General features: G+C 63.0%; 102 protein-coding genes and 1 tRNA gene (1 of these 103 running past the window's edge). 87 read left to right on the top strand and 16 right to left on the bottom strand.

The features are described from left to right. Nucleotides 1-347: 347 nt before the first annotated feature. The gene (locus IU449_RS26655) at nt 348-911 is read right to left on the bottom strand and encodes a hypothetical protein (RefSeq protein ID WP_228805796.1); all 564 of its coding nucleotides are present in this window, start codon (nt 909-911) and stop codon (nt 348-350) included. 157 nt (nt 912-1,068) lie between these two features. Continuing rightward, nucleotides 1,069-1,395 (bottom strand): helix-turn-helix domain-containing protein, encoded by a 327-nt coding sequence (locus tag IU449_RS26660; RefSeq protein WP_195004924.1) that lies wholly within the window; start codon nt 1,393-1,395, stop codon nt 1,069-1,071. 421 nt (nt 1,396-1,816) lie between these two features. Here IU449_RS26660 and IU449_RS26665 point away from each other — a divergent pair, with 421 nt between their 5' ends. Further along, nucleotides 1,817-2,197: a hypothetical protein gene (locus tag IU449_RS26665; protein WP_195004925.1), complete on the top strand. Its 381-nt coding sequence runs from the start codon at nt 1,817-1,819 to the stop codon at nt 2,195-2,197. A gap of 59 nt (nt 2,198-2,256) precedes the next feature. On the opposite strand, the gene IU449_RS26670 is transcribed toward IU449_RS26665, so the two are convergent. After that, the gene (locus IU449_RS26670) at nt 2,257-2,676 is read right to left on the bottom strand and encodes a helix-turn-helix domain-containing protein (protein ID WP_195004926.1); all 420 of its coding nucleotides are present in this window, start codon (nt 2,674-2,676) and stop codon (nt 2,257-2,259) included. Nucleotides 2,677-3,031: 355 nt separating this feature from the next. Between IU449_RS26670 and IU449_RS26675 the strand changes: the two genes are divergently transcribed. From IU449_RS26675 to IU449_RS26820, 30 genes are all read left to right on the top strand, one after another. After that, on the top strand, nt 3,032-3,283 hold the full coding sequence (locus IU449_RS26675) for a hypothetical protein (protein WP_195004927.1): 252 nt from the start codon (nt 3,032-3,034) through the stop codon (nt 3,281-3,283). A 109-nt stretch (nt 3,284-3,392) separates the two neighbouring features. Beyond that, a complete protein-coding gene (locus IU449_RS26680) occupies nt 3,393-4,217 on the top strand; it encodes a lambda exonuclease family protein (protein WP_195004928.1) in 825 nt (274 codons plus the stop codon). 1 nt (nt 4,218) lies between these two features. Then, entirely contained in the window at nt 4,219-4,854 is a 636-nt protein-coding gene (locus IU449_RS26685) for a hypothetical protein (protein ID WP_195004929.1), read from the top strand. Between the two features lie 3 nt (nt 4,855-4,857). Next, the gene (locus IU449_RS26690; protein ID WP_195004930.1) at nt 4,858-5,079 is read left to right on the top strand and encodes a hypothetical protein; all 222 of its coding nucleotides are present in this window, start codon (nt 4,858-4,860) and stop codon (nt 5,077-5,079) included. Next, nucleotides 5,076-5,780, top strand: a complete 705-nt coding sequence (locus IU449_RS26695; protein ID WP_324188453.1) for an exonuclease domain-containing protein — start codon at nt 5,076-5,078, stop codon at nt 5,778-5,780. The genes IU449_RS26690 and IU449_RS26695 overlap by 4 nt, the downstream gene beginning before the upstream one ends. A 439-nt stretch (nt 5,781-6,219) precedes the next feature. Beyond that, a complete protein-coding gene (locus tag IU449_RS26700; RefSeq protein WP_195004931.1) occupies nt 6,220-6,624 on the top strand; it encodes a hypothetical protein in 405 nt (134 codons plus the stop codon). Beyond that, on the top strand, nt 6,621-7,463 hold the full coding sequence (locus tag IU449_RS26705; protein ID WP_195004932.1) for a hypothetical protein: 843 nt from the start codon (nt 6,621-6,623) through the stop codon (nt 7,461-7,463). The genes IU449_RS26700 and IU449_RS26705 overlap by 4 nt, the downstream gene beginning before the upstream one ends. Then, on the top strand, nt 7,460-8,170 hold the full coding sequence (locus tag IU449_RS26710) for a hypothetical protein (RefSeq protein ID WP_195004933.1): 711 nt from the start codon (nt 7,460-7,462) through the stop codon (nt 8,168-8,170). Before IU449_RS26705 ends, IU449_RS26710 begins: the two co-directional genes overlap by 4 nt. Nucleotides 8,171-8,366: 196 nt before the next feature. Then, a complete protein-coding gene (locus IU449_RS26715; RefSeq protein WP_195004934.1) occupies nt 8,367-8,627 on the top strand; it encodes a hypothetical protein in 261 nt (86 codons plus the stop codon). Then, entirely contained in the window at nt 8,624-9,712 is a 1,089-nt protein-coding gene (locus tag IU449_RS26720) for a helix-turn-helix domain-containing protein (RefSeq protein WP_195004935.1), read from the top strand. The genes IU449_RS26715 and IU449_RS26720 overlap by 4 nt, the downstream gene beginning before the upstream one ends. Next, the gene (locus IU449_RS26725) at nt 9,709-9,942 is read left to right on the top strand and encodes a hypothetical protein (protein WP_195004936.1); all 234 of its coding nucleotides are present in this window, start codon (nt 9,709-9,711) and stop codon (nt 9,940-9,942) included. Before IU449_RS26720 ends, IU449_RS26725 begins: the two co-directional genes overlap by 4 nt. Before the next feature lie 4 nt (nt 9,943-9,946). Continuing rightward, nucleotides 9,947-11,269, top strand: a complete 1,323-nt coding sequence (locus IU449_RS26730; RefSeq protein ID WP_195004937.1) for an AAA family ATPase — start codon at nt 9,947-9,949, stop codon at nt 11,267-11,269. Further along, nucleotides 11,266-11,475: a hypothetical protein gene (locus IU449_RS26735; RefSeq protein WP_195004938.1), complete on the top strand. Its 210-nt coding sequence runs from the start codon at nt 11,266-11,268 to the stop codon at nt 11,473-11,475. Before IU449_RS26730 ends, IU449_RS26735 begins: the two co-directional genes overlap by 4 nt. Before the next feature lie 341 nt (nt 11,476-11,816). Continuing rightward, on the top strand, nt 11,817-12,854 hold the full coding sequence (locus tag IU449_RS26740) for a DNA cytosine methyltransferase (protein WP_228805797.1): 1,038 nt from the start codon (nt 11,817-11,819) through the stop codon (nt 12,852-12,854). A 217-nt stretch (nt 12,855-13,071) separates the two neighbouring features. Continuing rightward, a complete protein-coding gene (locus tag IU449_RS26745; RefSeq protein ID WP_195004939.1) occupies nt 13,072-13,686 on the top strand; it encodes a metallophosphoesterase in 615 nt (204 codons plus the stop codon). 564 nt (nt 13,687-14,250) lie between these two features. Continuing rightward, entirely contained in the window at nt 14,251-14,493 is a 243-nt protein-coding gene (locus IU449_RS26750; protein ID WP_195004940.1) for a hypothetical protein, read from the top strand. Then, nucleotides 14,490-14,720, top strand: coding sequence for a hypothetical protein (locus tag IU449_RS26755; RefSeq protein ID WP_195004941.1), 231 nt, complete (start codon nt 14,490-14,492; stop codon nt 14,718-14,720). Before IU449_RS26750 ends, IU449_RS26755 begins: the two co-directional genes overlap by 4 nt. Then, the gene (locus IU449_RS26760) at nt 14,717-14,902 is read left to right on the top strand and encodes a hypothetical protein (protein WP_195005074.1); all 186 of its coding nucleotides are present in this window, start codon (nt 14,717-14,719) and stop codon (nt 14,900-14,902) included. Before IU449_RS26755 ends, IU449_RS26760 begins: the two co-directional genes overlap by 4 nt. A 15-nt stretch (nt 14,903-14,917) precedes the next feature. Then, nucleotides 14,918-15,163: a hypothetical protein gene (locus tag IU449_RS26765; RefSeq protein ID WP_195004942.1), complete on the top strand. Its 246-nt coding sequence runs from the start codon at nt 14,918-14,920 to the stop codon at nt 15,161-15,163. Next, nucleotides 15,160-15,507, top strand: a complete 348-nt coding sequence (locus tag IU449_RS26770; RefSeq protein WP_195004943.1) for a hypothetical protein — start codon at nt 15,160-15,162, stop codon at nt 15,505-15,507. The genes IU449_RS26765 and IU449_RS26770 overlap by 4 nt, the downstream gene beginning before the upstream one ends. 7 nt (nt 15,508-15,514) lie before the next feature. Beyond that, nucleotides 15,515-15,712, top strand: a complete 198-nt coding sequence (locus IU449_RS26775; RefSeq protein WP_195004944.1) for a hypothetical protein — start codon at nt 15,515-15,517, stop codon at nt 15,710-15,712. Continuing rightward, the gene (locus tag IU449_RS26780) at nt 15,709-16,038 is read left to right on the top strand and encodes a hypothetical protein (RefSeq protein WP_195004945.1); all 330 of its coding nucleotides are present in this window, start codon (nt 15,709-15,711) and stop codon (nt 16,036-16,038) included. The genes IU449_RS26775 and IU449_RS26780 overlap by 4 nt, the downstream gene beginning before the upstream one ends. Next, nucleotides 16,035-16,247, top strand: coding sequence for a hypothetical protein (locus IU449_RS26785; protein ID WP_195004946.1), 213 nt, complete (start codon nt 16,035-16,037; stop codon nt 16,245-16,247). Before IU449_RS26780 ends, IU449_RS26785 begins: the two co-directional genes overlap by 4 nt. Beyond that, entirely contained in the window at nt 16,244-16,552 is a 309-nt protein-coding gene (locus tag IU449_RS26790; protein WP_195004947.1) for a hypothetical protein, read from the top strand. The genes IU449_RS26785 and IU449_RS26790 overlap by 4 nt, the downstream gene beginning before the upstream one ends. Beyond that, nucleotides 16,549-16,767, top strand: a complete 219-nt coding sequence (locus IU449_RS26795; protein ID WP_195004948.1) for a hypothetical protein — start codon at nt 16,549-16,551, stop codon at nt 16,765-16,767. Before IU449_RS26790 ends, IU449_RS26795 begins: the two co-directional genes overlap by 4 nt. Then, nucleotides 16,764-17,267 carry a hypothetical protein gene (locus IU449_RS26800; protein WP_195004949.1) on the top strand — a complete coding sequence of 168 codons (504 nt, stop codon included), beginning with the start codon at nt 16,764-16,766 and terminating at the stop codon, nt 17,265-17,267. The genes IU449_RS26795 and IU449_RS26800 overlap by 4 nt, the downstream gene beginning before the upstream one ends. Next, nucleotides 17,264-17,551 (top strand): hypothetical protein, encoded by a 288-nt coding sequence (locus IU449_RS26805; RefSeq protein WP_195004950.1) that lies wholly within the window; start codon nt 17,264-17,266, stop codon nt 17,549-17,551. The genes IU449_RS26800 and IU449_RS26805 overlap by 4 nt, the downstream gene beginning before the upstream one ends. Before the next feature lie 99 nt (nt 17,552-17,650). Further along, nucleotides 17,651-17,827: a DUF6374 family protein gene (locus tag IU449_RS26810; protein WP_195004951.1), complete on the top strand. Its 177-nt coding sequence runs from the start codon at nt 17,651-17,653 to the stop codon at nt 17,825-17,827. Further along, nucleotides 17,802-18,161: a DUF2493 domain-containing protein gene (locus tag IU449_RS26815; protein ID WP_195004952.1), complete on the top strand. Its 360-nt coding sequence runs from the start codon at nt 17,802-17,804 to the stop codon at nt 18,159-18,161. The genes IU449_RS26810 and IU449_RS26815 overlap by 26 nt, the downstream gene beginning before the upstream one ends. A 65-nt stretch (nt 18,162-18,226) precedes the next feature. Further along, nucleotides 18,227-18,490 (top strand): hypothetical protein, encoded by a 264-nt coding sequence (locus tag IU449_RS26820; RefSeq protein WP_195004953.1) that lies wholly within the window; start codon nt 18,227-18,229, stop codon nt 18,488-18,490. A gap of 464 nt (nt 18,491-18,954) precedes the next feature. On the opposite strand, the gene IU449_RS26825 is transcribed toward IU449_RS26820, so the two are convergent. The 13 genes from IU449_RS26825 to IU449_RS26885 all read right to left on the bottom strand — a co-directional run bounded on the left by IU449_RS26825 (nt 18,955) and on the right by IU449_RS26885 (nt 23,522). Further along, complete coding sequence (locus IU449_RS26825) at nt 18,955-19,170, bottom strand: hypothetical protein (protein WP_195004954.1); 216 nt, start codon at nt 19,168-19,170, stop codon at nt 18,955-18,957. 51 nt (nt 19,171-19,221) lie between these two features. Beyond that, nucleotides 19,222-19,422 carry a hypothetical protein gene (locus IU449_RS26830; RefSeq protein WP_195004955.1) on the bottom strand — a complete coding sequence of 67 codons (201 nt, stop codon included), beginning with the start codon at nt 19,420-19,422 and terminating at the stop codon, nt 19,222-19,224. 162 nt (nt 19,423-19,584) lie between these two features. Continuing rightward, nucleotides 19,585-19,752, bottom strand: coding sequence for a hypothetical protein (locus tag IU449_RS26835; RefSeq protein ID WP_195004956.1), 168 nt, complete (start codon nt 19,750-19,752; stop codon nt 19,585-19,587). Beyond that, nucleotides 19,749-20,123 (bottom strand): hypothetical protein, encoded by a 375-nt coding sequence (locus IU449_RS26840; RefSeq protein ID WP_195004957.1) that lies wholly within the window; start codon nt 20,121-20,123, stop codon nt 19,749-19,751. The genes IU449_RS26835 and IU449_RS26840 overlap by 4 nt, the downstream gene beginning before the upstream one ends. A 125-nt stretch (nt 20,124-20,248) precedes the next feature. Next, nucleotides 20,249-20,671 (bottom strand): hypothetical protein, encoded by a 423-nt coding sequence (locus IU449_RS26845; protein WP_195004958.1) that lies wholly within the window; start codon nt 20,669-20,671, stop codon nt 20,249-20,251. After that, entirely contained in the window at nt 20,671-20,952 is a 282-nt protein-coding gene (locus IU449_RS26850) for a hypothetical protein (protein WP_195004959.1), read from the bottom strand. Before IU449_RS26850 ends, IU449_RS26845 begins: the two co-directional genes overlap by 1 nt. A gap of 1 nt (nt 20,953) precedes the next feature. After that, nucleotides 20,954-21,316, bottom strand: a complete 363-nt coding sequence (locus IU449_RS26855) for a hypothetical protein (protein WP_195004960.1) — start codon at nt 21,314-21,316, stop codon at nt 20,954-20,956. A gap of 103 nt (nt 21,317-21,419) precedes the next feature. Next, nucleotides 21,420-21,602 carry a hypothetical protein gene (locus tag IU449_RS26860; protein ID WP_195004961.1) on the bottom strand — a complete coding sequence of 61 codons (183 nt, stop codon included), beginning with the start codon at nt 21,600-21,602 and terminating at the stop codon, nt 21,420-21,422. A 112-nt stretch (nt 21,603-21,714) separates the two neighbouring features. Beyond that, nucleotides 21,715-21,885, bottom strand: coding sequence for a hypothetical protein (locus IU449_RS26865; RefSeq protein WP_195004962.1), 171 nt, complete (start codon nt 21,883-21,885; stop codon nt 21,715-21,717). A 46-nt stretch (nt 21,886-21,931) separates the two neighbouring features. Continuing rightward, the gene (locus IU449_RS26870; protein ID WP_195004963.1) at nt 21,932-22,390 is read right to left on the bottom strand and encodes a hypothetical protein; all 459 of its coding nucleotides are present in this window, start codon (nt 22,388-22,390) and stop codon (nt 21,932-21,934) included. Further along, nucleotides 22,387-22,614: a hypothetical protein gene (locus IU449_RS26875; RefSeq protein ID WP_195004964.1), complete on the bottom strand. Its 228-nt coding sequence runs from the start codon at nt 22,612-22,614 to the stop codon at nt 22,387-22,389. The genes IU449_RS26870 and IU449_RS26875 overlap by 4 nt, the downstream gene beginning before the upstream one ends. A gap of 57 nt (nt 22,615-22,671) precedes the next feature. Further along, nucleotides 22,672-23,046, bottom strand: a complete 375-nt coding sequence (locus IU449_RS26880; protein ID WP_195004965.1) for a hypothetical protein — start codon at nt 23,044-23,046, stop codon at nt 22,672-22,674. 62 nt (nt 23,047-23,108) lie between these two features. Then, nucleotides 23,109-23,522 (bottom strand): hypothetical protein, encoded by a 414-nt coding sequence (locus IU449_RS26885; RefSeq protein WP_195004966.1) that lies wholly within the window; start codon nt 23,520-23,522, stop codon nt 23,109-23,111. A gap of 534 nt (nt 23,523-24,056) precedes the next feature. Here IU449_RS26885 and IU449_RS26890 point away from each other — a divergent pair. From IU449_RS26890 to IU449_RS27160, 56 genes are all read left to right on the top strand, one after another. Next, nucleotides 24,057-24,461 (top strand): hypothetical protein, encoded by a 405-nt coding sequence (locus tag IU449_RS26890; RefSeq protein ID WP_195004967.1) that lies wholly within the window; start codon nt 24,057-24,059, stop codon nt 24,459-24,461. A gap of 11 nt (nt 24,462-24,472) precedes the next feature. After that, nucleotides 24,473-24,826 (top strand): hypothetical protein, encoded by a 354-nt coding sequence (locus IU449_RS26895; protein WP_195004968.1) that lies wholly within the window; start codon nt 24,473-24,475, stop codon nt 24,824-24,826. Continuing rightward, nucleotides 24,823-25,452: a hypothetical protein gene (locus IU449_RS26900; protein ID WP_195004969.1), complete on the top strand. Its 630-nt coding sequence runs from the start codon at nt 24,823-24,825 to the stop codon at nt 25,450-25,452. The genes IU449_RS26895 and IU449_RS26900 overlap by 4 nt, the downstream gene beginning before the upstream one ends. After that, nucleotides 25,449-25,688, top strand: coding sequence for a hypothetical protein (locus tag IU449_RS26905; RefSeq protein WP_195004970.1), 240 nt, complete (start codon nt 25,449-25,451; stop codon nt 25,686-25,688). The genes IU449_RS26900 and IU449_RS26905 overlap by 4 nt, the downstream gene beginning before the upstream one ends. Next, nucleotides 25,685-25,831: a hypothetical protein gene (locus IU449_RS26910; RefSeq protein ID WP_195004971.1), complete on the top strand. Its 147-nt coding sequence runs from the start codon at nt 25,685-25,687 to the stop codon at nt 25,829-25,831. The genes IU449_RS26905 and IU449_RS26910 overlap by 4 nt, the downstream gene beginning before the upstream one ends. Further along, nucleotides 25,831-25,971, top strand: a complete 141-nt coding sequence (locus tag IU449_RS26915; RefSeq protein WP_195004972.1) for a hypothetical protein — start codon at nt 25,831-25,833, stop codon at nt 25,969-25,971. Before IU449_RS26910 ends, IU449_RS26915 begins: the two co-directional genes overlap by 1 nt. Beyond that, nucleotides 25,968-26,480, top strand: coding sequence for a hypothetical protein (locus IU449_RS26920; RefSeq protein ID WP_195004973.1), 513 nt, complete (start codon nt 25,968-25,970; stop codon nt 26,478-26,480). Before IU449_RS26915 ends, IU449_RS26920 begins: the two co-directional genes overlap by 4 nt. A gap of 17 nt (nt 26,481-26,497) precedes the next feature. Then, nucleotides 26,498-26,743 carry a hypothetical protein gene (locus tag IU449_RS26925; protein WP_195004974.1) on the top strand — a complete coding sequence of 82 codons (246 nt, stop codon included), beginning with the start codon at nt 26,498-26,500 and terminating at the stop codon, nt 26,741-26,743. Continuing rightward, nucleotides 26,740-26,937, top strand: coding sequence for a hypothetical protein (locus tag IU449_RS26930; RefSeq protein ID WP_195004975.1), 198 nt, complete (start codon nt 26,740-26,742; stop codon nt 26,935-26,937). The genes IU449_RS26925 and IU449_RS26930 overlap by 4 nt, the downstream gene beginning before the upstream one ends. Further along, nucleotides 26,934-27,668: a hypothetical protein gene (locus IU449_RS26935; protein WP_195004976.1), complete on the top strand. Its 735-nt coding sequence runs from the start codon at nt 26,934-26,936 to the stop codon at nt 27,666-27,668. Before IU449_RS26930 ends, IU449_RS26935 begins: the two co-directional genes overlap by 4 nt. After that, complete coding sequence (locus tag IU449_RS26940) at nt 27,665-27,928, top strand: hypothetical protein (RefSeq protein WP_195004977.1); 264 nt, start codon at nt 27,665-27,667, stop codon at nt 27,926-27,928. The genes IU449_RS26935 and IU449_RS26940 overlap by 4 nt, the downstream gene beginning before the upstream one ends. Then, nucleotides 27,915-28,136 carry a hypothetical protein gene (locus IU449_RS26945; protein WP_195004978.1) on the top strand — a complete coding sequence of 74 codons (222 nt, stop codon included), beginning with the start codon at nt 27,915-27,917 and terminating at the stop codon, nt 28,134-28,136. The genes IU449_RS26940 and IU449_RS26945 overlap by 14 nt, the downstream gene beginning before the upstream one ends. Nucleotides 28,137-28,269: 133 nt before the next feature. Next, complete coding sequence (locus IU449_RS26950; RefSeq protein WP_195004979.1) at nt 28,270-28,641, top strand: hypothetical protein; 372 nt, start codon at nt 28,270-28,272, stop codon at nt 28,639-28,641. Continuing rightward, nucleotides 28,638-29,003: a hypothetical protein gene (locus tag IU449_RS26955; protein ID WP_195004980.1), complete on the top strand. Its 366-nt coding sequence runs from the start codon at nt 28,638-28,640 to the stop codon at nt 29,001-29,003. Before IU449_RS26950 ends, IU449_RS26955 begins: the two co-directional genes overlap by 4 nt. 247 nt (nt 29,004-29,250) lie before the next feature. Then, on the top strand, nt 29,251-29,439 hold the full coding sequence (locus tag IU449_RS26960; protein WP_195004981.1) for a hypothetical protein: 189 nt from the start codon (nt 29,251-29,253) through the stop codon (nt 29,437-29,439). A gap of 242 nt (nt 29,440-29,681) precedes the next feature. Continuing rightward, nucleotides 29,682-30,032, top strand: coding sequence for a hypothetical protein (locus tag IU449_RS26965; RefSeq protein WP_195004982.1), 351 nt, complete (start codon nt 29,682-29,684; stop codon nt 30,030-30,032). Continuing rightward, a complete protein-coding gene (locus IU449_RS26970; RefSeq protein ID WP_195004983.1) occupies nt 30,029-30,346 on the top strand; it encodes a hypothetical protein in 318 nt (105 codons plus the stop codon). The genes IU449_RS26965 and IU449_RS26970 overlap by 4 nt, the downstream gene beginning before the upstream one ends. Beyond that, the gene (locus IU449_RS29560) at nt 30,343-30,468 is read left to right on the top strand and encodes a hypothetical protein (protein ID WP_267468404.1); all 126 of its coding nucleotides are present in this window, start codon (nt 30,343-30,345) and stop codon (nt 30,466-30,468) included. The genes IU449_RS26970 and IU449_RS29560 overlap by 4 nt, the downstream gene beginning before the upstream one ends. A gap of 21 nt (nt 30,469-30,489) precedes the next feature. Next, nucleotides 30,490-31,626 (top strand): DNA polymerase III subunit beta, encoded by a 1,137-nt coding sequence (dnaN, locus tag IU449_RS26975; RefSeq protein ID WP_195004984.1) that lies wholly within the window; start codon nt 30,490-30,492, stop codon nt 31,624-31,626. Next, nucleotides 31,623-31,919 (top strand): hypothetical protein, encoded by a 297-nt coding sequence (locus IU449_RS26980; RefSeq protein ID WP_195004985.1) that lies wholly within the window; start codon nt 31,623-31,625, stop codon nt 31,917-31,919. Before dnaN ends, IU449_RS26980 begins: the two co-directional genes overlap by 4 nt. Continuing rightward, complete coding sequence (locus IU449_RS26985) at nt 31,916-32,188, top strand: hypothetical protein (RefSeq protein WP_195004986.1); 273 nt, start codon at nt 31,916-31,918, stop codon at nt 32,186-32,188. Before IU449_RS26980 ends, IU449_RS26985 begins: the two co-directional genes overlap by 4 nt. After that, nucleotides 32,185-32,427 carry a hypothetical protein gene (locus tag IU449_RS26990; protein ID WP_195004987.1) on the top strand — a complete coding sequence of 81 codons (243 nt, stop codon included), beginning with the start codon at nt 32,185-32,187 and terminating at the stop codon, nt 32,425-32,427. Before IU449_RS26985 ends, IU449_RS26990 begins: the two co-directional genes overlap by 4 nt. An 83-nt stretch (nt 32,428-32,510) precedes the next feature. Then, nucleotides 32,511-32,852, top strand: coding sequence for a hypothetical protein (locus tag IU449_RS26995; RefSeq protein ID WP_228805798.1), 342 nt, complete (start codon nt 32,511-32,513; stop codon nt 32,850-32,852). Further along, a complete protein-coding gene (locus IU449_RS27000) occupies nt 32,852-33,073 on the top strand; it encodes a hypothetical protein (RefSeq protein ID WP_195004989.1) in 222 nt (73 codons plus the stop codon). Before IU449_RS26995 ends, IU449_RS27000 begins: the two co-directional genes overlap by 1 nt. Further along, entirely contained in the window at nt 33,070-33,372 is a 303-nt protein-coding gene (locus IU449_RS27005; protein WP_195004990.1) for a hypothetical protein, read from the top strand. The genes IU449_RS27000 and IU449_RS27005 overlap by 4 nt, the downstream gene beginning before the upstream one ends. Then, on the top strand, nt 33,369-33,593 hold the full coding sequence (locus IU449_RS27010; protein WP_195004991.1) for a DUF3310 domain-containing protein: 225 nt from the start codon (nt 33,369-33,371) through the stop codon (nt 33,591-33,593). The genes IU449_RS27005 and IU449_RS27010 overlap by 4 nt, the downstream gene beginning before the upstream one ends. Further along, complete coding sequence (locus IU449_RS27015) at nt 33,590-33,937, top strand: hypothetical protein (protein WP_195004992.1); 348 nt, start codon at nt 33,590-33,592, stop codon at nt 33,935-33,937. The genes IU449_RS27010 and IU449_RS27015 overlap by 4 nt, the downstream gene beginning before the upstream one ends. Then, complete coding sequence (locus tag IU449_RS27020; protein WP_195004993.1) at nt 33,934-34,206, top strand: hypothetical protein; 273 nt, start codon at nt 33,934-33,936, stop codon at nt 34,204-34,206. Before IU449_RS27015 ends, IU449_RS27020 begins: the two co-directional genes overlap by 4 nt. Further along, nucleotides 34,203-34,484 carry a hypothetical protein gene (locus IU449_RS27025; RefSeq protein ID WP_195004994.1) on the top strand — a complete coding sequence of 94 codons (282 nt, stop codon included), beginning with the start codon at nt 34,203-34,205 and terminating at the stop codon, nt 34,482-34,484. The genes IU449_RS27020 and IU449_RS27025 overlap by 4 nt, the downstream gene beginning before the upstream one ends. Next, nucleotides 34,481-34,672, top strand: coding sequence for a hypothetical protein (locus tag IU449_RS27030; RefSeq protein WP_195004995.1), 192 nt, complete (start codon nt 34,481-34,483; stop codon nt 34,670-34,672). The genes IU449_RS27025 and IU449_RS27030 overlap by 4 nt, the downstream gene beginning before the upstream one ends. Then, nucleotides 34,663-34,986 carry a hypothetical protein gene (locus IU449_RS27035; protein ID WP_195004996.1) on the top strand — a complete coding sequence of 108 codons (324 nt, stop codon included), beginning with the start codon at nt 34,663-34,665 and terminating at the stop codon, nt 34,984-34,986. Before IU449_RS27030 ends, IU449_RS27035 begins: the two co-directional genes overlap by 10 nt. Nucleotides 34,987-35,025: 39 nt before the next feature. After that, the gene (locus IU449_RS27040; protein ID WP_195004997.1) at nt 35,026-35,589 is read left to right on the top strand and encodes a hypothetical protein; all 564 of its coding nucleotides are present in this window, start codon (nt 35,026-35,028) and stop codon (nt 35,587-35,589) included. Nucleotides 35,590-35,591: 2 nt separating this feature from the next. Further along, nucleotides 35,592-35,876, top strand: a complete 285-nt coding sequence (locus IU449_RS27045; protein ID WP_228805799.1) for a hypothetical protein — start codon at nt 35,592-35,594, stop codon at nt 35,874-35,876. Nucleotides 35,877-36,540: 664 nt separating this feature from the next. After that, a complete protein-coding gene (locus tag IU449_RS27050) occupies nt 36,541-36,870 on the top strand; it encodes a hypothetical protein (RefSeq protein ID WP_195004999.1) in 330 nt (109 codons plus the stop codon). A gap of 437 nt (nt 36,871-37,307) precedes the next feature. Beyond that, complete coding sequence (locus IU449_RS27055; protein WP_195005000.1) at nt 37,308-37,496, top strand: hypothetical protein; 189 nt, start codon at nt 37,308-37,310, stop codon at nt 37,494-37,496. Nucleotides 37,497-37,518: 22 nt separating this feature from the next. Continuing rightward, nucleotides 37,519-37,905 carry a hypothetical protein gene (locus IU449_RS27060; RefSeq protein WP_195005001.1) on the top strand — a complete coding sequence of 129 codons (387 nt, stop codon included), beginning with the start codon at nt 37,519-37,521 and terminating at the stop codon, nt 37,903-37,905. Continuing rightward, nucleotides 37,902-38,693, top strand: coding sequence for a hypothetical protein (locus IU449_RS27065; protein WP_195005002.1), 792 nt, complete (start codon nt 37,902-37,904; stop codon nt 38,691-38,693). The genes IU449_RS27060 and IU449_RS27065 overlap by 4 nt, the downstream gene beginning before the upstream one ends. Further along, nucleotides 38,690-38,995 (top strand): hypothetical protein, encoded by a 306-nt coding sequence (locus IU449_RS27070; RefSeq protein ID WP_195005003.1) that lies wholly within the window; start codon nt 38,690-38,692, stop codon nt 38,993-38,995. The genes IU449_RS27065 and IU449_RS27070 overlap by 4 nt, the downstream gene beginning before the upstream one ends. Then, nucleotides 38,995-39,150: a hypothetical protein gene (locus tag IU449_RS27075; RefSeq protein ID WP_195005004.1), complete on the top strand. Its 156-nt coding sequence runs from the start codon at nt 38,995-38,997 to the stop codon at nt 39,148-39,150. Before IU449_RS27070 ends, IU449_RS27075 begins: the two co-directional genes overlap by 1 nt. Further along, a complete protein-coding gene (locus IU449_RS27080) occupies nt 39,134-39,784 on the top strand; it encodes a DUF7341 domain-containing protein (RefSeq protein WP_195005005.1) in 651 nt (216 codons plus the stop codon). The genes IU449_RS27075 and IU449_RS27080 overlap by 17 nt, the downstream gene beginning before the upstream one ends. 29 nt (nt 39,785-39,813) lie before the next feature. Continuing rightward, nucleotides 39,814-40,137, top strand: coding sequence for a hypothetical protein (locus tag IU449_RS27085; protein ID WP_195005006.1), 324 nt, complete (start codon nt 39,814-39,816; stop codon nt 40,135-40,137). Continuing rightward, complete coding sequence (locus IU449_RS27090; RefSeq protein ID WP_195005007.1) at nt 40,134-40,301, top strand: hypothetical protein; 168 nt, start codon at nt 40,134-40,136, stop codon at nt 40,299-40,301. Before IU449_RS27085 ends, IU449_RS27090 begins: the two co-directional genes overlap by 4 nt. Next, nucleotides 40,298-40,567 (top strand): hypothetical protein, encoded by a 270-nt coding sequence (locus tag IU449_RS27095; RefSeq protein WP_195005008.1) that lies wholly within the window; start codon nt 40,298-40,300, stop codon nt 40,565-40,567. The genes IU449_RS27090 and IU449_RS27095 overlap by 4 nt, the downstream gene beginning before the upstream one ends. A gap of 301 nt (nt 40,568-40,868) precedes the next feature. Further along, a complete protein-coding gene (locus IU449_RS27100) occupies nt 40,869-41,087 on the top strand; it encodes a hypothetical protein (protein ID WP_195005009.1) in 219 nt (72 codons plus the stop codon). Next, the gene (locus IU449_RS27105; RefSeq protein ID WP_195005010.1) at nt 41,084-41,851 is read left to right on the top strand and encodes a metallophosphoesterase family protein; all 768 of its coding nucleotides are present in this window, start codon (nt 41,084-41,086) and stop codon (nt 41,849-41,851) included. Before IU449_RS27100 ends, IU449_RS27105 begins: the two co-directional genes overlap by 4 nt. Before the next feature lie 45 nt (nt 41,852-41,896). Next, the gene (locus tag IU449_RS27110) at nt 41,897-42,322 is read left to right on the top strand and encodes a hypothetical protein (protein WP_195005011.1); all 426 of its coding nucleotides are present in this window, start codon (nt 41,897-41,899) and stop codon (nt 42,320-42,322) included. Beyond that, nucleotides 42,322-42,921 (top strand): hypothetical protein, encoded by a 600-nt coding sequence (locus IU449_RS27115; RefSeq protein ID WP_195005012.1) that lies wholly within the window; start codon nt 42,322-42,324, stop codon nt 42,919-42,921. The genes IU449_RS27110 and IU449_RS27115 overlap by 1 nt, the downstream gene beginning before the upstream one ends. Then, a complete protein-coding gene (locus IU449_RS27120; protein ID WP_195005013.1) occupies nt 42,918-43,196 on the top strand; it encodes a ParB N-terminal domain-containing protein in 279 nt (92 codons plus the stop codon). Before IU449_RS27115 ends, IU449_RS27120 begins: the two co-directional genes overlap by 4 nt. A gap of 271 nt (nt 43,197-43,467) precedes the next feature. After that, complete coding sequence (locus tag IU449_RS27125; protein WP_195005014.1) at nt 43,468-43,752, top strand: hypothetical protein; 285 nt, start codon at nt 43,468-43,470, stop codon at nt 43,750-43,752. After that, entirely contained in the window at nt 43,749-44,072 is a 324-nt protein-coding gene (locus IU449_RS27130; RefSeq protein ID WP_195005015.1) for a hypothetical protein, read from the top strand. Before IU449_RS27125 ends, IU449_RS27130 begins: the two co-directional genes overlap by 4 nt. A gap of 861 nt (nt 44,073-44,933) precedes the next feature. After that, nucleotides 44,934-45,007 (top strand) — tRNA-Met (locus IU449_RS27135). 302 nt (nt 45,008-45,309) lie between these two features. Continuing rightward, nucleotides 45,310-45,516 carry a hypothetical protein gene (locus IU449_RS27140; RefSeq protein ID WP_195005016.1) on the top strand — a complete coding sequence of 69 codons (207 nt, stop codon included), beginning with the start codon at nt 45,310-45,312 and terminating at the stop codon, nt 45,514-45,516. Between the two features lie 151 nt (nt 45,517-45,667). Further along, a complete protein-coding gene (locus tag IU449_RS27145) occupies nt 45,668-45,889 on the top strand; it encodes a hypothetical protein (protein ID WP_195005017.1) in 222 nt (73 codons plus the stop codon). Continuing rightward, a complete protein-coding gene (locus tag IU449_RS27150) occupies nt 45,886-46,089 on the top strand; it encodes a hypothetical protein (protein WP_195005018.1) in 204 nt (67 codons plus the stop codon). Before IU449_RS27145 ends, IU449_RS27150 begins: the two co-directional genes overlap by 4 nt. After that, nucleotides 46,082-46,357: a hypothetical protein gene (locus tag IU449_RS27155; RefSeq protein WP_195005019.1), complete on the top strand. Its 276-nt coding sequence runs from the start codon at nt 46,082-46,084 to the stop codon at nt 46,355-46,357. The genes IU449_RS27150 and IU449_RS27155 overlap by 8 nt, the downstream gene beginning before the upstream one ends. Before the next feature lie 278 nt (nt 46,358-46,635). Then, a protein-coding gene (locus IU449_RS27160) for a cutinase family protein (RefSeq protein WP_195005020.1) crosses the window boundary here: on the top strand, nt 46,636-46,880 show its 5' portion. 700 nt of this gene lie beyond the right edge of the window; 245 of the gene's 945 nt are visible here — the first part of the coding sequence; its start codon is at nt 46,636-46,638; its stop codon lies beyond the right edge, outside the window.

The following is a 46,880-nucleotide window of genomic DNA, read 5'->3' on the forward strand; positions in this document are numbered from 1 at the left end:
TGGAGCGAAACATCCGAGATGCGTTTCGGGTGGTTGCGTGACATGGGGAAACAGTGCCTCCGTACCCTGTCTGACCTGCGGTTTTATGCCCTACGCGGTTGCCCGCAACTGCCCGCATGAACCCTGCTGTACCCGCCACTTTTCGGCCCAAAGTGACACTCAAAGTGACACTCGATCTGCCCGCATCTGCCCTCCCCGTTGACGGCTCCGCAGGTGGTCCCGGCACCCTCGTCCAGTCCATGAGCAGGGTACCGCGCCCACCCGCAACGGAAACCCCTACAGCGCATCGCTGCCCACACTCGTCGGCGTGTCGAATCCGCGACACGCCGACGAGTTTTCGGCGTCAGTTACCGCCCCGCGCCCGGCCCCCGCACCGCCAACCACACCCCATACAGTCCGGCGGCAGACACCCCGACAGCCACCAGAATCGACGTCACCAACAACATGATCTCGTAGTTCTCGACCATCGCCTCCGGGGCCACCGTCAACGTCCAAATCGTCGCCCCCGCCGACACGAGACCCGCCACCGCCGCAAACGTCAACGCCGCCAACAGCCACGCCCCCTTCAAACCGCGGATCGTCGTCCCAACGATCAACGCGGTAGCCGACAAAGTCATGACCGCGAAAGCATTCTGATACACCTGAGCGCCCTGAATCGGTTTCGTCCCACCACCAGACGCCACCACCGCAATCACCCACATCGCGAGCGTGTACGACCGCCACGGAATCTGCCATCGCACACGCTTCGGATCACGCAACGGGATTTCACCCAGAAGCCAACACGCGGCCATGATCGCGACCGCATGCAGTAGATCCGACAAATGCGGGTCACGGCAGGTGTCCACCCATCCATCCAGGGGAGCCGCCTGCATCGCGAACCCGAGCGCGAGAAGGGCGGTGGCGACAGTCAACGCCTTCGACGGCGTGAACCTGTCGCTATACGGTTTTGGGGACTGCCACAAAGCGAGCCGAACGACTGCTGTGAACGTGAGCAAAGCTACCGAGAACCACACCACCGCAGGGTAAACGGTACTACCATCCGGTAACGGTGAGTTGACTATAAAACCTTCAGTCCCCACTCAAAGCGGCGATCCACGGCCCACCGTCCTCCCGACGTGCCCGCCTTTCCCGCTCCGCAGCCTCGCGCGCCTCTCTCTCGGCCCGCTCCTCCGCCTCCGCCAACAGCTCCGACCCGGATGCGCCGAGAATGCCGGCCACATGAGCGAGGGTGTTGACGGTCCAATCCCGCTGATTCTTCTCCAACCTCACATACGAGTTCTTCGGCATGTCGGCGGCAGTCCATAGCTCACGCTGCGTCAAACCATGCTCTTCGCGTCTCTCCGCCACGACACGCCCAAGCGCCTCGTTGACGTCCCGGCTCACTCGTTCCACCACCGTTTCACAGTAACGGTTAAACCCGATCAGACTGGGTATCCCGTTTTGTTGCAAACAGGTAGCGTCGTTTCCTTGCGATACCCTGTGTTGGGTACTAGTCTCGCTTGCAACCGGAAATTAACCGGACCAGTCTCCACCAAACAACCGCGTCGATCAGGCCACCGTCGGGGAGGGCCAGGCACGCGCCACACCGCCCAGAAGGCAACAAAAGTGCATCACAACACGTGAATTGGTGATCAGTACACCCACTGACACACTCGCCCACGGTAACCAATCCGCAACGCTCTCCCTGCTACATCGTTAGACCAACCCAAGACCACACACATGACATGTCATGCAACGGCCGGGCTGGTCGGTAGCTATCCCCACGCACACCAGCCTGTCGATGACACGGCAGGCCGCACACCAGGACCGGTCAACGATGCTCGATCACGCCCAAGTGGATGCGACGCGACTCCACACCGACCTCACCCGCCTCGGCATCATCACCATGCACGCCCCCAACCCTGATCAGCCCGTCACCTACACTGCCCCCGAAGGTTCGCAGGTATGGAAAATGATCGGCCGGATCACCGTCTCCGCCTACACCATGCTCATCGGCGTGTGGCCGTGCAGCGGCCCCCACTTCCGCGCCGACGACGCCGACCGTCTCGCCGCGGAAGCCGTAGACACGTGGCTCAACCTCACCCGCCGCGACGGCCGCTGGTCGATGCGCCCCAACGGCCTGTACGGGCCGGAATGGGGACGAGACATCATCATCCCGATCGTCACCACCTGCACCGACACCACGCAAGTCGCATAGCTCCAAAAACGCTGTCAGGGCGGCACACCAGACTGGTGTGCCGCCCCTTTTTGCGTGTCCTACTCGCCGCTGGCCTTGCGGCGCCGACGTGGCGCCGGCTTCTTCTCCTCGGTCGTGTCCTCGGGTTCGACGGCCTTCAAGGGTGGTTTGGTCACTCCCAGTCGTTCACCGAGCAGCCGATGCAGTTCGTCGTTGCTCAGCTCCAGCGGTTTCACCACCACCTGCATGTCACCGAACTCTTCGGGTGTCGCCAACTCGGCGTTGACCATCACCTCCGTCAATGGCCGGTCGAACTCTTCGGCGATGCGGCGCGCGATCTCCAAGCGCGGCTTGAGACGTCTTTTCATCCACACCGATGGGGTGGATGGGGAGACGCCGAGGCGGCGAGCAAGCTCGGATAGCGAGTCGATGCTGTTGGTGTACATCAGCATCTCTAGGTAGTTCGTCCAACGCTCGGACGCGATGTCGGCGCCGTCCATCTCGTCGCCTGGCTTAGTCACATTGGGCCTTCCTGTATCGGCATCCCTACCGGCGGGTAGGGCTTCAGGTCTCGTCGATGCTATCCAGGAATCGCACTAAACAAAACACCTTGTCACAGACAGTGTGTGGCCTCATATAGCCGATCTGCACATTACCGCAGGTCAGGGCTGCTGTCTCGGGTTGGGAACATGTTTCCAACCCTATCGAATACCAAGCTTGTCAGGGCTGTGAATCTGTTCTACACTCGATGATGCATCGCAAACACAGCATGCGAGCCCTCTGGACGTGAAAGGCCCGCCCCCCTGCCAGGGGACGGGCCACAGACACCCACGTCACTCACCGAAAGGCCGTGGAATGCCCAGCCACCAGTCTAACCCCATCCACCAACCACCCCACGACCACACGTGGACCACGTTGATCATCGGCGGCTACGTCGCCGCCATCCACCGACTCCCGGACGGCCGCTTCGAGTATTACGCCGACAACGACCCCGACACCAGCGACGAACAGTGGTCCGCCAGCGGAGACGCCGACAACGAAGACGCCGCCCGACGTGCCGCCGCGCAAGCCATCAGCCACCACATCAACGTGTGGAACACGCTGTGAACCGCCGCGACGACGAGACCCGCGCCCACATCATCTGCGCCATCCTCGGCGCCTTCTTCGCCCCCATCATCCTGCTCCTCGACTGGAGCACCACCATTTGGAGCGGCCTGTGAACTCCGATCCGAGCCTCACCATCTACCCAGACCTGCTCCAAGGCTCCGACGAGTGGTTCGCGCAACGATGCGGGCTCGTCACCGCCTCCGTCATCGGTGACCTCATCACCACCCGCAAGCTGACCGCGATCGACTACGACTGCCCAGCATGCGGCGCGATCCCTGATGCGCCATGCCGCAGCAAAAAGGGTGTGGCGACGATCAAAACACTGCACCCGGAACGCGCCGAAACCGCCCGCCACACAAGCTCGATCGTGTTCCATCCCGCCAACAACGACACCGCACGCGGACTCACCACACTGCTTGTCGCCGAACGCATCACGGGCTGGGTTGATCCCACCTACATCAGCGACGACATGCTCCGCGGCATCGAAGACGAGCCCCGCGCCCGCGACATCTACAGCGAACACTACGAGCCCGTCCACGAAATCGGGTTCATGGTGCGCGAACACGACGGCGCCCGTATCGGCTACTCGCCAGACGGGTTGGTCGGCGGGGACGGGTTGATTGAGATCAAGTCCCGACGCCCCAAAATCCATGTCGGACATGTCCTGTCCGGGCATCCACCGTCAGAGGTGATGCCGCAGCTGCAATGCGGCCTCCTCGTATCCGGCCGCCAGTGGATCGACTACATCAGCTTTTCGGCTGGCATGCCGATGTGGGTCCACCGCGTCTACCCCGATGAGCGATGGTTCGACGCCATCCTCACCGCAGTCCACACCTTCGAAACCAACGCCGCCGACATGATCGAGCGCTACCACGAAGCCGTGCAAGGACTACCCACCACCGAACGCATCACTGAAATGGAAATGGTTATCTGACATGGACCTCACAGACTCGATAACGCCGAAATCTGAGCAGCTCAACGCCGAAGATATGCTGAGCGGCCCGCGCACCGTGACCATCGAAAAGATCAGCAAAGGTTCCGCCGAGCAGCCTGTCAACATCCACCTCGTCGAGTTCCCGGGCCGCCCCTTCCGGCCCTGCAAGTCCGTGCGTCGCGTTCTCGTCGCAGCCTGGGGGGCAGACGCAGCGCAGTACGTCGGACGTCGAATGGTCATCTTCAACGATCCCACCGTGAAATGGGCTGGACAGGATGTTGGTGGCCTCCGCATCAAGGCCCTCTCCCACATCGATAAGCGACTCACCCTCGCGCTCACGGTGACGCGCGGGCAGAGGAAGCCAGTCGTCATCGAACCCCTGCCCGCTGGCCTGCCGTTGATCAATGACGCCCAGGTGCAGGAACTCTCCACGGCCATCGAAACCGCGGCCGATCGTGCCGCACTCGACGCGATCACTGCCCAGTTGAAGGCGTTCGACCTGGCCCAGCATCGGGGCCGGCTCGTCCAGTTGTGGAAGGACCGCGCCAACGCCCTCAGTGACGAGGAGCAGGCGGCATCCGAGGACAGCGGCCAGGCCGACGACGGCGGCATGATCCTGCCGACTGAGGGGGAGTAGGGGATGGCCGCGCACCTCGACGAAGGCGCGTGGCTGGCTTATCCGATCGAGGGGGATCGGGACGGTGAGGGAGGCGACTGCTATGAAGTCGCCTTCTTCGCTGATGACGAGCTAGCCGCGCTCCGCTTCGTGAATGCCCGCGACGGCTTCAGGGCCGTCTTCATCAAGCCAGGCCAAACAATCCTCGAAGCCTGGCACCTCATGCAAGAGAAAGAGCAGCAGTGACCAACACCGCGTCATGGATGGATATGCCGTTGGCGGCACTCGACTTCGAGACCAGCTCTCCTGATCCTCTCACCACGCGCATCGTGACCGGATGTGTCCTGCGGGTCGACGGCAGTGAAGTACGTGCCCGCAACTGGCTTGCGAATCCGGGAGTCGAGATCCCCGCGGAAGCAACAGCAGTCCACGGATACACCACGGAGTACGCCGAAAAGTATGGGCGCCCACACGATGAAGTGGCGGCGGAAGTCGTGGCAGAGGTGCGGCAGGTGTTCGCTGAAGGTCGGGCGCTGGTCATCTTCAACGCGTCGTTCGATGCGACGATCCTCGCGGCGAATGATCCGTCGTTCACGAGCGCGGAGGGGCTGATCGTGGACCCCTATGTGATCGACAAGCGTTGCGACCGGTACCGCAGGGGTTCCCGAAAACTGTCGGCCGTCTGCATCCATTACGGCATCCGTTTGGATGACGCCCACGATGCGGAGGCGGACGCTCTCGCAGCAGCCCGACTCGCCTACATTCTGCCCCGCCGCTACCCGGAACTCGCGGCCATGACCGCCACCGAACTCATGTCCGCGCAGGTCAACTGGCATACCGAACAAACCGCGAGTTTCGCCGCATACCTCGAAAAGCAAGGCAAACCGGTCGACGACCTGCGCTACGGGTGGCCCATCACGCAGCAGCGCGCAGAGGTGACCGCATGACCGTCACCCCCGCCGAACGCGTATACAAACATCTGCGCGAAACCGGATACGTGTCCGCGACCCCGGCGCGAGACCACTTGGCCGCGATGCGTGCCGCAGGAGTGGTCGAACATCGGTTCGCGAAAGGGATCGGCGTCGACCCCGCCGACCTCGGCCGGATACGTCGTGGCCGCCGCGAACTCATCCCCGCCCACATCGCGACCGCCGTCCTCGCAGTATCCGTCGCCCAAGCAGTCGAGTCGTACACGCGCCCCGAACCACACGCTGACACTGCGGCAGTCACCCGACTCATCACCGGACACAACGTCCAAATACCCGCCCACGACAAACCCGCCTACGCTCGCGCACTCCACGACCACGGTTGGACGAAAACCAGAATCAGCACCGTCCTGCGCATGTCCGGCGCCAGCGTCAACCAAGCACTCCGAGGTGCCGCCGCATGAGCCCACTCGCCGACGCACAACCTGTACGCGACCACATTCGTCAACTCCACGAGATCGACGGGCATTCACTACTGCGGATCGCGAAAACCGCTGGCGTCCCCGACTGCCTCCCCTGCGCCATCCTCAACAACAGGCGGCAACGCATCCGCCTCCGGCACGCCCTCGCGCTCCTCGCCATCACCAGCCATCAAGTGCACATGCACGGACGGCCCACGACTGTCGACCGGAACATCCTGCACCGCATCATCGCCGGCGACACCGTGAAACTCACCCGCAACGAGAAGCCGCTGTATGTGCGGGCACTCCGAGGACGCGGCTGGACGCAAACCCGGATCTCGCGCACCCTCAATATGGACGCCCGCAGCGTGAAACGCGCACTCACCTGGGCGGACGCGGCATGACCATTCCGCGCACCGCAGACGGCAAACCCGCCAGCACCCTGCCCAAACTTGGCCGCTACCGCCGCAGGAAAATCAACAACCTGCGAGCCGCCAGAGGAATCCCCAGCTACACGAACAGTGAACCCATCGCACAACACATCGACTGGCTACACGACCTCGGCTTCACCAACGCCTCCATCGCAGCAGGCGCAGGAGTAGGCGTCTCCACAGTCCGACAGATCGTGATCCGCCAATTCCCGAAAGTGCACATCGAAACCGGCGCCCGCATCAAGGCAGTCACCCACCGGCCCACCCCCGCACAGGCGGGACTGAAGGTGCCTGCCCTCGGCGCTGTCCGTCGACTGCATGCACTCAACGCGCTCGGCTGGACCTACGACGCGATCGGCGCTCGAATCGGCATGACTGGTAGCGCCGTCTCCAAACTCGTCGGCCCCAAACGGATCATGTTCGAAGCATGGGACGCCATCCGTATCGCATACGACGCCATGTCTGCTGAACCAGGCGAATCCCTCCTCACCCGGAAGCGGGCCGCGACAAAAGGGATTCAGCCGCCCCTCGCCTGGGAAGGCGTCGACATCGACCACCCCGACAGTGTCCCGGTCACCGAGGTCGCCTGCGCCGATCGTGACGTCATCGACGAAGTGTTGGTGGCGCGCATCCTCGCCGGCGAACACCACGGCCCCATCCCTACAGCCGAACGTACGGCGGTCATCGACCACGCCGCCCGCCACGGCTGGACCGGCCGCCAACTCGCCACCGTCCTCAACAACAACCTCGCCGCCGCAGATCGTGCGTTGGTCCGGCGCCGCAACAAAATCCGGCAGGAGCAAGCAGCATGACCGACCTCGCGCCAGCCACCATGTGGACCAAACGGTATCGGTGGCGGAAAGCCAACGGCATCACCCTCTACGTCGACGCCACCGCCTCCCGCCACCACATCAACGAACTCAACGCGCTCGGCGTCACCAACGCCATGATCGCCGACGCCACCGGTCGCAGCGACAACAACATCATGCTCATCGCCAACGGCGCCAACCCGAGAGTGCTCGTCGACACCGAACGCCGAATCCTCGCAGTCACCCACCACCCCCACCCCAACCAAACGTTCGTCCTCGGCATCGGTGCGCAACGGCGACTCCGCGCACTCAACGCCATCGGCTGGCCCACCACGGTCATCGCCGAACGGTTCGGGATCACCGCAGGCGCCCTCACCAACAGTGTGCAGCGTGAACACATCACCTACAGCAGATGGGTGGAACTGCGGGACGTCTATGACGAACTGTCAGGCAAACCAGGACCAACGCCCGGCCTGCACCGCTACTTCCGTGACAAGCCGATCCCGCCGCTCGCATGGGAAGGCCGCGACATTGATGACCCGCGGGCACAACCCGATTGGAAAGCGATGGGAGTCAAAATGCAGGACCGGCCCGTCTGCCCCAACGGACACCCATACAGGCCCGACAACGTGATGGTCGACAACCGGGGACACAGACGTTGCCGCACCTGCAAGACCGCGTCACTCCGCAACCGGAAGCGCGCGGCATAGCGTTTGACGCATCGTATAGTGTAGCTTAGGAACAACGCCGCAACCGAGATCGTATCGACTGCGGAAACGCGAACGGCGCACCCGCCTGGACAGTAGGTGCGCCGCTCGAAGCCTCGCATCAAAAGATGCTGGGCACGTAGCCCGAGAAGGGGGCCACTCAGCAATGAGTCTAACACGAAGAATGCGTCGAGACCATTTGAACCTCGAAGACATTCACAGCCTGTTCCGCGGCATCCAACGCCGCTACAGCTACACCATCCACCCCGACATCGCGCCGTCCTGGCTCGCTGAAGCCAACCGTGCATGGGTGTGGAACGGGAACGTCGCCTGGTTCGACATCGCGAAGGCCGTCAAAGACTTCCACGCCGGCAACCCTACGACGCCGATCACCCCGCACGCCATCACCGCCATCATCCGCAGCTACTACGGCGCCCGGCCTGAAGGTGAGGTTGCGTGAACGCGCCAAACCGGTCCCGCATCCGTCACCGCGGCAAGCTCGGCCACGGCAAAGACAGCCGCCTGTACACGGCACTGCCCTCCGCGCTCGCCCGCGATGCGGAGATTACCCCGATGGCCGCGAAAGTCGCTCTGTACGTGTGGTCGCACAGCGAAGGCTACGAACTATCCGCAGGCAGTGTCGCCGAAGCCGTGGGCGCCAGCCGTAACTCGGTGAGCAAGGCGCTCGACAACCTGGAGGCTCGCGGCTGGCTCGTCCGTCAGTCGTTCGCGCGTCCCGGCCGGAAGCCGTTCAAGGAGGACTGGTACATCCAGCTCTCCAACGACCCGTTCACTGCCGAGCAGGTGGCTCAACTGTCGGCCGTCGTGATCGTCGAACCCGTTGAACCGTGCTCAGATTCTGAGCAGGGTAGCGACGACATCAACGATGCGACCCTGCGCAACTTTTACGCAGGGTCTGACGAACCATGCGCAGAAACTGAGCAGGGTTACGTCAAACCGTGCGCAGAAATTGCGCACCAAAGAAGTGCATCTTCTAGAAGTGAAGTTAAAGACAGAAGTGCAAACACAGAACGTTACGTAAGTAACGCGAGCGGCCCCGCAACGAATGCTGCGACGGACCTTGATCCTGTCCAAGCCGTCTGCGCCCGCTTCCGCCAACAGCTCGGAGAAGCCGGCTACACGCGTGGACTCGAAGTCACCAGCAAAGACCGCCTCGCCGCACGGCAGCTCCTCAACGACGGCTACACCCCCGAAACCATCGAACAGATGACCGGATGGGCTCTGCGACACAAAAGCTACTGGGCTGGCGTCGTCGACGAGTTGGCGAAAGTTGCGGGCAACGCCTCCAAGATCCACCACCAGTGGGAAACCGACCGGCAGGCCGCAGCCACCACCGAATACGGCATGGCCAAGAAAGACGCGACCGCCCTCGAATGGGCCTCCCTCGCAACCAACCCCGACGCCATCCTCGGCCTCCTCGCAACACCCGACCCCACCCCAGCCATCGAAGCGACCACGCCTCGACTCGGCCCCGTCATCGAACTCACGCCCCAACCCGAAACCCTCTGGAGAGGTGCCGCATGACCCGCGACGAAGTCGTAGCCCTCCTCACCATCGCCAACATCTACGACGACCGCAAACCCTCTGAAACGCTCGTCATCGCCTGGAGCGAAGCCGCGCAACGCGCCCACTGGACCTTCCACACCGCCAAAGAAGCCATCCACAACCACTACGCCGAAACCAGCGACCGGATCATGCCCGGCCACATCACCGAACGCATCCGCCGCACCCGCCGCCGATTCTGGGACCAGTGAACCAATGAGCAACGAACACAACAACGAACGCCACTACGACGAAACCGCCGAAATGCAGCTCCTCGGAGCAGTCCTCACCGCACCCGACGAAGTACAAGCCGACTTCCTCTCCGTCCCCCTCGACGCCTGGTACACGCGCCGCGCCCAACAACTCGCCGGCCTCCTCCACGCCATGCTGCAAAGCGGCGAACCCGTCAACCCCAACACCGTCCTCATGACCGCCATGAACCGCGGCCTCGTAGCCAACGGCATGCTCTCCGGCGACTACATCTTCACCTGCACACAAGGCAGCGCCCTCGCCCCAGTAGCGCCCCTCGCCGCCGAACGCATCGTCCACCTCCACGTGCTCCGCAAAATGTGGCAAGCCTCCACCACCGTCGCGCAACGCGTCGAATCCTCATGGAGCACAGGCATCGACCGCCTCGACACGTTCGAACACATAAGCACCCTCAAAACCGCGCTCGAAGACATCGACCGTGACCTCACCACCAACATCGACGCCCCCAAAACGCTTAACGAATTCCTCGCCGAACGCACCGACGAGACAAACACTCGCTCCTGGCTCGTACCTGGCCTCCTTCAGCGCATGGACCGTGTCATCCTCACGGGACAGGAAGGTCTCGGGAAAAGCCAGCTCCTGGCGCAGTGGGGGATCGCGATGGCGATCGGGCAGCACCCGTTCACCGGGCGTCCGCTCCCCGCAGGCACACCACCCTCCCGAGTGCTTGTTGTCGACGTCGAAAACGCGAAGCACCAGCTGCAAGACCGGTACGCGCGAATCCAGGAAATGTTCGTGGAACGGCGCCGCGACTTCGGGATGGGGCCGGCCGACTGGGACAACTTCAAAATCGCCCGACCGCGGCCCGGCGGTATCAACCTGCTCGACGGACGCGACGCGGCATGGGTCGAATCGCAGATCGCTGACGCCGCACCCGATGTGCTGATCTTCGGGTCGCTGTACAAGGCGCACAACACCAACCCGAACGACGAACAGCCTGCGCGCAACCTCGCCGCCATCCTCGACCGTTGGCGGGAACGCTACGACCTCGCCATCCTCACCGAAGCACACGCCAACAAAAGCACCAACAGCAGCGGGCATCGCAACATGGAACCCAACGGGTCCAGTGTGTGGCTGCGCTGGCCCGAATACGGGTACGGGCTGCGGCGTGCGCAAGAAGACGCGGGTGAACGCGACAAAGTGACCGTCGCAGACGTCGTCGCATGGCGCGGCGCCCGCTCCAGTGGTCGTTGGCCGCTTCAGTTTCAGCGTTCCCACCTTATTCCGTGGATGCCCGCTGACCCCGACTACAGCGACGGCACCCGATGACGACCGCGGAACCCCACCCTTGCCCCGCCGACATCATCGTCGGCGTCGTCGAGTGCTACGCCCGCCAGTTCCCGCACCTGAAACCACCCATGTTCCGGTTCGCGGATGTGGCTCCGATGCTCGCCGGCAGTGATCGCGAATACGAGGCCGCGTGTGTCCTGTTCGACCACGAGCGTGTCCACTACATGCCGGGGGAGGAACTGTGACCGGGCGGGTTTGTGCAGGTCGCAGCGCGGTTTTGGTCGAGCACAAAAACAGTGTACGCCGTACACAGTTTCCTCTCGACGCAGTCCCGCGCAACGGCCCACGTAATACCTGAAACCGATATCGACCCTCACGAACGGCCCGAAAGTGGCCCAGAATCGAAATGAGACGGCACTATGACCTATCCCTGCCCGGATGGGTGCGGCAAGAAAATCCGTACATGGGTGGAAGCCTGCTACCCCGTCACCCCGTGGGACACACCCGGACTACCGCGGAAGACGATGCGAGACCGGTGCGGCAGACATCGCGGGCTGTGCGCCTACCGCGCGGATGATCCGGCGAGATGCCCGAAATGCCATTCGGCGAACAACTGTGGATGCGAGGAAATGCTGTGGCGCTGACTGTGACCGACCTGTTCGCGGGTGGTGGTGGAAGCTCGGAAGGCTTGCGGCAGGCTGGCTACGACATTCGGATCTCCACGAACCACTGGCCTGTGTCAGTAGCAACGCATCAGCTGAATCACCCTGAGACCGAGCACCGTTGCGCGGACTTGTCGAACACGGCGTTCGGCACGTATCCGCGGACGGACATCCTGTGGGCGTCCCCAAGTTGTCAAAAACATTCCGCGGCCTCCAAGTCGAAGCAGGGGACTGTGGAGGATGAGTTGCGTCGTGACACCCCGGACAAGGTGGATCGTGCGACCGCGTTCGCTGTCTTGGCTGCGACAGAGGTTCACGGCTATGAGGCTGTGATTGTCGAGAATGTGCCGAAGTTCTTGAACTGGGTGTTGTTTCCGACGTGGCTGCATGGGATGCGGGCTCTCGGGTATCGGGAGCAGATCGTGAGACTGAATGCGGCGGATGTTGGTCCGGTGCCTGTGGCGCAGGATCGGCCGCGGACGTTCATCGTGTTCACGCGGGATGGTGGCGTGGATTTGACACCGTCTGTGGTGGTTCGGACGCCGGCGACTGCTCTGCTTGATCCGTCGCTGCCGTTGGATGATCCGGGGATGTCGCGGAAGTATTTGGCGCCGCAGATCGCGTCGATTCCTGAGCTGGAAGTGCCGTATTTGGTGACGTACCGGAGGAATGCGAAGGCGCGGCGTGCGGATTGCTCGCAGGTGCAGGCGTTGTGTGCGGGTGGCCGGCATCATGCGGTGGCGACTCGGACTGCGGATGGTGGGGATACGTTGCGTTGGTTGTCGTTGCGGGAGTTGGCGCGGGCGCAGGGGTTCCCGGACTCGTACCGGTTTGTTGGGACGGATACGGAGGTTAGGCGCCAGCTCGGTAACGCCGTCGCGGTGAATGTCGCCAGGTTTCTTGGTGAGCGTGTGGCGCAGGCGTTGGGGGAGTCGGCGCCTGAGCTGGAGTTCGCGGCGTGACGACCGAGTGTTTCACCGCGGTCGCTTCGTGTCCGTCGTGTGGTCGGATCGGGGTGCATGGTTTGCGTGTGCCCCGGCCGGTGCCTACGCGTGAACAGGTGGAGGCGTGGGAGTGGGTGAAGGAGTGGTTCGATGTCGTGAATTTCGCGGGGCAGGTTGTGCGTCGTGTCGTGTATCCGGAGTTGCCGGATGAATCCGTGTTCGAGGTGATCCGCGCATGCGTGTGCGGGAGAGAGTGGGGGCAGGTGTGACAGCAGTCTGGTTCGTGAGCGATTTGCATATCCAGCATGCGAAGGTTGCTGAACTGCGTGGTTTCGACGATATCGACGTGCATGATGCGGTCCTGGCCGCGAATTGGGATCGGGTTGTTCGGGATACTGATCAGGTTTGGGTTCTCGGCGATATTGTGGGACGTCGCGGGCATGAGCATGTTGGTCTTGATTGGTTGACTGCTCGTCCTGGCGTAAAGCATTTGGTGAGCGGTAATCATGATGCTGTGCATCCGATGCATTCGCAGGCGCATAAGGTGCTGCGGGTGTGGTTGGAGGTGTTTGAAACGATCCAGTCTGCGGCGACGCGGAAGGTTCTCGGTCATCGTGTGCGTCTGTCGCATTTCCCGTTCATGCATGACCAGGACGGCGACCATACGCCGGAGTTGAGGCATAACGAGTGGCGGCCTGTCGATATCGGGGGCTGGTTGTTGCATGGTCACACGCACTCGAATGTTCAGCAGCGGGGTAGGCAGTTGCATGTGGGTGTGGATGCGCATGATCTGACACCGGTTTCGTTGAAGTGGGTTGAAGACCGAATCAGTGAGGGAGTGGTGGAATGAGCGAGAGAGTTGGTTCTTTTGCTGAGTGGGCTATGTACGCCGATGGAGCGGATGAGCCTCGCGCGCAAGCAGTCGGGGAACTCGCCGATCAAGTGCGGGCACGGTTAGGTGTGAACAAGCATGTGCCTGTTTGGTTCGCTGAGGAGTCTGAAACCTACTCGCGGGATTTGTGACTGCTGCGCCCCGGACTCGGCGCGTTGGCTGGTCATTCGATGCGGGGAGATTGCTGTCCGACTGGACGTTTCGTATACGGAGGAACTGGACTGGGGGCTAGGCGCGTTCGTGTCGTGGCTGGATGAGCCGCGGCGTGCTGCGGAACGTGAGGCGGCTCGTCAGTGTGTGCGTGAGCGTGAGGCGGCGGTGGATGCGGCTCTGGTGTCTGCGTTTTCTCGCGTGCAGGTGGATTTGTCGTCGCCGTCGTGGCATTCGGATATGTTGCGGCAACTCGGCATCCCCGAGTGAACGCCGTTCAGTTAATGCCTGTGTTCCGTCTCGTACGGAATGCGGGCATTTCCTGAACGCGCGCCGAATTCTTGGGTTGACGCGGGTTGAGACAATAGTGGTATGACCGAAAACCGGGAGCGCGCCGAACAGTTCGCGCGGGAAATGCTCGGCGAATCCTATTGGAGTGAACACACGCCAGGAATGGACTGCCCATGCGGTCCAGGCTATACGGAGCGTGACATCGAACTCGACCTCGACGGCTGGTGGTTGAAGGCGACCGGTATTCGGCATCGGTGGATCGTTGAACCGGTGTCGTGGACGGAACGGCGCGCTGGTGTGACGACGACGGGCGAGTTCACATGACCGACTATCGGGAGCTGCCTGTGGCGCGGGCGACCATCCGCCGGAATGCCGTTTGTGAACGCTGCTACCGACCTTCGGGCTGTTGGCTTGCGCTGTTCGTCCGGGGCGAGAACGGTGTGCAGCGGACCATAGGGCATGACCATTTCGACGACTGGGATACCGCGATCCTGGTGACTACACGAATTGTTGAGCGGCTGAACCGGCGCGCGCAGGAGGCGGCAGCGTGAAAGACCCGGTTGATTCCCTGATCCTCGCCCTCATTTGGGTAGTTGGCGTTGCTGCTGTCGGGCTCCTCGTTTTCGCTGGATGCGCCGCCACAAGTAGTGAAGGCGGCGACACGGGAGGCGAGATGAACGGTGTCATCTTCGTGCCCGCTGGAAACGGCGTCCAAATGCCCATCTTCTACTGACATTCAGGAGCAGCAGTGAAGGTTGTCGCTCTCACTCTCGACGACAATCAACTCCCCGACACTGCGACCGTTGTGCTCACGCGCGCGGAAATGCAGTTCATCGCGAAACTGATCGGGCAGCACAGTCACGAATCCGCTAACGATGTGGTGGCTGGTGGTGGGCGTGCGCTCGACAGCCTGTGGGACGGCCTGACTGGGACCGTGTTCAACCGGTTTTGGGACGGCGGCTTGGATGACGCGATCGCGGGACGTGACGCATGAACCGGATCACCGCGCAAGGGCTCGTCATGGAACTGCGCCTCACCGCGAACCGACGTGCCGCGATCATCACCGAACACCCGCGACATGTCGCCGACGTATTCACCGCCCTCGCCAGCGAATGGAACGGCCTCATCACCCTGGAGCGCCGCTACAGCGCGATCCCCACCATCAAAATCAACCGCCGCCCCGACGATCCGGGCGTGCTGCACATCATCGACGAGCGGCGTGCCCGATTGGACGCCAGCCTCCGGGGACTGCAACTGGACATCGCATACATCGACTACGACATCGACACGGGCAGCGACTTCTACCGGGAACTGTTGGCCCCCGCTCACGTGAGGTGATCCGCTGATGGCCCGCTCCGAGTACGTGTACATCGTGACCGCGGTCGAGGGCGGCTGTGCGGACATTCTTGCCGCGTTCACGGTGAAACATGAACTCGTGTCGTGGCTGCGTGCGAACCCTGCCAGCGATCACCGGGTGACTCGTGTACGTGACGGCCACGACCCACACCCCACCATCATCGACATCACGGAGCTGACCGCATGACGCCCACGGTTTCGACCTTCGACGACCTGATGACGTGGGTGAACCAGCCGCACCCACGAAACCTGGGGTCCCCGTTCGTGTACGCGGACGGTGTCCTCGCCGAACAGGTACGGTCACGGCTCGACATCACCAACCCGGACGCGCTCATACGTATCGACTACACCTACGACGTGCTCCAGTTGAGCATGGTGATCGTATTCGACGTCTTCACCACCCCAGAACCGTGTGCGGAAGGCCATTTGTGGTGCGCGTTCCGTCCTCTCGGCATCAACAAACCCGCCGAGGTGGAAGCGCTGCGTGCATGGCTGGAAACGGGGGAGCTGTGACCTACCGTCTGACGTGGCGTGGACAGCCTGAACCGGGCGCATGGGAGACGATCGACGCCGCGAAAGCCTATGCGCAGGCCAACAGTCACGCCCAGAACGGGGAACCGATCGGGCCGCTCGAATGGTTCGAACCACCCACCGGTTCACGCGCGGTCTGGTGGGGGAGCGACGGCTACAACAACTGGACGATCCTGGAGGCCAACGCATGACCCCCGACGAGATCCGTGCTCTCGCTGCCGAACGTGTCGCGCGCGCCGAATACGACGACTGGAAAACCCATTACGACGCGATCACCAACCGGGACGTCCTCGACAGTGAACCACCCGCACCGAGCTTCGACAATGCACCCGACGATTACGGGCCGAAACAGGCATACCGACGCCGCGCGCAGCGTGTCGTGGATGCGCTCGCCGAACTCTTACCAGTCGCGGTCGAACAGCGATACCTCGGGCGCGGCATGGATCGGAAAACCAGGTACGTCACCAACTGGATTGAACACGTGGAGGAGCCATGAAACGTTGGGCAGTCGGTGACCAGATAGACGCCACCATCGACCCATTCGACGATCTCCCCGCTGGATTGGTCATCCGCTCCGCTGACGGTGCGATCGGCCAAAACACCTACAACGGCTGGTACACGCCCGGCAACGACCTGCGCGTCAACCCGACCGAAGACTTCGCGTATCCGTGGACAGTCATTTGGGCACCTGACAGCGAGGAGGCAGCATGACCTACATCATCCGCACGGACGGCAGCGAATCGACTGGCCCCGAAGGCATCTACCTCGTGTGGGGCAGAAACCATTGGGAAGACCGCAAGATCGAAGCGCGAGACAGCCTCGATGACGCCCTCCACTGCTACGAAAAGTGGGAGCACAGCGGCTACGGAGACCCCGGCTGCATCGAAGGTCCCGCTGGCTTGGTTCCGTGGCGGGAAGTTGATGCGTGGGTGAAGGCGGCTCGTGTGCGGGCAGAACAGGCAGCCGCCCAGAACCGGCGTGACGGCGTGGGGCAGGTTTGTTTCACGGTCGAGTTGCGGGCACCGGACAGTGATGAGGCGGCGGAGTTCGCTCGCGCGGATGATCTGTCGGATGCGATCGAGATCTTGGGGCGTTTGAACAAGCCTGGTCGGGTGCGGATCGTGATGCGCGTACTCGAATGGAACGGTTGGCGCACTGAGCGTGTCATCCACGATTGGGCGCCCGCCAACGAACAGCAGGAGGCGGCGTGAGCTACGATTACGGCCCGCTCGACACCTACGAAATCATTTGGGCGTCAGGGCACATCGAACACATCGACGCCCATCAGGTGCTCCTGCCGCCCGCTGACATGCTTGGCGCGTTCCTCCCCGGTGCGACAGCGACGAGGACGCGGAACGGGTGGACGTTCCACGGGGAAGTCGAGGGCCGTTGGAAGCTGCTGCTGTTTGCGCCCGCCGAGGACATCGTGTCGGTCCGCAACCTCACCCACACCCGCGACCGAGCCGAACAGGCGGGAGAACCGGACGCCGCATGACGGCGGAGTCCGGCAAGCGCCTCCTGTTCACCGTGCGCGTGTTCAACAATGCCGAACACGCCCCGAAACTGAACGCCGGCGGGCCGGTATCCTGCGCGCATGCCTGAGCAGACGCCCCGAGAGTTCGCGCTCACCTACCTACAGCAGGTCCGCGACCAGCTCGCCGAAGCCGCCCGCCACGGCGTCACGCTAACCCCCGCGACCCTCGACGCAGCAGCCAACAAACTCGACCAGGCGCACCGCATCCTCAATGAAACGACTCCTGATCACCGGTAGCCGCAACTGGCGCGACCGGCAAACCATCCGCGACGCCCTCGCACAAGCGTGGCGCAACCTCCAACCCGGCCCCATCGTCTTGGTGCACGGCGCAGCCCGCGGCGCCGACACCATCGCCGCCGACATCTGGACTAGGGGAGGGCTCCCTGTGGAAGCGCACCCCGCAGACTGGAACCGCGACGGCCTACGCGCCGGCCCGATCCGCAACCAAGCCATGATCGACCTCGGCGCCCACCTTTGCCTCGCCTTCCCTCTCGGCGAATCGAAAGGCACGAGGCATTGCATCAACCGAGCACGCGTCGCAGGCATCCCAGTGCGCGTATACGAAGGTTGATCTGTCGGCGTCATCGGATAGGCTGTCGGCGGGCCTGCACCCTTCGATCGATGAGGAGGGCCACCGTGGCCGTAATCACCAATTATCGACAGCTCGCTAACTTCAACCGCGGTCTCACCCCAGACGCGCAGGTGACCGGGGAACTCGCGCGCAAAATCTGTGAACTCGCAGAAGTCGACCCCGGTTCGAGCGTGCACGTTCGCCGGAACTTTCAGCGATTCCCCCTCAACGGGGACGTGTACCACCGCCCCGACCATCGGGTCATCGTCGGCTGGCGGCACATGGGACTCGACGACATCCTCGAACTACTCGCCACCCAGGAAGCCTAGTCAGCGGCGCCGCGCTCACCCATCCACGCGTACGGGTCTGCGCCAGCCTTCTCGACCCGCTGGAAGCAGTCCTCGCACATGATGCTGATCGGTCCACGTACGGGCCGTTCAGCGCACAAGCTGCATAGTCGCGGCTTCTCCTCGTCACCCATAACCGGAGTGTAGCCAGAGAGGTCAACGCGCCCGATGCGGGCGCTTTCTGGCGTTGCTGACCGTCGCCCGCGTCAACCCACCCCACAACCGGGCAATCGCAGCATCCGACATGCCCTCCTCTGAAAGTGCATCCCACGTGGACCGCCGAACCGACGCGGCAGCCGACACCACAGCCTTCGCCCGCCGATCCAACTCAGACAGCACGTCCCGCTCCTCGGTCGGCGCCAACTCGGCGGGCGGAGTGTGCGCGTACCGGTCCGCCATATCCGCCAGCTGGCGCGCTTGGCGCGCCAGCGACTCCCATGGGTCAGTCACCACACTTCTTCCGTTTCCTTGTCGTCGGGCAGCAGGGTGTAGGAGGTGCGGATGCGGAAGTTTGCGGTCATGCGCGTGTTGTAGTCCTCATCCCTCTTCTTGGCGTTGCGGATCGCGTTGTCGGCGCGTTCGCGCAGGATGGGTGCGCTCGTGTCCTGTGTGATGTCGCCGTCGGCGTGGCGGACGGTGCGGAGGATCTTCACGGTGTTCATGGTCGCTTCTCCTGTTATGGGCTGGTTGATGTGATGCGATTGTGTGTCGGACTAGTTGTTGGCGAGGCGGGCGACTTTGGCGCTGCTCCAGTAGGCGCGGTCATCGGCGTCACGGCCCCGGAACCTGGTCGCGTTCCCGAACTCGATGGTTACCGTGATTTCGGCGGGGGTGTCGCTATCGGGGTTGGGGATGATGACGCGGGTGCCGGGCTTGATCATGTTGGCGGTCAGGTTGCGGCGATTGGTGATCATTTCGGCCTCCCTTGGTTGGTGTGACACTAATGTATACCCTAGGGAATACATTCGCAAGAGGTAGTCTGAAACCGATCGCACACAACCGCGATCCCGCGACACGACAACGCCCCGAACCTTTCGCACGAGGTTCGGGGCGTCGTTGTACGCGGGGCTACTGGCTCAATCCTCCGCCGAGACGTTGATTGCTGGACTGTCGTCATCCTCGTTGTGCTCCACACGGTCGATCTCTAGTTCGCCACCAGCGGCGCGCGAGTAGATCCGCACATCCAGGTTGCCGTGCTCGCTAACCGCCTGTCGCAGCAGGAGAATGAGTTCAGTTGCTTTCATGCCTGAGATCCTTCCACTTCATCCGTCCTGTCGAACACTTCCCGCAACCCGGCCTCCACATCCAGGCGAGCCGCTACACCCTCAGTGAACGCCCGCTCCCACAAGGCGATCTCCATCACAGCCTGAGCCCTCCCCTCATCCGACAGCGAATCCCACGCCGCCAAACGCTCACGCAACTCAGACGGCATGTTCTCCCGCGCCTGCAACTGCTCCACCGAAATCCCGAGCATCCGTGCTTTCCGCTGCTCCGGTGTCGGCTCGCACCAGCCATGCCACTTCACGCCCGGCGCCCAACGCTGCAAATGCGTGGCCCGGTCAGTGTCGCAGTACCGGCAGGCATTCGGCGACGGCAGGTTACCTGGTCGCGCCATCTCTCTTCTCCTTCTCTCGCTCATTCTTGGTCTTCCGCCGATACTCTCTGCCTGACCGCACGGGTTGCGCCGCCGACGTGGACCGCAACGCTTGCCGGCGACGCCAACCCGCAAGGTCCGGGCGTTCAGGGCTGGTCATCGGGCTCAGCGAGCTTCAGGAAGGCGTCCACGGCGTCACGCAACGCCTTGGCGGACTCGACATCCCCACGGTTCTTGAACTTGTCGGCAGCGTGCCCCACCGAGGTCGTGACAGCACGCCGCTTCTGCGCAGCCTTGATCACCAACACCTCCGGGTGATCCAGTGGAGCCAAATCCCAACTTCGGCCGCTCAGCCCGTCGCCGTACTCGTGCAGCCACGCCGTCTCACCGCGTGCGCGGGTCCGGGTGATGTTGAATCGCCCCTCGTCCCCGTCCACGAGCACAACCACATCACGCTTCCCGATGCGATCAACCACGGCTTCACGCACGCGGCTGCTCAGTCGGCTGTTGCAGATGTAGGCGACGGTCGCGCCCACGGTCAGCCACTCCAAGCCGGTCTTCTCGGTCATCAGTTCTCCTTGTTGCATTCGTCGCAGTCGGTGCAGTGCGTGCACGGCGGCATCGGCACCACATGGCATGCACATGAGTGGTCCTCCGTGCCAGCCCAGTCCGCGAGCTGATCGCGGGTCCTCAACTCGGCGGTCGCACGGTGGTGGTCGCGCCGCAGCTCGGCCAGCTCGCGTTCCAGTCGCGTGATCTCGTCGCGGGCAGTTTCGAGGGCACGCGCACGCTCCATGCTGACCCACTCCAAGTCGAAGATGTAGTCGGCGCAATCAGGGCAAGCAGCCATGTCAGTTCTCCTGTCGGTTCGCCGCGGCCATCGCAGCCACGGCATCGTGTTCGGTCTCGCACCAGTCACGCACACCGCAGCATTCGGGCAGCTGAGAACTGAACTGGGACGGCACGACACGCACACGCCGGGGGCGGGCGCAGCGTGAACACCACACGGTCTCGAACTCGTACCGCAAGTTCTCCTCGGTGATGCGCGTGTATTTCTTCAGCAGGCCGGGGTACGAGATCATCCGTTCCCGCCCCGAACCGCGTGTGCCCCGCACCATGAACATGCGGTCACCACGGAACTCGGACACTTCACGCAACACGAACAACGCGCGCTTCCCGTCCCGTGAAACCCACTCACTTCCAACGATGTCCATCAGTTCTCCTCTGTTCGATACGTTCTCGGTTGGTGGGTCGGCAGGTGTCGAACCTGCTGCCGCTGATCGCCATTCGCGGCCCCTCCACGGGCGACCCTGTGGGCTAGGCGAAGCTAGCGAAGTAGGCGGCCAGCTGCTCGTCGGTCACCTGAGCCAGCGCCTCCACCGACAACTGCCGGAACGCGGCCTCATGATCGAGACGGCCGACGCGGGCGGCGGCACGGCTCAGGTCGGCGTACCGGCGGTAGTCGCCGATCAGGTCGATGATGTCGCGGGACAAGATCATCAGGGGCTCTCTCTCAAGCGGTTGGGGGTGTGGTGGCTGTCGCTCGCGGGGAACAACACTGGCCCCCTCTACACGACGGCGGGTAGGGCGCCAGCCACCACGGGCCAGGTGGTCAGGAGATGCGGCGCACGGGGAAGTGCTGCGGCTCCCAGTGCTGGCCGTCGTCGTACAGCCATGCGCCGTCCTCGGTCTTGCGGGCCGTCAGGCCGGAGTCGTCGATGCGGGCGCCGACAGGCAGCGCTTCGAGTCCTTCGGGGGTGTGAATGAGATCGCGCTCGGGCATGTCGTTCTCTCCGATCAATAGTTCCGCTTGAAATCAGACAGCAGGGTCAGGCAGCGGCGCCGTTCTCACGCGCTTCCGCCTTCCACAACATGCGCTCGGCGTGCCGCAACTTTTTGTCCAACTCCACGTATCTCCGCAACCTGGCGTCTTCCCGCTGCTGGACACGTGCCGTCCGTCGCGGCCCCAACGCGACACCACCCGCTGCCGCACGATCCGGTATCAACGGCTCCGTGAGCGCCGCCCGCTGAGCCTCCAACCGTGTCACCCGCTCCCGCCAATACGAGGCCGGCCGGTAGTAGCGGGGCTGACGTTCCGGCTTCGGCTGCGGCTCAGGGGGCGCGAGGATGGCCGGGTCCACCAAATCCTCATCCCCGTCCTGAATGAACCACTCCAGCAGCGGCGGGAACTTCGGTTTGATGGTCGAGCAGGAGGCCAGCCATTCGTCCGCCCGCCGCTGAAGAAGCTCCATGTACTCGTCACCCGACAAGTGCGCCGGGGTGGTCACGACTCGTCCTGGTCGACGATCGTGACCACGTCGCCCCAGCCGTACACGTCCATCACGCGACCGTCTGTCATCAGGACGCGAGGGCAGCGGCAGGGACAATCGCCGGTGGTCGCGGGCGTGGGGGCAGCGGCTACGACAGCGCCCTCAAAGACACTGCCGGTTTGGGTGATCTGGTCGCCGGGCTTGAGGTTGCCGACGATGACGGTGCGGGTCTTCTTGACCATTGGGGTGTCCTTCCAGGGGGCGGGCTGCTGGTGTAGCGGCCCGCCAAGTGGTGTGGGTCAGGCCGCGTACACGCCACGGGAGACCAAGCTGAGGGTGAACTCGACGGCCGCAGCGGCGTCCATGCCGCCATCCCGATACTCGACAAGGCCATCCCATGCGGCAGGGTGCGCGTCTCCCCACAGCTTCGCCCAATCAGCCGAGCGCTCAGACAGTTCAGCGGCGGCAATGCGGTTGCGGCGCTCGACCTCGGCCAAACGCACAGCCTGGTCAGTGATCTTGAAACCGGTCACCTTGGCGGCGCAACGGCGGCCGTACTCCTGTCCGTCGGACAGTTGAAACACGCGACCGAGGCTGCGGCCACAGCACGCACAGACGCCGTGGGCGCGGGTGATGCCGGTGAGGGTCACAGTCTCGCGGGCGGTGGCGATCATCGATGGCTCCTCTTAGTGGGTTGGGGGCGGGCCACCGGAGCGGCCCGCCAGCGTGTGTCGGTTCAGGCCGCGACCGGGGTGGCGACGAGGTGGGCGGTCTTGTCGTAGGCGGCGAGTCCAGCGCGGATGGCGGGCTCACCGGGCACGTACGCGAGCACCTGGCGGGGGCGGCCGTTGACGACCTTCCACACCTGCTGGGGCTCGCTGCCGTAGGCGCCGAGGAACGCGGCCTTGATCTTCTTGCCCGCCTGCGAGGCGAAGCGGCGGATCAGGTCGGCGTCCGCACCCAGGCCAGCGAGAACCTGGGAGACGGTGACCAGTGCGCCGCGCTCCAGCAGGCCCGCGACGTGGATGCCGTTGAGCTTCCGCAGGGCGCGGACCAAGCGGACAGCCTGCACGCTGGCGAGACGAGCCCGGATGAGCGCGGCGGCGGCCTTGCGGGCGGCGCGGGTGCGGGTGTAGATGCTGGCGTTCATCGGGGGCTCCTTTGGTGGCTTGCTGATACTCAAACCGTACACTGAGTGTACGACGATTGCAAGCGAAACCATACGATCAACCATAAACAGTACGTCAACCACGGCGCCGAGACCGCGGAATCGACGCCAACACATCACCCAACACAGCCCGCACACCCGGCTCCACATCCTGCAAAATCAGACCCTTCCGCGCCCCCTCACTCCCCGCCACAGCAGGCAACACCGTCTCCATCAACCTCATCGCCGCGTTATACAAATCCGCCTTCGGCAAACCCGTTTGAGCTGCAAGCTTCTCCACATACGCGGCCGTCCCAGGCGACTGCGTGAACGTCAGGCGCCGGCCCTTATCGGCCCTCTCCGCGGTCACGTCTGCACTCCGCAGCAAGCGGTTCGAACGGTCTTCACGGTGTCTCCTCAGTGGATCCGGTGTCGATTCATCGAATAACGTTGCACACATCATATCGTTGTGTATACGATCACAACACAACACCGGCTGCCACCGGAACCCACACACTCACCGAAAGAAGGCCCGCGATGGACCACCATCTCCTGCCCGTCACCCACCGCGCATGTGGCGGTGAAGGCTGCCGCGACTGCCAGCATGAAGGCGAAACGTGGGAACGCATCAGTGTTCGCGACCTGCGCGCCGACGAAACCAACGCAGCGATCCGACACCTGCTCGGCACCTACGACTACCGCGTCATCGGACGCACCGCCCCGGATCGCATGTTCGGTGACTCGTGCGACGAATGCGGCGCCCCTTCCCTCGTATTGACCGAAACCGTCCGTTTCCTGACGCGCGGCGCTGAACGCGAAGGGCATCAGCACTGCTTGTCCTGCGCGTCCGACGCCATCACCACCCTCGCGGGCGACACCTGGGACGAAATCGACGTCACCGTGCCTGCCCGTGTTCTGCCCGCCTCCGACTACGCCGCCTAGGAGCAACGACCATGCGTGACTACAGCAAGAGTGAAGTCCTCGAAATCCTCGGTCTCCCCACCGATGTGGAGGGTGTGGTTGTCGAAGTCGATTGGGACGGATACGACTTCCGTGACAGTGACTGCCACATCGACAAACTCCTTCCGGCCGCTGTCCACGTCGACTACTACGACGTCGACGCCGACCCCGAAGTCGACGTGTACGAGCCCGGCACCCTCCATCAGGTCGCGTTCTCGCTCCAGCATGCCGCGACCGGGATCACCGAAATCCTGGGGGAAGCGTTCCAGGGGGACGACGACTACGGGGTTCAGGTCGTCGTCAACGGGTGGGCACTTACCTACGGGATGGGGCAGGTGGCGGCGTGAGCGACCTCTACGCCGCATCCAAGCGGGACTTCCTCGGCTACGCCAAGCACCTCGACGGCATGACGATCCACCTCGACCAGGGCCTGTACCGGCACATCCAGTTCGGCACGCGCGGCCAGGTCGGCTGGTTCGAGATCATCACCTGGCCGCACCGCCTGTCCATCACCGGCGACATCGGCGACTGGACGTTCGGCCGCATCGAGGACATGTTCGAGTTCTTCGGGCACTCCGCCGAGTCGAGCATCCAGCCCGACTACTGGGCCGAGAAAATCGTCGCGGGCACAGCGCCCTTGGTGTTCTCCGAGGAGGCATTCCGCCGCCAGGTCGTGACCGAGTTCTGGTACCGGCGCGACCGGTACGAGGGCGAGTCCGCCGACCTGTTCCGGCAGATCCGCGAGGACGTCTTGGAGTGTGCTTGGGATGAGCCGTCCGCGCTCCGATCTGCGGACACGTTCCGCTACGTGTCGCATCACAGCGGGCGTCAGAACTTCACTTTCCGTGACAGCTGGGAGTGGAACATTCGTGACCATAGCGTCCACTACCTGCGCGCCTGCCAGGCGATCGTGTGGGGCATCGCGCAGTACCGCGCCCACAAGGCTGCCGCGTCGAAGGAGGCGGCGGCGTGATCACGCGCCGCGACGAGCCGAGGCGCGTCACCCATTACGGGGACGCGCCCCTGGTCGACCACGCCGGCTACACGGTGGATGTGGGTGTGGAGGACGGGACCGGGCGGATGACGTTGCGTGTCGGTTTGGGTGACTCGTCTTGCCACGGTATCCGCGCCGATTTGGACCTTGATGCGGTCACTGAACTCCGCGACCGCTGCAACACATTCCTCAACGACCATCAGGAGAACCAGTGAACAGTCTGTACTGCTCTAAATGCGACGTCTACCTCGACGACGTCACCGAGTTCCGGTGCTTTCGCTGCGGCTGGAAGATCCGCGATGTCGACAACCCGTATGAGTACCTTGACTGCGCCGACGCCATCTGGGAGCAGCAGTGATGCCGATCCAGCTCTACAGCGACACCGAAATCATCACCCAATTGCGGGCGCTCGCACACGACTTGCGTTGGGAAAGCCGCACCGACGCCGCCACCCAGATCACAGCACTCGCCGACCGAATCCAACAGGAAGCAGCATGACCAACAATCCAATCAGTGCGCGCCTCATGCACTACCAAGCGCAGCCCCTCACGCTCGACCGCACCCGCGTCTATGAGCAGAGCAACCCGAGCACTTTCACTAAGCCTGTCGGCTTTTGGGTGTCGGTGGAAGGCGAACAGGACTGGCCCGCTTGGTGCACAAGCGAGGACTACGGGTTCGACAGTCTCGCCGTCGCGCATGAGGTGCGCATCACCGACACCGCAAACATCCGCTACATTACCTCCGTTTCCGAAATGGATGCTTTCGGCGCTGAATTCGTGACACCAACCGACTTCGATGTCCGACGCGATCGAGACCGCCGTTTCTGGGGAATCGGCTGGCAGCAGGTTGCGGCGCGTTACGACGGCATCATGATCGCCCCATACCAGTGGGAGCGACGCTATGGGGCTGAGTGCGAGTGGTATTACACGTGGGATTGCGCGTCAGGCTGCATCTGGAATCTGGACGCGATCGAGTCCGTCACAGTCGTTTCGGCGGTGACAGCATGACTATCACCGTCGAATTCGTGACCGAACTGCCACCAGAGAAGCCGCAGGAGAGTGGCCGCGCCGAATACCGGGCGTTCGCTGCCGCCCTGCGTGAACGCCCCGGTGAATGGGCGAAATGGCCTGTCCCGATCAAGGACACGACAGCCCGCGGGTATGCGTCGCAGATTCGGGGCGGCATGATCGCCGCGTTCCGGGGCGGTCAGTTCGACGCTGTGTTCCGGGATGGCCAACTGTTCGTCTGCTACACGGGGGGACAGTCGTGAACGAGTTGATCAACGCCGACTGCCTCACCTGCGGTACCCCGATCGACTGGGTCGCCTGCCCCACTGGTGGCTGGTGGGCGCATCGCATCCATCCTGCCGACCACCACGACGCACAGTCCCCGATCGACGTCATCGAGGACATGGATGACAACGGCTACTGGTATCCGATCGCCACGATGGGGGTCGAGTCGTGACCGATAACACGAGCATCCGATACGCGATCCGTTTGCCGAACGGGGAACTCGCGCATGATCTGCCCAGTGACGTGAAATCCGGGTACCCGAAACGGGAATCCCTGCCCAACGGTGACGAGGCGTGGCTGTGGAGCGACCTCGACGAACACCACGCCCGCAACACGATCCGCAACATTGCCCGCCTGATCACACATTGGGGGCTGGCGGACGTGTTCACCGAAAACACGTCGGTGGTGATGGTGCGGACGACCGTCGAAATCTTGGACGGCGACCGCGACACCGAACCCGCGGTCGAGCGACCCGAGCCGACATGGAAGACCGTCGAGGACGTGCCTATCGGTCGCACGTTCGTTCCCGCCGTAGACCCGCTCGGCAGCTACACATTCAAGCGCGGCCCTGACTGGGTTTTGCAGCTCATCGACGGCGGAAACTTGGCCCACCAGTCCACCGACGAACTGAACACCCGCTACCCGGACGGCTTCACCCACAGGCCCGGCGAAACGGTGGAGGACGCCCCGAAAGCCGAGCCGCGCACATGGATTTGGGCGAGCAGCGTTCCGCATCTGGTGCCCGTGAAAGTGGTGGGCGACGACAGCAACGTCACCTGGAAGCATGACGCGCTCGCTGGCCGATTCTACCCGTACTGCGACGGTGAGTTTTACGGGGACAGCATTAGCAGGGCCGAAGCCGACAGCATGGCGACCGATGGGTTCGTGGAGGTTCTGTCGTGACCGAACTCGACAAAGGCCAGCGGTGGGAAATCGCCGAACAGTTGGACGAGATACCAACCGCCTGCTGGTCGGACCTCGTTGACTGGGTTTTCGACGGATACAGCAAGACCGAGACCGACGACGGCGAGATCGTCCACAACCCCGTGCCTGATGTCACCGGCGGTGCGTGGTGCGCGACGGCACCCGACTTGATGCGTTCCGGCTGCTGCTACTGCGGCAAGTTCCGTGCAGGAGTGGAGGTGACCGATGGCCGCGCGTGAAAGCCAGCCCCGCATCTGGTCTCGTGCCGTCGACATCCCCGCAGGTGTGCGTGTCCAGTTAGCTCGCCTCGACTCGTATACGACGTGGCAGCGGATCGGCCCCGACTTGTTCCGGCTGTCCGTGAACGGCAACGACACCCCCACCACCTACGACACGACCCGCCTCGACCAGGCCGCGAACGGGGTCGGATTCACCGAAGTCCCGTAACCCCAAGACCTTCCCCCTGCCGCCGCACCACACGTTGACTGCGGGCTGGCTTGTGGGGGAGGAGGAGTGCGGCGCCCGAGATGACTGCCCTTTCGGGCGCCGCCCCTACCAACTTCTATCGAACGGAAACATTATGACGACCACCCACAACATCCCTTTGATGCGGAAGATTCTGCGCCACATCGACCGGCACCCGTTCCAGTTCGCGGCCGACGACTTCACCCGCGACATCCTCGGATGGGCAGTCAAACTGTCCGACACCGACTGGGCGCATGTCGACCCCGACGCCGGCTATGACGCGGTCGAACTCGTCAACTATCGGACCGGGCAGTACGCCCACATCGCTGTTGTCGGCGCCCAACTCTTGGGCACCACCGCAGAGGAAACCGAACACCTCATGTATATCAGTCGCCGAGCCTGCATCGACTGGCTGAACGACGCGATCAACATCTATGAGAACCGCGTGATTGACGCGATGGAAAAGGATCTGGGAGCAGCAGCATGAACGACAACCTGAAAACCTATCGCCGCCTCACCCTCGGCGAACTGATCGCCACCCTTGACCAGCTCGGTGACGCCACCGTGGAAGGGCTCGACGGTCTGGTGGACTCGTACCGCGGCTACTACGAACGCAACGCCACCGAACCCTGCAACTACCAGGAGTCCGCCACCGTCCTCGCCAATCAGTATCGGGAGCAGATCGGAAAGCCGATCACCGGATACAAGGGCGGCGACTACACGGTGGATGAGGGCGAACTCATCTACTACGCCGCCTATGGACGTAGCGGCCCGAACATCATCGGGTTGGAGCCGACCGAGACCAGCGTCTACCGGCCGGTCCTGCTGGAACAGGACTATCACCTGTGAGCGCGGCGGGTGGATACAACTCGAAGGCGTATCAGAGTGTGGAAGACCTTGCCGAACGTGCCGACTGGTGTGCACGCGCCGACCGAGACCAAGCCATCAGCGACTATGTGCAAGCCTTGCATGCGTTGGCGGCGATGAGGTCCGCGAACGATGGGCGACCACGCGTGAAGAAGCCGACCTCACTGCCTGCCAGGGAACGCAATCTTGCGACCCGCACCGTGGCGGCCAGGCGTTCGGGGCGTGCCGCGTGATCACCGAGACCGGCGCAAGCGCCGACTTCGCCGTGGAACCGCCTGCTGCGGATGGGGTCACGTACGCGACCCTGCACCTGCGTGATCACGGTCGTGGCATTGTCATCACCCTTTCGACGCACGAACTGACTGTCCTGCTCGGCGACGGCGCGGAGGCGTTGAAAACACTCCACAACAGCAACTAGACCAGCCTGGAAACCCTTGTGGGGGTGCGGGATTCGATCCGCACCCCCACAGTTGTGTTTGCATCATTGCGTTTAGTCTGCGATGTGAACTACAGTGTTCGACATACGCAAAGATCAGCACCTATTGAGGCAAGGGATCAGCAAATGCGACACACCATCTACCGCGGCCTCGCTCTCCTCGCCGCCCCCATCCTCGTTTTGGCCGGCATCATCATCGCCCCCATCGTCGCGGTCGTCCGCCGATGAGTAAGGAACCCAGCCCATACACGGGCGCCCCCTGCATCACTGAAGCCGTGTTCTCCAAATCGCGTGTCACCCGCACGCACCCGTGGGACTACCTGATCGTTGGGGAGACGAAAGAGCAGCGGCAACGACGTCATACGCGCATCAAACGGCTTTGCCAGTCCTGCCCTGCGCTCGACGTGTGCGAGCAGGAGCGGCAGGACATCCTGTCCGGGCGAGTGAAGAACCCGTGGACTGGTGAACAGATCCATTTGCAGGGCGTGATCTGGGCTGGTCGGGCGCACCCCGATAAGGAGCCGGAAGCCGACAAGCAGGATGCGTTGATGTCGCGGGAGGGTTTGGCGGCATGAGTCACGAGCTGACGATCATTCGGGCGGTCGGCAGTCGTCATCAAGCCGTCTGCGCATGCGGGGAAACGTTCAAAGGTGACCTGCCTGAGCAAGCGCGGCTCGGCTGGTACATGCACCGCATCCACGCGATCAAACCTGCTTGCACCGCGCCGAACAAGAAACGGTACGGGACCAGGCAGGAAGCGGAGAACGCGATCAGTCGACAGTTGCGGCGCGCGACACCAGGCCGCCGACCCATCCACGCGTACCGCTGCCGATCCGGGCAGCACTGGCACACCACCTCAAACCCCGAACACCAGAAGAGGACAGCATGAACCAGCTCCTGCCCATCGCCGCCGAGAACGCCGAGACCTTCACCGGTCATCCGGTCACCGACACCATCGTGATCGTCGCGTTCCTCGTCCTCATCGGCTTCCTCGCTTGGTCCTCCCGCTGACCGTCTCCTGAAAGGCTTCTCATGACCACTTTCCGTATCGCCCGCGACGACCTCACTGAGGCTGTCGGTTGGGTTGCTCGTAGCCTCCCCGCCCGCCCCAGCGTCCCCGTCCTCGGTGGTGTGCACATTGTCGCCAACGACGACGGTGTCACCGTGTCCGGGTTCGACTACGAAACCTCGACGCAAATGCGGTTGCCCGCCGAAGTTGGGACACCGGGGGAGATCCTGGTGTCCGGGAAACTGTTGGCGGACATCACCAAGGCGTTGCCGAACAAGCCTGTCAACCTTACCCTTGACGGCTCGCGTGTCCTCCTCACCTGCGGAAGCGGCAAGTTCACGCTCCCCACCATGCCCGTCGAAGACTATCCGCAACTCCCGGACATGCCGGAACAGTCCGGGGAGATCGACGCTGGCCTGTTCGCGAAGGCGGTCGGGCAGGTTGCGGTAGCGGCTGGTCGTGACGACACGCTCCCCATGTTGACTGGTGTGCGGGTGGAGATCGACGACCAGGCCGTCACCCTCGCCACCACCGACCGATTCCGGTTGGCGGTCCGCACCCTCGAATGGGTACCCGAAACCAACATCGACGCCCAACTCCTCGTGCCCGCCCGCACACTCGCGGACATCGCGAAAGCACTCGAAACCACCACCGACGTACGCCTGTCCATCACCGACCACCTGTTGGGGGTCGTCAACGCCAGGCGCCGCACAACCACCCGCCTGCTCGATGCGGAGTTCCCGAAATTCCGGCAACTCCTGCCCAAGGAACACACTGCGGTCGCCGGCATCAACGTCGCCGACCTGACGGGGGCGGTGAAGCGTGTTGCTCTGGTGGCTGAGCGTGGCGCGCAAGTGCGGTTCGAACTGTCGGAAGAGGGCTTGTTGCTGTCGGCGGGTGGTGAGGATGCGGGGCGTGCCGAGGAACGATTGGATGCCGTGTTTCATGGTGAGCCGCTGTCGATCGCGTTCAATCCTGGCTACCTGTTGGACGGGCTCAGCGCCATGCATTCCAACGTGGTGACGATCGGGTTCACGACACCCACCCGGCCCGCAGTGTTCACACCTGGCAAGCCTGAACTTGTCGAGTTCGGGACCGGTTTCGCGGCACCCGAACGCGACTACCTGTACCTCCTGATGCCTGTTCGGATGCCGTCATGAGCGCAGAGGAGATTCGCGCGCAGATCGACGCTGCCCTGTCGGATCACCGCCCCTACGAGGACATCTACCTGTACTGCACGTGCGGCCTGCACATCGGCGATGACGGGTACTCGGCTCACGTGGCGGATGTGCTCGCCGAGGCGGGCTTCCTGCCGACCGGAGTGGAGTACCGCGAGCTGGAAGACGGGTACGCCGGTCAGCTCGTCAGCGCCACAGGCAAGGTGACTGCGGTGTCGAAGCCCGCGACTCGGCAGCGACGTTACGTCACTGCCTGGCGGGAGTCGGCGTCGTGACCGCACAGACGAGCGAGCGTGTGGACAGCATCGAACACCTCGACCACACGCCGATGTGCAGCATGGCCCGGCATGCAGGGGCGCCCACGAAAGCGGCCTTCTGGCTGAACGGCCACGACTGCCACGACCGACTCGCGTGCACAGCATGTCTCGCACGGAACAAGCAGCGATTCGCCCAACTGCTCGACGAAGTAGGGCGGGTGGGCTGCAAGCACTGCCTCAAGTTCTTCTCATCGTGGGACAACTGGTGCACGGTGGTGCCGCTGTGACTTTCGATGACCTCCCCGGCCCGGTATGTGACTGCCACATCCACGATTTCGGGCCGTTCGCACCCGCACCGCCCGCCCAATATTGGGCTGACTGGCATGGCTGCCGTCAATCATTCACCTGCCACGCCTGCCTGACCGCCATCGCGGACCGGTTCCCGCGTCAACAGCCGATCACCTGCACAGGCTGCGGCGACACCTTCACCGAAATCAAGCCGTACCTGACTTGGAGGCCACTGTGACGAGAACCCGAGCCGTCATCGAACTCCCGTGGACAGCGCCACCCCTGTCCATGAATGACCGTGGCTACACGCGTGGAGCGGCGATGGCGAAAGCGGCGAAAACGCGCGAGATTCGGGCGACGATGGTCCGATTGGCGGAGGCCGCGAAGCTGCCTGCCCTCGTCGCCCATCTCACCATGCAGTTGCACTACCAGCCGCGCGACAACCGGCGCCGAGACACTGACAACCTGGTAGCGACGTTGAAGCCGCTTGCTGATGCGATGGCTGTGCCGCCGCCCGGTAAGCCGCATCTCGGGTACGGGATGGTCATTGATGACACGCCGAAGTGGATGTCGAAGCCTGAACCGATCATTCATGCCCCGGTGAAGGGTGAGGGGGGCCGGTTGTGGCTGGAGTTGTCTTGGGTGACGGAGAGGGCCGCGTGATGCCTGAGCCGTTGCATGTCGCCCCCGGTTTCTCTACGTCACGTGACGAATGCCGGATCACCTACCGCAACCCTGAAACCGGGGAAGAGTACAGCTTTCTCGCCCCCAACCATCTACGCGAGGAACACCGCCGCCAACTCGCTGAAGCCGGATACCAGGTGGTTGTTCAAACCCGCACCGTCACCACCACCGCTTGGCGAACCGTCAAGGAAACACGATGACCGAACACGACATGCTCACCCTCGCCCGCAAACCCTGGTTGACCGCGGAATGCCTTTCGCTGTGGGACATCACCGGCAACTATCCGTATGGCGGCACCTTTACTCACTGCCTCGCGATCGTCCTGCCACGTGAACACACTGACGGGCACCTGCTGTTCGACCTCGTGCCGTCCAGTGGGTTCGGGCTCGGCTCCTACATCGCACCAGACTGGATCACCCATGCGCGCCGCCTCGTGCTGGTGGAAGCGCAAGACCCGCGCGAAGCCTACTTCGCTGACGAACAGGATCTACTTCGATGAGCATCACTGACCCCACGAACCCTGACTATTACCAGTTCCCGAACGGCGCTGAGGCCATCGACATCACGCAGCATCTGTCCGGGTGTGGCGCGCAGGCAGTCCAGTACATTGTTCGCGCTACCCGCACGGACGGCAAAATCAAGGGCGACCCGCTCGAAGACCTGAACAAGGCGATCTGGTTCATCCGCCGCGAAATCCAGCGCATCGGCGGTGCAGCATGACCGAGCACAAGGCGGTCAGGCGCGGCCCACTGATGTGGCATCTCCCCGAAGGCTGGCCTGACGGACCCGCCGACGAAGTGTTGGGGGAAGTGTTTTGGGCGGGCCTGCGTATCCAACACGACATCGACGACATGGTGAAAGGTAGCCCCGCCTGGACAATCCTGCGCGGCGGGTTCAATCTGCGCAGTCTTGGCATCCAAGCGGGGCCATACGTCGCGTCTCTGCTGTTCGACGGCCCGGCACACATTGTGGCGCACAGGCTTCGACAGATACTCGGCGATGACGCACACGCGATCCTCACCGCGGTCCTCGCTTACGTGCCCGCGAAGGAGGAGCAGCGATGACGGCGCCTCCTGCCCCCGTCTACCTGGCGCGGGTCGAGGAGCTGATTCGCGCGCTCCCGGCCGGCGCGGAGTTTGTGAACGCGGACATGCATGCGCGTATGCGTGCCGCGGGGTGGCCGGACTTGTCGGAACCCAGGCTGTTTGGGCCGTTCCTGTTGGGTCTGCAAAAGGCTGGCGTGATCTCGAAGGTTGGTTTGCGGGCGACGACTGCGCGTTCGCATGGTGGGGTGGCGACCGTATGGCGGCGCGCAGAAGAAGGTGAAGAATGAGAGACGTTGAAGCCCTGGTAAAGAAGGCGCGAGATCTGCTGCCTGCCGAGGATCAGTTGCCGTCGATGTCGTCGGCGATCAGCACGGCGTTGTGGATGCGGGACCATCTGCCTGCGATTCTCGACCACTTCGCCGCGGTGACTCGCGAGCGTGATGAGGCGCGCGTCGAGTTGCAGGAGCTGCACGCGGATACGCAGGAGGCGTTCGCGTTGATTCGGGTGAGGCAGCAGCGGGATGCGGAAACGATCGCCAAGTTGCGGGCGGGGGAGGCGGCGTGAACGAGTTGAAGGTGTTTCAGCAGTGCCCGCCTGAACTGCTTCCTGCTCGCAATGGTGATGCTTGCGCGGCGTGGGACTGTGACCTCGCGTATCAGCATGTGGGGGATTGCGCGGTGGTGAGCCTGTCGGGAATGGTGATCGAGGTAATGCAAAGCTTGTCCGACACTGACTGTGACTGGTGGGAGTAGCGCCGAATTTCGAGGTTGACAGCCCGGAATACCATTTAGGTATCCGGGTTTTCAACGTTTCTGGGGAGACTGATTTGACGGCAGGCAAACGTGGTGACGCGAACACTCTCATCTGGTTTACGGCGGGCTCGACTTTGACGCTCACCTATTTGAAGATGCTGGGTGAAATCGACTGGCCTTGGTGGGGTGTCCTAATCCCCGTGTGGGCGTTCATCGGATATGTGCTCGGTGTCGTGTTGTTCGCGGGTGTCCTGTACGGGATATTGCGTGGCGTGAAACGGTTCGCGAAATGGATGGAGACGCGGCAAAACTGAATCCGCCGCCCCAAACAACGACTGGAGAACATTATGGGCATGACATCGAGCGCAGACCTGTTTTACGGCTACGACCTCCGCGGCATGGAAGACGACGAATGGGAGTCGACCGCGCCGCAATGGTGGCAAGACCTCGAAGACGCTGGAGAATCCGTCGAATGGGAAGACGAGTTTGCTCGCCGGCTCGGATGGCAGGAAGTCCCGTTCCCAGAGGACTATCCGCGGGAGGATCGGGCGATGTGGCGGCTCCCCACGTTCGAGCAGCGTCAGGCTGCGCAGGAGGCGCACAGGCGGGCCATGGACGAGTATCGCGCTACCTCGCCCATCTATCGGGCGTATGCGGCGAGTATGGGCGAGAAGGATCGTCTGCTGTCAGCTATCCCGGTCGAACTCGCTACGTATGGGCATTGTGATGGGGATACGGGCTGGTCGATTCGGGTGAAGGCATCAGTGCAGCATGTGTACGGCTGTGATTCGATCCCGGTGAAGTCGATGACTGTGCAGCCTGAGTGGCGGGACCAGTTGCAGCGGTTCATTGACTTGTTGGAATTGCATGTGCCTGATGGTGGTCCGGGCTGGCATTTGGCTGTGTCGTGGGGGTGAGCATGTTCGATGATGACTTCGAGCGCGTAGAGGGAACGTTGGGGACGTGGGCGCCTGAACCGCAGCCTCTTCGCATCTCCAGCGGCGGCACTCATCCGTTTCAGATGACGATCTATCCGACCACTGTGAGCGTTGTCGATAAAGTGGGCCGGAGTTGGGTGGTCCGCAACGTCGATTTGCGGCCTGAAGATCAGGTATTTTTTGACTCGTACAGTGGGCGTCCGGTCGGGTTTAAAGTGATTCGCGGGGACGAAACGATCATCTACGAATTTGAGCCTGAGTCGTGAAGCCTGGTCGGATGGGTTCGGGTGGGCGGCCGTGGGTGGAGTTGGAGTCCCCGAAACCCGCCCGCATCAACGATGAAATGACATATCGGACGGAGCCGCCGCCCGAACTGTCTGCGCGCTGCCTGTATTGGGTGCGGCAGATTGAGAATGGTTGGCTCCCCAACCGGCGTATCAGCATGAACGGCTACCACGATGCTGCCTGCTGGTATGGCGTCTATATTTGGGAGTACCTGCATATAATCTGCCCGCTAATTGGGTCGAAATCGTGTTGAATTTTCGGGTTGACGGCTGCCGATATTCTGGTTTCAAACAGAATTCAAGGGAGCCGATATGGCGATCGAGCCTGACAATAATGACCTCCCCGACGACTTTGACGGGGAGGAACCCGATGAACCGGACTGCAACTAATGCCCGCACTCGCACGCGCCGCAATCGCATGCCTGATTTGCGTGGTCGGCTGGTTTCTCGCACCAGATTCTTCGAAACCAGGATTCATGCGTAACCGGGCGGCCAGACGCGTGCAACTCGTATGCGTATCACACGGGTGCGAACTCTGGGACGGGCCAATACTCGCCGCTGAAGACGTGCGGGCATTACAGCAAGCGCACGCACTCATCCACACCAAACGCGCCATCACCATCAACGACATCATCCAGGAGAACAAATGAAGGCATTCGCAAGCGCTATCTGGTCCGCGGCTTCGAAGTGGGATCGTTTTTGCCTCATCTTCCTGTCCTCGCTCGCGGTCGCGAACCTTGCGGCAGGCCAATACGAGACCGGCTTCATCGTTGCGCTCTTCGTGGTGTGGGACGTGACCGTGCTGTCGTGGAAGGCGTGGGGTCTGGAGTGGAAGCGACGCTATGAGGAGTTGGCCGCCGAGCGTGCCACTGCTGCCGTCAAGGACTACAGCGTCCACTTCGTGGACAGTGACCTGTCGGAGAACGCTGTCGAGTTCGTGAAGAAGATGCGGAACCTGAATGGTTATGGCCGCTGACCGCGTGGACGTCACCCCTGTCCTGCCTGGCGCTCTCGATGAGATGCGAGCACATCCGGGACCGAGCGAGGCGTTTCGGGCGGCGATCGGTAGGGCAAAAGCCCGGCGAACAGTCCACTGGGATAGCCGCTGCCAGCCGAACCCCGCCCTCACAGCCGAATTCAATGCTGCACTCGCCCGCGGTGTCGTCCTGGGTGACTACACGCCAGACGGCGCCTGCGACGGACCCCGCTCAACCTTGGAGGGCGACACGATGATGCACCACTTCTCCGTCGCCAACCCGGATGACCTGCGCTGCAAACACTGTGACGGCTATCCGTTCGACTTCCAGCATTGGTGCACGGGGTGAGCATGCCTGACACCGATTACGACGATATGGCGGACTGGTTGGACGGCGACACCTGCACCGCCTGCGGCCTGCATTGGATGGACTGCACATGTTGAAACCCCGACCGCGCGAACACCGCGACAAACCCGCCCGCTGCGACTGCGGAACCCGTTTCGTCAGCGAACACCCCGAATTCGTGCTCGAAGCCGTCCGGCGACTCCGACAACTCGGCGCGGACGGCCCCTACACAACCCTCTGGCACGCCCCCGACGAACACGGAGACAACACCGATGACTGACCGCTGCACACGCCTCAGCACAATGGCATGCATCACCCCCGCCCACCAGGAAGCCCGCAAAGAATGCGAGCGTGTCCCGCTCCTTGCGCACGGCATGAACCCCGAAATCGGCGCAATCCACTGGGCTATCACCTTGAAGGGGCGTCTCGATTCCGCCGCCCAACACATTGATGACGCGACCGCCGCGATCGTGGATGCGATCGGCGACGACTGGCAGCGGGGCGCGGACACGAAGCCGAACCTGTTGGACGGGATCGCAGCATTGCGTAAAGCGTTGGACGACGAGCGTGCTGCCCATGAGATCACCGCCGCGCGCCTCGAACTGACAGGCCGTGGAGTCATAGCCGAACGCGAGAACGCGCGACGCGAACGCGAAACCCGCACACAGCAGGAGAACGCCAGCCGATGAGACTGCACCGCCATACCGTCGACCGCGCCGCACAGTCCCCGAACTCCAGCGTGTACCACCACAAAAGCCGATACGCGACCATCTTCCGAGACAGTGGCCGCGACCTCAGCGCCCAACTCGAAACCGTCATCAAGAAGCCCACCCCCGAATTCTCGGCCCGCTTCCACGTCGGCGGAGGCTGGTCCGAAACCCCATTCGACGGACACCTCACCATCCTCGGCAGCGGCTTCTACTGGGGGCTCGGGGCAGGCTGGAAACTCGCCGAACGACTCACCCGCGAAAAGCGACACAAGTACGAGGGGCGAGACCTCCAGCTCTCGATCCACGACGGCAGCTTGTGGCTGAAAGCTTGGGTGCACGGCGACTCGTGGGAGCGTGGCGAGTTCGCGAAGTGGCGTGACCGCTCCTTCAACCTCAACCCGCTCGACCGCCTCTACGGTCGCCCCCGCTACTGGTTCGAGGACATCGAAACCGCCGCCATCGCGATCCGCATGCCTGAAGCCGTGTACCCGGTCGTCGCGAAACTGCAACGGCAGACCTTCGGGCGTCCGAAGAGTAAGAAGCGGGTCGCCTCGTGGACGGTGGATGTGGACGCCCCGAAAGGCATCCCCTACCGAGCGGACCTATCGGGCTGGAAGGGTGACCGCGTCCACGGGTTCGGCGTGACACTCCGGGAACGTCGTGAGGACTGGACGGTTGATGCTCGCGCAGCGATCGAGGCGTACATCCTCAAACACCGCGCCGACACCGGATTCCGCACCCCCGAACCCGTGGAGAACCAGCAGTGACCGGCAACGACAACGAACCGGGCTATGAGCTGATCATGCCGTTCGTCACCGTCACCAGTGTCGGCGGCCCACACGAAGACAACGCCTACGTTGCAGGCTTCGAGATGGGTGTCCTCGACACCGAACTCAGGTTCGCCAACATTGTCGGCGGGACTCCGCTGGTCCGCATGATCCACACCGCCAACCAGCCTCAAGCCGACCTGCTCGCAATGAAACACAAGATGGTCGCCGAGTTCGAGGACACCGAGGACGACGAGTGGACGTTGATGACCGTCGACCACGCACACAGGACCGCCGCCTGATGTGTGACCCCGTGATCCGCCTCGAAGACATCGCGGTCGACAACTACCGCGACTTCGCCGCCGAGATCAACGAAGCGCGCCTCGACCAATGGAACCGCGACCAGGCCACGCGATACCACAACCATCAGGGGGACCGGATTGACCGAAGCGACTGAACTCCTCGCCGGCGCCCGTCGTGCGTTTGCGGATGCTGTGCATGAGCTGGTAGGCCGCCGTCCTGACACGATCATCGGCGACGAGTACACGCGGCACGTCATCCTCGATGACCGGTATACGGAGCTTGTGGAGGCTCGGTATGGGCAGCAGCAGGCTGATAACGGTGGTTTGCGAGGTGTTTACAAGTCGAAGCCGCCGCTCTGGATCGAGGCGTGCAGCCTCATTGATCTGATCGACCGGACGGTTGCCTCGTGGTGGCCGAAACCGCCTGTAGGTGAGCAACCTGTCACGATCCGCCGACTGTACGCGCTCACCGACTATGGCTGGCGACCGCAAGACGTGGACGCCCTACACGAAATGACCAGGGTGGTGTCCGGGTGGGTCGACCGCATCAACCAGTTGTTGCCCGAAGAGCCCCGGCATGAATGGGAACTCACCGCGGCCTGCCCTGCTTGTGGTGAATCGACTGTCCTCGTGGATGACGGGGCGGGGGAGATCGTGCGCAGGGCCGCGTTGCGGGCGAATCAATCGTCGGCGGTGTGTCTCGCGTGCGGGGCTGACTGGCGACCTGAAGCGTTCGTACACCTCGCCCAGCAGATCGGGGCTGGTCTCCCACCCGGCGTCCTCGAATAGGTCGCATCAACACTGATATGATGCACGCTATGACTATGTTTCGCTGCTACTCCGAGATCAACGACAACGAAGGCGAGACCTGGGATTTTTGGCTCCAGGTCGACGGTAACGAGGCCGCCCTCGAAAAACTGGGCAACCTGCTCGCCACCGCAGCAGTAGACGGCTACGACTGCTACGGGCTCGCCGACGTAGAGGTTGATGAGGTGGGCGTAGACCTGTTGGTCGCGCACGCCCACGTGGGATATATGGCGTCCGCGCACAAGGTCACCGGAATCCTGTCCGTGCCCGACTCATTCGAAGTGGACGGCCTGTACAAGGGCGGCATCACCGAACTGTTCACGGAGCAGCAGTGACATTCAAACCGGGGGATCGGGTGCTAGTCGAGTTCGGTGGCACCCGCACAGCCGTCGTCGACTACATCGGCGCATCCAGTATCGGCGTACTCATCGACTTCCCCGACGGCGAACCAGTGCGCGGCATCTACCGGGAACACGAGATGACGAGGTGCGAGGAATGACCTGGAAGTCGATGCGCCGCAGCATCCGGGGCCGCATATGGACGTTCTACATGGGCGCCCCCGAACGCGGCCGCTGGCGCTACTACCTCGCCCCCTGGCTCGGTGGCGACGAATACAATCGCCGCACCCTCGTCCTCCCCGTCCTCGCATGGGGGGTCGTCATCGCATTGTGGGAGCACCCGCACGACGACGAATGCGCGGAATGGCATGACCCGATTTGGGTGCGCTGGAAGTCGATACGGCGGTTCGGGCGGATCGAACGATGAACCCGGACCGCGGGCAAGTCTTCCCCAGCACGTATGACGAGTGGCGTACCGAAATCCGGTACCGGTGCGTCACCGACCAGCATCCCGGACACCTCCACAACCCGCAGGCAGGCAAAACATGGTGCCGATGCGGACGCATCCAACGGCTTGGGGATCACGGGCAGCCGTTGAGCGTGTACGAGCGCGCCGAAGTCGAAGCCAACCGACCCGACAGTGTGGGCAGGCAAGCACGCGCCACACTCAACCACGCGTGGGGGCGGGAAGTCATGCCGGAACGCATCACCTACGGACCAGGAACGACATGAGTGACCCGACCGTGCACGTGGTGTCCGATCTCGACACCGCGCACGCCATCCGCAACACGCTCACCCAACTCGACTGCACGTTCGAGGAACTACGGGATTGGGCGCAAACCAGCGACTACCCGACCGTCCGCCACAAGCTGGCCTGGTACGCGCTCGGCCCCTACTACGACGACCGAGACCGCTACGCGCAACTAGTGGAGGCAGCGAACCCGTGAGCCCCTTCGAAGAGTTGCAGCCGTCGCGGGTCCTGCTCGTCGGCGACCTGCACGCCAACCTGCATCACACCCTGCACGTCATTGAGCACGCCAAACGTGAGGGCGCTGAGGCGATCCTGCAAGTCGGGGACGTCGTTTGGGACATGCGGGACAACTTCGATCGCAGCCCCAACTACATGGATCTCGTCAGCGAGGCAGCATCGGAGGCAGGTATCCCGTTCGCGTTCGCCCGCGGCAACCATGACAACGCAACCAAGCTGGCCGAATACACGGATGAGCACGGCTGCACCGCCATCCCTGTACGCCCCGGACTCTGGTATCTGCCCAACGGCTACCGGTGGGTTTGGTCGGGTGTCTCATTCCTCGCGCTCGGTGGCGCACACAGTGTGGACAAGCCGTGGAGACGCCCACATTTGGAATGGTGGCCCGGCGAAACCATCACCAGCAGCGACGCACTCCGGGCATGTGAAGGCGGCCCCGCCGACGTCATGATCTGCCATGATGTCCCCGCCGGCGTCCACATCCCATGTATCGAAGGCAACCCGCACGGTTTCCCCGCACGGGAGATCGAGGCGGCGGAAAGGAACAGGCGTGTCCTGCGCGCTGTGGTGGATGTTGTTCGCCCGTCGCGCATCTTCTCCGGGCACTACCACTGTCGACTCACGGCCGAACTCGTTGGCGCCGACTACCGCGCGACCGTCGACATTCTCGACATGGACGGCACACCCCTCGACAGGAACACGCTCAAGCTCGATCTGTCTTAGTTTGCGATGTAGCGCAAACGATGCGATCGCAACTAGACTGGCGGGATGGATGAAACCCCACCACTTGCTGACGTGCTCGGCGCGTCCGAGCGTCTACGCGACCCGGACTGGCTGATCCTCGATTTCGGTGACCTGTTCAACGAACTCGCAATCCTGTCGATGCGCGCCCATTTGGATCACGGCCCATACGACTTCGAGGACCGCCGCGCCCATTTCGAAGACCTGATCGCGCGCCTCACCGAACCCGAACCCCAGTTCACGGCCGACGAGTTGGCGATCCTGCACCCACCCGGATGGGTGTGGCAAGACGACTTCGACATGCTGCCTGACGGCGGCGCAATCATGAAACCGCACCCGCCCGAGAAGCAAGCCGTCCATGAGGCGTATCGGCCGCGTTACCAGGCATGGCGTGAACGCATCCAACAAGCGCGACATGACGTCATCGACATCCTCAACGAATTGAGCACCTAATGAACGACCTCTGGTTTGATGTCGCGAAATTTAACGCTGCTTGTGGCGTCCGCCTACGCGAAACCCCCGGATGGGTGACGGAAGATGAACTCGCCCTCGCCCTCCGACTCATCGACGAAGAACGCGACGAACTCGCCACCGCCCTGCGTGCCCGCGACATGATCGAAACCGCCGACGCGATAGCCGACGGGCTCTACGTGCGTGCCGGCCTACTCCTGCGACTCGGGATCGCCCGCACCTACATCACCGAACTCCTGGTGCCTGCCCGCGACCCGCTGTCGTGGGAGGACTTGGATGATGTGGAGCAGGTGATTGCCGATTTGGACGCCGACGACAGGCGTATCCGGGGTGTGGTGACTGCCCGCAACCTGCTCCAGGTGGACACGTTCACACACCGCACCATGCATCAGTTGTCGGCGTTGGCGGTGATCCTGCGCATCCCGCTCGACCGAGTGTGGGGCGAAGTGCAACGCAGTAACCTCGCGAAGCTTGTAGACGGGAAAGCCCTTCGCCGCGAGGACGGCAAAATCGTCAAACCTGAAGGCTGGCAGCCACCCAACATCGGCGCCATCCTCTACCCGCAGGACCAGGCGGCATGAGGGAGCGTTGGTCGCTGCTGAAAGTGCTCGGCGAAGTCGCAACAGGCGACGGTTGGGCATGGGAGTCAGAAGCATCCTGGCTGTGGGAGCAGCAACCCGAATACATGGCCGCCCTAGAGCGTGAGATCTCCCGTGACGGCATACAAGAGCCGATCGAAATCGCTGCGACCGCAGACGGCCGCTACCGCATGTGGAACGGGCATCACCGCGTGGTGATCGCCCGCTGGCTCGGACTGTCGGACATACCTGTCGAAGTCTTCGGGGAAGCGGCATGAAGCCGTCGAATCCGTGCCTCGGCTGGTGTGAGCACTGCCAGAAACTCGGTTTCAGCGACCGGAAAGCTGCGAAACGCGCCTGTAAACGACGGTTCCCCAACGAACGCATCCAAGCCTATCGCTGCCCAGTGCGGGAAGGTGTGTGGCATGGAGGGCATCTCGCGCCCGAAGTGCGGGCCGGAGAAGTGACACGCGCCCAATTCTATGGGCCACGCGGTGTCGGCAGAGTACGGGAAAAACAAGGCACACGAATCAGAAGAGAGCAGGCGGCATGAGCATTGCGGCACTGGAGACACCAACCGAATACACGGAAGAAGCCGTGTACTCCAACTTCAACCATGAACTGAACCGCTCGGTTGTGCAGGAGCTTACCGCTCGGCCCGGCGAACTGTGCGCACAGCACGCGGCATGGAACTTTTGCGGGTCCGTGTGGCAGCTCCCAGACGGCCGCTGGGTAGATCAGGTGTGGCGCTATCACGCGATCGTCGACCACATCTACGGTGACAGTGTCGAAGCTGTCATCGAAGAAGCCAACGACACCTATGGGGCGGCATGACTGTCATCGTGAAAGCGAAACACCTCTGCTACGGGCTGCCGTCTGCGTGGGATGTGTGGACCGAGGACGGGGAACATTTCCGCTTCAAATACCGGTATGGGACGGCGCAAGTGTATGTGCGCGCAACAGGCGGGATGTTGAGCCTCGAATCCGCGGTCAGGTTGGGTGATCGGCTCGGTGGCATCACCACGTTGGAAGAGTTTTGCGAGGCGACCGGGTTCACGCTCGACCTGCGGACACCGTATGTGCCGCTGCCGGACCCGGATGAGGGGATTGAGTTGGTTGATGATCCGGCGTGGAGTCTCCGTTCCGTGAATTAACATGGAATTAACAAATGACCCGTCAATTTACGTTGACAAACCTGCTATGGTCCTCTTTGTCTCCGTCATGCCCGCAGTTCGGTGTGTGATAAGGGAAAGGCTCCTCGGATAGCCCCGAGGGTTCGCGGATCGCATCCTCCGGGGTGTGCGTCTAGCTGACAACTTCATATCGGCTTCCTCGCTAGCTCAATTGGAAGAGTGCCTGCGACCAGGTGCCCGCTAAGGGTCTGGTCAGGGTGGGTCCGCGTTCGAGTCGCGGGCGGGGAGCAAAGCGTCGGTTTAGCGGCCGACGCTGGTGGTGACAGAGTGTGTGGCTTGCGCGAATCGGGCCACAATGTGTGCGACTGCCAGGATCTCGACGGGCAAGTGCCTGAGAGGAACCCTTAGCGGGCGGAAACTGGTCCTTAGCGGGACGGTCGCAGCACCGGGACTACATAGCCTTACGGTTCACGCCCCGGTCGGAGAGCTAGGAACTCTCCCCACCCCTTAACTTCGCCCGGTCTATCGCGGTAGATCGGGAAGTGGTTGACCGGATTACTCGCCGGACGACGAGGCCGATCGACTGCGACCGCGGTAACGGTAGAGGGCATCCCGCTTCGGCTGATGGTTCTCGCTGGCGGATGGTGTGGCTACGGCAGCCATCCGCCACCGCAGCGGTAAGCGTTGAGAACTCTCGGCTTCGGTTGACGGTTCTCAACGCCTGGTGTTGTCAGCTATGGCCCGCACCAGGCACCGCGACATCATGACCGGTTCCGCTGCTTCGGCAGTCCAGGGCCGGTCCTCAATCTGAGCCTCGGGTTTCGCTGGTTTCGACCTCCCCCCGAGGACAAGGACGGGACCGCGTGTGCGGTGTCCGTCTGATGCGGTGTGGTGCAGTTCGGCAGCACGCTGGGCTCATACCCCAGAGGCCGCGGGTTCAAGTCCCGCCACCGCGACAATTCGGCCCGCCTCCGCACGTCGACAGGCAGTGTGCACGCTGCCGCGTTGTGCGGGCCGGAGTTCCGTGCACCACCCTCTGCCTCTGGCGGCGGGCTTAAATCACGAGGGGCGCGTCTCGTGTCCACCCGTTCGGGTGCCTGGGTCGATCGCCAGGGACAACGCGCACTTACCTCTATATCCGCAATAGCCTGTTCTCCCGGTGACGGCAGCCAGGCTATCCCTTCTTGCCGGTCGACCGTGCCCGTTCCGGGTGGGGGCGGCCGGTGTTCTCTTTCCAGCCCGACGCCAGGAGCCCCGCATGGACGAGTTCGAGACTTTCCAGCCCGCCACCACTGTCGAGTTGACGGAGGAGCAGTCGCGGCAGCTCGTGCGCGACACCGCCGAGTATGTAGGCGCCCTCATCGGCATGCCTGATCTCGCGGGCAAGGTGGATGCCGTACTGGCTCCCATGTATGCGGATGTCGCTGCTGCGCACGCCGATCACGTCCACTACCGCGCGGCTTGATGTCGAAGCACGACACCCGCGTTTGGTTGGACGAATACACCGGGCAGCCTGACGCGGATTCGACCTGCCCGCGTGACGGTCTCACATGCTGCTGCAACAAGCCGCCCGGCGAATGTGATCCGTGGCGGGGTGAAGGTTCAAGGGGGACGTGATGGCTGATCCTGACGGCAAAACCGGGGCGTCCCGCGAGCTAAACCAATACTGGACCACCGGCGAGGGAAAAGCACGGTGGGCGACCTCCGAGCATCCCTTCACCACGTTGCAAACCTTGCTGCTGCAACACATGTCGCTGCGTGAAGCGTCCGGGCTCGCAGCACGCTACTACAGAGACGTGTTCGGTCGCTGGCCGGGCGGCGGGAAGAGGCGATCGTGATCGACTACAGCACACCCAGCCTGACGCCCACCACCCCTGGCGCGGACTGGTTCATTGAAGGCTGCCGATACCGTGAAGTGTCCCGCACCCCGGTCACTACTGACGGTGAAGTCGTCTCGTACACGGTCACCCTTGAACGCGCCGACGCAGACGAACTGCTCGGCCTCTACCGCCTCGACCAGGAGCCCGAGCATGGCTGAACCGCTCCCCACCGCCTGCGACATCGAGATCATTGAGCGAGTGCACGGCGTGGAAGACGTCGCGGAGTTGACGGAGGAGCGAAGCATCCTCGCCCCCAACGAGATCCGCATCAACGGCCAGCGCGTGCCGACCCCTGCCGGGCATCCGGTGATCGTGCATCCGATCAACTCCCGTGACGACAGTGACCGTGTAGTCAAGGTGACATTGACGGTGTTCGCCCGCACGGTGAGCATCCGCCCCGAACTCGACAACGAGTCGAGCAACTGAACTTAACCGCCCTTACGTGTGCGGTGCGACCCCTTTCTGTGGGGTAACGCAAATGAGGTAGTCGGTGTCTACCCGGTTGAATCCAAACCCCCACCGCTCAGTTTCGCCACCCCCTCGTGCCCCCTTTCGGTCGGGGCCGTCATCCCTGCTGGTTGATGACTGTAGGTGCTCAGGTGGCGTGACCGCAGGCAGCTTCACGCGCCGCGGTCAGCCCGCCAACAGTTGTCGCTACCACCTGTTGGCGGGCTTCAACTTTCTCTAAACGCCTGGGAGGCGTCATGGCCCGTCGTATCGCCGTCATCACTACCGCCGCCGCTGTGGGGGTGGTGTGGCTCGGACCATTGGGTCTACCGGCCGCTCAGGCTGAACCGGATTGCCGGCCTCTCGTGATCGGGGTGGGCGGTAACGGGGAACAGGCCGCCCAGCGTGCGGGCGTGCACACGATGATGGACGCCCATTTGGATCAGGCTGCGGCTGAAGGCAACCGGGTCGAATCCGTGGACTACTCGTCGTCGGTGTGGCC

It is taken from the genome of Nocardia higoensis (assembly GCF_015477835.1).
Taxonomy (GTDB): Bacteria; Actinomycetota; Actinomycetes; order Mycobacteriales; family Mycobacteriaceae; genus Nocardia; species Nocardia higoensis_A.

What these genes read in the sequence shown, in the direction of transcription:
- IU449_RS27055 (WP_195005000.1), top strand. Translation starts at nt 37,308, where the DNA reads ATGTTGAAACCCCGACCGCGCGAACACCGCGACAAACCCGCCCGCTGC.
- IU449_RS27020 (WP_195004993.1), top strand. Translation starts at nt 33,934, where the DNA reads ATGACGGCGCCTCCTGCCCCCGTCTACCTGGCGCGGGTCGAGGAGCTG.
- IU449_RS27000 (WP_195004989.1), top strand. Translation starts at nt 32,852, where the DNA reads ATGCCTGAGCCGTTGCATGTCGCCCCCGGTTTCTCTACGTCACGTGAC.
- IU449_RS26795 (WP_195004948.1), top strand. Translation starts at nt 16,549, where the DNA reads ATGAAACGTTGGGCAGTCGGTGACCAGATAGACGCCACCATCGACCCA.
- IU449_RS26860 (WP_195004961.1), bottom strand. Translation starts at nt 21,602, where the DNA reads ATGATCTTGTCCCGCGACATCATCGACCTGATCGGCGACTACCGCCGG.
- IU449_RS26740 (WP_228805797.1), top strand. Translation starts at nt 11,817, where the DNA reads ATGCCCGAAATGCCATTCGGCGAACAACTGTGGATGCGAGGAAATGCT.
- IU449_RS26850 (WP_195004959.1), bottom strand. Translation starts at nt 20,952, where the DNA reads ATGGCTGCTTGCCCTGATTGCGCCGACTACATCTTCGACTTGGAGTGG.
- IU449_RS26780 (WP_195004945.1), top strand. Translation starts at nt 15,709, where the DNA reads ATGACGCCCACGGTTTCGACCTTCGACGACCTGATGACGTGGGTGAAC.
- IU449_RS26675 (WP_195004927.1), top strand. Translation starts at nt 3,032, where the DNA reads ATGCCCAGCCACCAGTCTAACCCCATCCACCAACCACCCCACGACCAC.
- IU449_RS27050 (WP_195004999.1), top strand. Translation starts at nt 36,541, where the DNA reads ATGAAGGCATTCGCAAGCGCTATCTGGTCCGCGGCTTCGAAGTGGGAT.
- IU449_RS27130 (WP_195005015.1), top strand. Translation starts at nt 43,749, where the DNA reads ATGACTGTCATCGTGAAAGCGAAACACCTCTGCTACGGGCTGCCGTCT.
- IU449_RS26955 (WP_195004980.1), top strand. Translation starts at nt 28,638, where the DNA reads ATGAACGACAACCTGAAAACCTATCGCCGCCTCACCCTCGGCGAACTG.
- IU449_RS27015 (WP_195004992.1), top strand. Translation starts at nt 33,590, where the DNA reads ATGACCGAGCACAAGGCGGTCAGGCGCGGCCCACTGATGTGGCATCTC.
- IU449_RS26685 (WP_195004929.1), top strand. Translation starts at nt 4,219, where the DNA reads ATGGACCTCACAGACTCGATAACGCCGAAATCTGAGCAGCTCAACGCC.
- IU449_RS26980 (WP_195004985.1), top strand. Translation starts at nt 31,623, where the DNA reads ATGAGCGCAGAGGAGATTCGCGCGCAGATCGACGCTGCCCTGTCGGAT.
- IU449_RS26815 (WP_195004952.1), top strand. Translation starts at nt 17,802, where the DNA reads ATGAAACGACTCCTGATCACCGGTAGCCGCAACTGGCGCGACCGGCAA.
- IU449_RS26855 (WP_195004960.1), bottom strand. Translation starts at nt 21,316, where the DNA reads ATGGACATCGTTGGAAGTGAGTGGGTTTCACGGGACGGGAAGCGCGCG.
- IU449_RS26885 (WP_195004966.1), bottom strand. Translation starts at nt 23,522, where the DNA reads ATGAACGCCAGCATCTACACCCGCACCCGCGCCGCCCGCAAGGCCGCC.
- IU449_RS26775 (WP_195004944.1), top strand. Translation starts at nt 15,515, where the DNA reads ATGGCCCGCTCCGAGTACGTGTACATCGTGACCGCGGTCGAGGGCGGC.
- IU449_RS26995 (WP_228805798.1), top strand. Translation starts at nt 32,511, where the DNA reads ATGGCGAAAGCGGCGAAAACGCGCGAGATTCGGGCGACGATGGTCCGA.
- IU449_RS26950 (WP_195004979.1), top strand. Translation starts at nt 28,270, where the DNA reads ATGACGACCACCCACAACATCCCTTTGATGCGGAAGATTCTGCGCCAC.
- IU449_RS27010 (WP_195004991.1), top strand. Translation starts at nt 33,369, where the DNA reads ATGAGCATCACTGACCCCACGAACCCTGACTATTACCAGTTCCCGAAC.
- IU449_RS26730 (WP_195004937.1), top strand. Translation starts at nt 9,947, where the DNA reads ATGAGCAACGAACACAACAACGAACGCCACTACGACGAAACCGCCGAA.
- IU449_RS26710 (WP_195004933.1), top strand. Translation starts at nt 7,460, where the DNA reads ATGACCGACCTCGCGCCAGCCACCATGTGGACCAAACGGTATCGGTGG.
- IU449_RS26890 (WP_195004967.1), top strand. Translation starts at nt 24,057, where the DNA reads ATGGACCACCATCTCCTGCCCGTCACCCACCGCGCATGTGGCGGTGAA.
- IU449_RS27040 (WP_195004997.1), top strand. Translation starts at nt 35,026, where the DNA reads ATGACATCGAGCGCAGACCTGTTTTACGGCTACGACCTCCGCGGCATG.
- IU449_RS26840 (WP_195004957.1), bottom strand. Translation starts at nt 20,123, where the DNA reads ATGGCGCGACCAGGTAACCTGCCGTCGCCGAATGCCTGCCGGTACTGC.
- IU449_RS26825 (WP_195004954.1), bottom strand. Translation starts at nt 19,170, where the DNA reads ATGAACACCGTGAAGATCCTCCGCACCGTCCGCCACGCCGACGGCGAC.
- IU449_RS26745 (WP_195004939.1), top strand. Translation starts at nt 13,072, where the DNA reads ATGCGTGTGCGGGAGAGAGTGGGGGCAGGTGTGACAGCAGTCTGGTTC.
- IU449_RS27025 (WP_195004994.1), top strand. Translation starts at nt 34,203, where the DNA reads ATGAGAGACGTTGAAGCCCTGGTAAAGAAGGCGCGAGATCTGCTGCCT.
- IU449_RS26725 (WP_195004936.1), top strand. Translation starts at nt 9,709, where the DNA reads ATGACCCGCGACGAAGTCGTAGCCCTCCTCACCATCGCCAACATCTAC.
- IU449_RS26915 (WP_195004972.1), top strand. Translation starts at nt 25,831, where the DNA reads ATGCCGATCCAGCTCTACAGCGACACCGAAATCATCACCCAATTGCGG.
- IU449_RS26790 (WP_195004947.1), top strand. Translation starts at nt 16,244, where the DNA reads ATGACCCCCGACGAGATCCGTGCTCTCGCTGCCGAACGTGTCGCGCGC.
- IU449_RS26945 (WP_195004978.1), top strand. Translation starts at nt 27,915, where the DNA reads ATGGCCGCGCGTGAAAGCCAGCCCCGCATCTGGTCTCGTGCCGTCGAC.
- IU449_RS27115 (WP_195005012.1), top strand. Translation starts at nt 42,322, where the DNA reads ATGAACGACCTCTGGTTTGATGTCGCGAAATTTAACGCTGCTTGTGGC.
- IU449_RS27125 (WP_195005014.1), top strand. Translation starts at nt 43,468, where the DNA reads ATGAGCATTGCGGCACTGGAGACACCAACCGAATACACGGAAGAAGCC.
- IU449_RS26770 (WP_195004943.1), top strand. Translation starts at nt 15,160, where the DNA reads ATGAACCGGATCACCGCGCAAGGGCTCGTCATGGAACTGCGCCTCACC.
- IU449_RS27110 (WP_195005011.1), top strand. Translation starts at nt 41,897, where the DNA reads ATGGATGAAACCCCACCACTTGCTGACGTGCTCGGCGCGTCCGAGCGT.
- IU449_RS27120 (WP_195005013.1), top strand. Translation starts at nt 42,918, where the DNA reads ATGAGGGAGCGTTGGTCGCTGCTGAAAGTGCTCGGCGAAGTCGCAACA.
- IU449_RS27005 (WP_195004990.1), top strand. Translation starts at nt 33,070, where the DNA reads ATGACCGAACACGACATGCTCACCCTCGCCCGCAAACCCTGGTTGACC.
- IU449_RS26970 (WP_195004983.1), top strand. Translation starts at nt 30,029, where the DNA reads ATGAGTCACGAGCTGACGATCATTCGGGCGGTCGGCAGTCGTCATCAA.
- IU449_RS27095 (WP_195005008.1), top strand. Translation starts at nt 40,298, where the DNA reads ATGACCTGGAAGTCGATGCGCCGCAGCATCCGGGGCCGCATATGGACG.
- IU449_RS26865 (WP_195004962.1), bottom strand. Translation starts at nt 21,885, where the DNA reads ATGCCCGAGCGCGATCTCATTCACACCCCCGAAGGACTCGAAGCGCTG.
- IU449_RS27045 (WP_228805799.1), top strand. Translation starts at nt 35,592, where the DNA reads ATGTTCGATGATGACTTCGAGCGCGTAGAGGGAACGTTGGGGACGTGG.
- IU449_RS26845 (WP_195004958.1), bottom strand. Translation starts at nt 20,671, where the DNA reads ATGACCGAGAAGACCGGCTTGGAGTGGCTGACCGTGGGCGCGACCGTC.
- IU449_RS26830 (WP_195004955.1), bottom strand. Translation starts at nt 19,422, where the DNA reads ATGATCACCAATCGCCGCAACCTGACCGCCAACATGATCAAGCCCGGC.
- IU449_RS26895 (WP_195004968.1), top strand. Translation starts at nt 24,473, where the DNA reads ATGCGTGACTACAGCAAGAGTGAAGTCCTCGAAATCCTCGGTCTCCCC.
- IU449_RS27145 (WP_195005017.1), top strand. Translation starts at nt 45,668, where the DNA reads ATGGCTGATCCTGACGGCAAAACCGGGGCGTCCCGCGAGCTAAACCAA.
- IU449_RS26735 (WP_195004938.1), top strand. Translation starts at nt 11,266, where the DNA reads ATGACGACCGCGGAACCCCACCCTTGCCCCGCCGACATCATCGTCGGC.
- IU449_RS26875 (WP_195004964.1), bottom strand. Translation starts at nt 22,614, where the DNA reads ATGGTCAAGAAGACCCGCACCGTCATCGTCGGCAACCTCAAGCCCGGC.
- IU449_RS27140 (WP_195005016.1), top strand. Translation starts at nt 45,310, where the DNA reads ATGGACGAGTTCGAGACTTTCCAGCCCGCCACCACTGTCGAGTTGACG.
- IU449_RS26835 (WP_195004956.1), bottom strand. Translation starts at nt 19,752, where the DNA reads ATGAAAGCAACTGAACTCATTCTCCTGCTGCGACAGGCGGTTAGCGAG.
- IU449_RS26810 (WP_195004951.1), top strand. Translation starts at nt 17,651, where the DNA reads ATGCCTGAGCAGACGCCCCGAGAGTTCGCGCTCACCTACCTACAGCAG.
- IU449_RS26800 (WP_195004949.1), top strand. Translation starts at nt 16,764, where the DNA reads ATGACCTACATCATCCGCACGGACGGCAGCGAATCGACTGGCCCCGAA.
- IU449_RS26700 (WP_195004931.1), top strand. Translation starts at nt 6,220, where the DNA reads ATGAGCCCACTCGCCGACGCACAACCTGTACGCGACCACATTCGTCAA.
- IU449_RS26880 (WP_195004965.1), bottom strand. Translation starts at nt 23,046, where the DNA reads ATGATCGCCACCGCCCGCGAGACTGTGACCCTCACCGGCATCACCCGC.
- IU449_RS26965 (WP_195004982.1), top strand. Translation starts at nt 29,682, where the DNA reads ATGAGTAAGGAACCCAGCCCATACACGGGCGCCCCCTGCATCACTGAA.
- IU449_RS27100 (WP_195005009.1), top strand. Translation starts at nt 40,869, where the DNA reads ATGAGTGACCCGACCGTGCACGTGGTGTCCGATCTCGACACCGCGCAC.
- IU449_RS26665 (WP_195004925.1), top strand. Translation starts at nt 1,817, where the DNA reads ATGCTCGATCACGCCCAAGTGGATGCGACGCGACTCCACACCGACCTC.
- dnaN (WP_195004984.1), top strand. Translation starts at nt 30,490, where the DNA reads ATGACCACTTTCCGTATCGCCCGCGACGACCTCACTGAGGCTGTCGGT.
- IU449_RS27085 (WP_195005006.1), top strand. Translation starts at nt 39,814, where the DNA reads ATGACTATGTTTCGCTGCTACTCCGAGATCAACGACAACGAAGGCGAG.
- IU449_RS27075 (WP_195005004.1), top strand. Translation starts at nt 38,995, where the DNA reads ATGTGTGACCCCGTGATCCGCCTCGAAGACATCGCGGTCGACAACTAC.
- IU449_RS27065 (WP_195005002.1), top strand. Translation starts at nt 37,902, where the DNA reads ATGAGACTGCACCGCCATACCGTCGACCGCGCCGCACAGTCCCCGAAC.
- IU449_RS26755 (WP_195004941.1), top strand. Translation starts at nt 14,490, where the DNA reads ATGACCGACTATCGGGAGCTGCCTGTGGCGCGGGCGACCATCCGCCGG.
- IU449_RS27155 (WP_195005019.1), top strand. Translation starts at nt 46,082, where the DNA reads ATGGCTGAACCGCTCCCCACCGCCTGCGACATCGAGATCATTGAGCGA.
- IU449_RS26670 (WP_195004926.1), bottom strand. Translation starts at nt 2,676, where the DNA reads ATGGACGGCGCCGACATCGCGTCCGAGCGTTGGACGAACTACCTAGAG.
- IU449_RS26920 (WP_195004973.1), top strand. Translation starts at nt 25,968, where the DNA reads ATGACCAACAATCCAATCAGTGCGCGCCTCATGCACTACCAAGCGCAG.
- IU449_RS29560 (WP_267468404.1), top strand. Translation starts at nt 30,343, where the DNA reads ATGAACCAGCTCCTGCCCATCGCCGCCGAGAACGCCGAGACCTTCACC.
- IU449_RS26705 (WP_195004932.1), top strand. Translation starts at nt 6,621, where the DNA reads ATGACCATTCCGCGCACCGCAGACGGCAAACCCGCCAGCACCCTGCCC.
- IU449_RS26690 (WP_195004930.1), top strand. Translation starts at nt 4,858, where the DNA reads ATGGCCGCGCACCTCGACGAAGGCGCGTGGCTGGCTTATCCGATCGAG.
- IU449_RS27060 (WP_195005001.1), top strand. Translation starts at nt 37,519, where the DNA reads ATGGCATGCATCACCCCCGCCCACCAGGAAGCCCGCAAAGAATGCGAG.
- IU449_RS26750 (WP_195004940.1), top strand. Translation starts at nt 14,251, where the DNA reads ATGACCGAAAACCGGGAGCGCGCCGAACAGTTCGCGCGGGAAATGCTC.